Source organism: Actinoplanes sp. NBRC 103695, from assembly GCF_030269485.1.
Lineage (GTDB): Bacteria > Actinomycetota > Actinomycetes > Mycobacteriales > Micromonosporaceae > Actinoplanes.
The window spans coordinates 115,344-172,297 of the sequence record NZ_BSTL01000022.1 but is presented as its reverse complement, the minus strand read 5'-3'; the positions used below and the strand labels follow the sequence as shown (position 1 = coordinate 172,297).

Genomic DNA, 56,954 nt, shown 5'->3' with positions numbered 1-56,954 from the left:
GATCAGCCAGCGGAGCTCCAGGTTCAAGGGCGTCTTAGAGTGACCACCCTCTATACCGGAGCTCCGCTGCTCTATGCCTCAGACACGCCTTGACGATCCACCCGACCGCCTAACTGAACGGCGTTGGGACTAGCTCCCCATGCTTCGTGACGGCGGCCTTGACTCCGTTGCCGAACACCGGCACACCGCCGACGACCTGCTCGAAGCTCAGGTGGTGGGTGCCGTCGATGTCGACGTAGTCCTTGCGCAGCCGCAGGGCCGCCGTCTCCGCCGCGCTCAGACCGAAGACCTCCGGGTTCGCGGCGACGTAACCGGTGGCGATCTCCTTCGCCGGCTTGTCACTCGCCGTGGTCAGGAAGCCGTCGACCCGGGCAACCCGGCGAGCGGTCCCGGTGGCCGGGTCGATGTCGACCAGGCCCTGCGCGCCGAGGCCCTTATCGAGCTTGGTGACGCCGGCGGAGCGCTGCTTCGTGCGGAGCGCGGTGAGCGTACGCGCATCCGGCACGCGGCCGTCGAAGTTCGCCCGGCGCTCGTCCCGCTGGTGTTGCCGGACGGCATCGGCCGGGCCGGGCGAGGGAGCGGCCGACGCGGAGGCGGGAACGATGCCGATGCACAGCACCGCCGCAGCGACGGCCGCGACGGGCCGTCGTGAACGTGCGATTGTCATCAGGTGACTCCTCAATGCCGTGGCACCGACATCTAATGTGGAAGGCGTCCTGATCCGGACCGTAGGCGGCCAGGCGTTGTTCAGGTTCGATCCCGGCTGCTGAACAACAAACGCCGGACACGGCGGACGACCGACGGAGGTGCGAGTGCCCCGACAGGAACGCCCACTGGAGTCGGAGGACACTCCCCTGCTGCGGTTCGCCGGTGACCTGCGACGACTCCGCCGGCGGGCCGGCCAGCCCTCGTACCGGGAACTCGGAAAACGGACGAACTACTCGGCCGCGGCGCTGTCCGAGGCGTTGTCCGGCCGCCGGCTGCCCAGCCTCGCCGTCACCACCGCGGTCGTCCGGGCCTGCCAGGGCGACGCCGACGCCTGGACCGAACGGTGGCGTCAGCTCGCCGCCGCGCAGCCGGGCGCGAGCACCGACACCCCCGCGCCCTACGTGGGTCTCACCCCGTACCAGGTCAGCGACGCCGACCGGTTCTTCGGCCGCGAGGCCGTGACCGACACCCTGATGACGCTGGTCGACGAACGCCCGTTCGTCGGTGTCTTCGGCGCCTCCGGCGCCGGCAAGTCGTCGCTGCTGCGGGCCGGCCTGATCGCCCGCACCTCACGGACAGCGATCCTGATCACGCCGGGAGCCGACCCGATCACCGAGCTGGCCGTGGCGGTGGCCGATCTCGCCGACGAGCCCGCCGACCGCGTCCACCGCGACCTCGCGGGCAGTCCCGAAGCGCTCCGCGGCTGGCTCGCGAAAGCATCCGACGACGACCTGCTGCTGGTGGTCGATCAGTTCGAAGAGGCGTTCACGCTCTGTGACGAGGCCGCGCGGCTCTGGCTGATCCGGGCGCTGACCATCGCGGCCGGGCCACATGCCCGCGTCGTCGTCAGCGTGCGCGCCGACTTCTACGGCCACTGCGCACGCTATCCGGAGCTGGTCACCACGCTGCACCGAGCACAGGTGCTGGTCGGACCCATGTCCACCGAGGAACTGCGGGCGGCGATCACCGAACCGGCCGCCCGGGCCGGAGCGACGATCGAGACGGCGCTGGTGGCCCGCCTCGTCTCCGATGTCGCCGGGCAGCCTGCCGCGATGCCGCTGGTGTCACACACGCTCGCCGAGACCTGGCGCCGCCGCCGCGGCATGGTCCTGACCCTGGCCGGCTACCAGGACGTCGGCGGCATCGAACACGCCCTCGTCCGGACCGCCGAACGGACCTTCGAGCAGCTCACGGAGGACGACCGCGACACGGCGCGGCTGCTGTTCCTGCGCCTGGTGGTCCCGGGCGACGGCACCGCGGACACCAAGCGGCGGGTCCGGCGAGCCGACCTGCGGGTGCCGGACGCGCTCCTCGACCGGCTCGCCGCCGCCCGGCTGATCACCATCGACCGCGACAGCGTCGACCTGACCCACGAGGCGCTGCTGCGGGCCTGGCCACGACTGGCCGGCTGGATCGCCCAGGATCGCGACGACCTGCGCGCGCAGAACAGGCTCACCGAGGCCACCGCGATCTGGGAGGCGCACGACCGCGACCCCGACACCCTCTACCGCGGCGCCCGCCTCGAGCAGGCGGCTCTGCTGCGCGACCGGCTCAACCCGCGCGAGTGCGAGTTCCTCGACGCCGGTCTCGCCGCCGAGCGCGCCCGGGTACGAGCCGACCAGCGCGCCACCCGCCGGTTGCGCCGCCTCGCCGCCGGGCTGACAGCGCTGGCCGTCCTGCTCGCCGGCACCGCGGTCGCCGCGGCGGCCGCGCAACAACGGGCCGCTCGGCAGCGTAACGAGGCGCTCTCGGTGCGGGCCTCGGACACGGCCCGCGACCTGATCGCCTCCCGGCCCCGCGACGCCGCGGCGCTGGCACTGGCCGCGTACCGGCTCGCACCCACCGTCGAGGCCCGCGACGTGCTGCTCCTGGCGCACGCCGCCGCGGGCGCCACCACCCTCGGCAACGGATACTCGAATCCACCCGGCCGGTTCGCGGTGACCTACGAGGCCCGTACGCGCGGTGAGCAGCTCTGGCGGCGAAACGGCCCGACGTGGCAGCCCGCGGGCATCCTGCCCACCGCCGGCACCCATCTCCACCTGTACAGCATCGACGAACGCCGGGCGATCTACCGAACCGAGAACACCAGGTCCTTCCTCTGGGACCTGGCCGACCTCGACCGCCCCCGCCGGATCAGCGCCCCCTCCGATCTGGGCCTGATGGACGGCCTGGACCGGACCGGTTCGGTGCTGAGCGCCGTGGGCGCCGACAAGGTGGCCAGGGTGTGGCGGGTGGGCGACCCGTCCGTCCGCCGGCTCCCCGCCACGGCAGTGGTCGGAACGGCCGTGCTCCCCGACGGCTCCGGCATCATCCTCAGCCGGCGCGACGGCAACCAGGACGCCATCGAACACTGGACCCTCGACGGCCGCCGCATCGCCACGCTGACACGTGTCCCGCACCCGGCGATCGTCCGGACCGGAGCGAACGGGCTCATCGTCGTCACGTCCTACCCGGGCACCGTCACCATGACCGTCCTGGACGCGAGCGACCCCGACGCCCCGCGTGTCGTCGCCCGGGCCGACGGCCTGGACACCGCGGCAACCACGGCGTTCGATCCCGCCGGACGAACGGTGGCTGTCGTCGACGGGGCCGAGGTCCGGATCTGGGATGCCGTGACCGGCAAGAGACTGCTCTCCCTGCACACCCAGGGCCTTCGGCTGTACTCACCCCGGCTCAACGGCACCGAGCTGGCCCTGCTGGACGACATGTCGGCGATGTGGACGCTCAACAGCGATCTGACCGCCGTGATCCGCCAGACCTGCGTGCGACCGGCCGCCGTCGACTGGGACAGGTACTTCCCGGGCGCGGCGCGCAAGCAGGTATGCCCTCGACCGTGATCGTGGGTAGGGCTGGCCCCACCCGAAACAGGCGGGTTCGCCGGTTGTCGGTCACCCGTGGCGGTCTCCGATGCTGAAGCGGTCCACTCCCGACCGACAGGAGCATCATGATCCGTCGATGGAAACTGTTCGTGGTGACCGGTGTCGCCGCCGCGCTCGCGGCGGTCACCGGCGTCGCGAACGCCAAGACCGGAACGCCGCGCTGGGAACCCTGCCCGATCGGCCGCGCCCCGATCGAATGCACCTGGGTGAGCGTGCCGGTCGACTGGAAGTATCCCGGCGGACCCACCCTGGCGCTCCGGGTCGCCGTGCTGAGGGCCACCGGCAAGCGCCTGGGCGCGGTGCTCACCAACCCCGGCGGACCGGGCGTGTCCGGCGTGCAACGACTGCCCGCCATGGCCGGGAAGTTCGGCGCGGCGGTGCGCGAGTCCTACGACATCGTCTCCTGGGATCCGCGCGGGATCGGCGAGTCGTCGCCGTTGAGCTGCCCACCGGACGCCGACGCCGCGTTCGCCCGGCTGGGTGTCCCCGGCTCGGTCGGCGAACGGGTGCGCTATGAACAGGCGACGGCGACCTGGGCCCACGCCTGCCGCCGCCAGTCCGGGCCGGTCTTCGACCACGTCGACACCCTCGGCAACGCGCGAGACCTCGACCGTCTGCGCGAAGTCCTGGGCGAGCCGAAGCTGAACTACGCCGGGTTCTCCTACGGCACCCGCATCGGCCTCTTCTACGCCGACCTCTTCCCGAAGCGGGTCGGTCGCATGGCACTCGACTCCGCGGTCGACCCGGCGAGCGACGAGGCCGGCTTCTTCGACGGTCAGGCCCGTGCCGCCGAGCAGGCCTTCACCGACTACCACGCCGGGTGCGCCTCCCGCGCCGGCTGCCCGCTGGGCGACCTGACCGTGGCGGAGGCCCGTGCATGGCTCGCGCCGTTCCTGCGGCAGGACGCCGAGTTGAACGGACTGCTGCCGAACATCCTGCGCCAGCCCGCCACCTGGCCCTCGCTCGATGAGTTGCTCGGCGAGCTTCGTGCCGGGGAGTACCAGCCGGGCGGCGGCGAGGGCGGCGGTGAGGTGGCCTCACACGCGGTGAACTGCCTGGACCTGCCCGATCACCGCACCGCGGCACAGATCATGGCGGAAGCCAGGAGGGCCGCCGCCCGGTACCCGCTCTTCGGCCGGATGATGGCCGGCAGCGTCGTCTGCACCCGATGGCCGGCGCACGCGACCTATCGCCCGCACCCGATCACCGCCCGCGGGTCGGCGCCCATCCTGGTCGTCGGCACCACCCACGACACCGCCACCCCGTACGCCTGGGCGGAGTCGGCGGCGAAGAACCTGTCGGCCGGCCGGCTCCTGACCGTACAGGGCACCGGTCATGTCGCCTACGGCACCGACGCTTGCGCGACGGACGTCATCGACCGCTACTTCCTCGACGGAACACTGCCGCCGGCCGGGAAGGTCTGCCGGAAAGAGTGACGGCAGGCGCCCCTTCATGATCGACTATTGCCAAAGCGCCTTGCCTGTCGGAATATGAGTTCGCACTCGCTCATCTGTGCCGTGGCGGCGGCCGACCACAGAGGATTCGGCAACTTCCACGTGTGAGGGAGCGCCATGTTCGCCGCTCGTCGTCTGCCGGTGGCCCTCCGTGCGGACGCGAGCCGGCTCGCGGCCGGGTCGCCCGACCGTGACCTGGTGCTCTGGGACACCTCGGCGCTGAACGTCCCCGACCGGACGAGCCGGATCCGCCACGGGGGCGGCATCGTGGCGGCCGCCTGGAATCCGGCTGCCGTCGCCCTGCTGGCGACCATCTCGGCCGACGGCAGCGTCGCCACGTGGCGGATCCTCGACGATCGACCGCCACAGACGATCGTCGCGATGCCCATCCTCCGGGACCGGCCCTACCACCTGGCCTGGCTGTCCGGAGGAAAACACCTGGTCAGCACCACGATGTCGGGGCGCAGCCGGGTGTGGGACGCGGACGGGCGGCAACTGGCGGTCCGGGGACGGACGATCGGCGGACTGGTCCTGGCCACTCACGCCTGGGACGGGGCCGTCGTGGTCGTCTCCCATCTCGGTCACGTCGATGTGTGGGATCCCGCGACCCAGCTGACCGGCACGCATTTCCTGCCGGGCCGGGTCGTGGCCACCGCACACTCCCGCGCCCTGCTCGCCGTCTCGTACCAGGACGGCCGGATCGCCCTGCTCGATCGCGATCTCGTCCGGATCGGCGTGATCGAGCCGGGCGCCCCGGCGGTGAGTCTCGCCTTGTCCGAGGACAGCGGGGCGCTGGTGGTGGCGACGGCGGACGGATCGATCGCCGCCCTCGACGCCAGCCGCACGGTCCTGTGGCGCCGGCGGGTGGCCCGGACCGCACCGGCGGGCCTGGCCGTCGCATCCGGCCTGGTGGCTGTCATCAGCGACGAGGGCGGCGTCACCCTGCTGACCCTCGAGCGGGGATCACCGATCTGACGGCGTCCGGATCCCGTTCGGGTTCAGCGTGGCCGGCCCGGCGAGACCTGATCGGAGTCCCGTGAGGTGCTCGACGACGTGGGCGAGGATCAGCCGCTGGCCGGCCGGGGAGGGGTGGACACCGTCGGCTTCGAGGTAGCCGCCCAGGTCCTCGCTCCGGGAGGCGGTGTGCAGATCGAGACCTGCGGGGGCCACCTTACGGACGATCTCGGCGACCTCGTCGATGTCGCGCTCGTGCCAGCGCACCGGTTCACCGGCGAAGAAGGCGTCGATACGTCCCTGGTCGACGACCGGTGGGGTGATCGCCGTGACGGTGGTTCCGAGACCGGCGATGAGGTCGAGCAGGACACGCAGGTTGCGCTCGGTCTCGGGTCCGGTCGCCATGCGGTGTCCGACGGCGCGCCCGTGGATCCGGACGTCGTTGGTGCCGAGCATGAGCAGGACATGGGTGGGCCGGCTGGCTTCGACCAGGTCGAACCGCTCGATGACGTCGGCGGTCGTGTTCCCGCTGACACCGAGGTTGACCATCGTCGGCGCCGGTCCGCCGACCAGCGTCACCGCGGCGGACAGGATCTCGAACCAGCCGATGCGGTCGGCGGTGACGGAGTCGCCGATCGCGACGACGCGGTCCTCCGGGCCGAACGGCAAGGCCCCGACCACGTCCCGGAATCGGGGGTCGGCGAGCATGTCCGCGGCCGTGTCCCGCGCCTGTTCGGCGAAGGCGCCGACGATGGATCGCACGGTCCCGGTCGCGCAGCCGAGCATCTGAGCCAGCAACTCGTCGTGCAGCTCGTCGGTGATCGGGAAGCGCTGGAGCATCGGCCAGGCGCGGGTACGGGTGTAGCGGACGAAGTTCCGGCGCTCGTCGCCGGTGAGGCCGTGCGTGCTGGTCATGTGCTGGTTCCGGTCATGAGAAGGGGCAACGGAGCGGGCTCAGCCCTTGATCGAGCCTTGCAGCAGCGCGGCCACGAAGCGTCGCTGGAAGATCAGGAACACGGCCAGGGTGGGAGTGAGGATGAGCAGCGAGCCGGCGCACAGCAGCGGGATGTCGGTCCCCCATTGACCTTGGAAGGCGCCGAGGGCGCCCGCCATGGTTCGCTTCGCCGGGTCGTCGACCAGAACGATGGCCAGCAGGAACTGGTTCCAGGTCCAGAGGAACAGCAGGATCGCCAGGGACGACAGTGCGGGACGGGCCAGCGGGACGTGCACGCGCCGGAAGAGCTGCCAGGTGGTGGCGCCGTCGATGCGCGCGGCCTCCGACAGGTCGTCGGGCATGGTCACGAAGTGGGCCCGCATCCACAGCACGGAGAACGGCATGAACAGGCCGACGAGCGGCAGGATGATCGCCCAGCGGGTGTTCAGCAGGCCCAGGTCGCGAACCTGGTAGTACAGCGGCGTGATGATGCCCTCGAACGGCAGCGTCAGGCCGAGCACGAAGATCAAGAATCCGATGCGATGCCCGGGCATGCGGAGGTGACCGAAGGCGAAACCGGCCATGGTGCCGAGCAGGAGCGAGATCGGGACGACACCGGCCACGATGAGAACACTGGAGAGCAGGAGCTGCCCCATCCGCGCCGAGCGGAACGCGTCGGCGAAGTTCCCCCACTGCGGATCGTCCGGCCAGGACAGCCCGGCCGGGTAGGTGCCCGAGGGGTGCAGCGCGGTGACGAACAGGCTGATGAAGGGCACCACGGTGATCGCCATCAGCAACAGGAGCAGGACGCGCCCGGTCAGGGTCTCGCGGCGGGTGACGATCATCGGGATCCGTCCCGGGTGAACCGTTGCACCGGCAGGACACAGGCCAGGACGAGGATCACCAGCACGACCGCCAGCGCGGAGGCCCGCCCGACCTCACGCTCGGAGAAGGCCAGGTAGAAGATCTCCAGACCCGGGACCATCGTGGAGTTGCCCGGCCCGCCCTGGGTGGAGATGTAGACGATGTCGAAACTTGCCAGGGCGGCGATGATCGTGACGGTCACGCAGACGCCGATCTCCTGACGCAGGCTGGGCAGGGTGATGGCGAAGAACTCGCGTACCGGGCCGGCGCCGTCGAGACGTGCCGACTCGTAGAGCGCGGGATCGATCTTGCTCATCCCGGCCAGCAGGAGCAGCGTGCACAGGCCGACGAGGACCCAGGCGCCGATCACGCCGACGGCCGGCAGCGCGGTCCCGAAGTCACCCAGCCAGGCACGGGTCAGGCGGCCCAGGCCGACCGCCGACAGCAACTCGTTGGCCAGGCCGGTCGAGGACAGCAGCCAGCTCCACATGATGCCGGCCGCCACCAGCGGGATGACCTGGGGCAGGAACAGCACCGTACGGGCGACCATCGCGAGGCGGCTCTGCGCGATGCCGCGGATCGTGGCCGCCACGAACAGGCCGAGCAGCACCGGGACGAGGCTGAAGAAGAGGATCAGCTCGAAGGCGTGCAGGATGGTGGCGAACTGCTCGGGCTCGGTGAACAACCGGGTGTAGTTCTCCAGCCCGACCCAGGTGGACGCCCCGATGCCGTTCCAGTCGTAGAACGAGTACTGGACGGTCAGCGCCAGCGGCCGCAGGACGAAGACGGCGTACATGACGGCCGCGGGGGCGGCGAACAACCAGCCCAGCCACGCCCCGGAATGACGACGGGTCACCGGATCAGCCCTTGACCTGACTCTCGTAGTCCTTCTGCACCGACTTCAACAGCGCGGCCGGGGTCTGCTGACCGGCCGCCAGCTTCTGCAGTTGAGGGGTCCAGCTCTTGGCGTAGATCGCGCCGGTCGCGTTGGCGATGAAGTCCATGGCCCCGTTGTCCTTGCCGATGGTGGCGCCGGCGGTCAGCGTCGCCGCGGTGACGGTGCCTTCCTTGACCGCCGGCATGTACGCGTCCGACGGGCCCATCGGGTGTGAACCGCCCACCGTCACGGCGATGTCGCGGGCCTTCTGATCGGTCGCCACCCAGTTCAGGAAGAACGCGGCACAGTCCGCGTGCGTGGCCTTGGCGCTGATCCCGTAGGTCAGCGGGGCCGACATCGCGGCCTGCTTGCCGCCCGCGGCCTGCGAGGGCATCAGGAAGAATCCGGCGTTGCCGGCCATCTGCTTGTCGAGGTTGCCCGACTCCCAGTCGCCGTTGAACATGAACAGGGCTTTGCCGCCGATGAAGCGGCTCATCATCGTCGCGTAGTCCTGCGAGTTGATGTCGGACGCGAAGTAGCCGGCCTTGATCCACTTCTCCAGGTGCTGGGCGGCCCGCAGGTTGCTCGGCGTGTCGATGGTGGCGCCGGGCTTCTGGAAGATCCAGTCGTTGATGGCAGCGGGATCGCCGTACGAGGCCATCAGGTTCTGCAAGGGAAAGGCGAGCCCACCGGTCGCGCCGCCGTTGAACTGGTCGATCGGCGTGAGCCCGGCCTCCTTGGCCTTCTGCAGCACCGCGTCGAGGTCGGCCAGCGTGGCTGGAGGCTGCGTCATGCCCACCTGGGCCGCCAGCTTCTTGTTGTAGAACACGCCGGTCATGCTGAAGTTCAGCCCCTGCGCCTGCAGCGGACCGTCACCGCGCCGGCCGTCCGGGTTGACCCGCATCTGCTCCAGCTGCGAGGCGGGCCACTTGTCCCACCCGTACGCCTGGGCGTAGCCGTCCAGCGGCTTGAGCAGGCTGTCCTTGACGAGCTCGGACACCTGAGGCAGGCGCATGAGGTCCGGCGGGTCGTCGGCCAGCACCCTCGGCGCGTTCTGCGTGATCACCGCGAACTGGTCCTCGCGGACCTCCCACTTGACGTTCGGGAACTGCTTGGTGAACTCGTCGGAAAGCTGCTTGGGCAACGGGAACCCGGTTTCGAAGTAGCCCTTCAAGGTGACCGGATCGCTGCCGCAGGTCGTGGCCACAGCCCCCGTGCTACCAGCGGTGTCCGGGGTGTCCGAGTCGCTACCCGGCGCGCTGCACGCCGTTGCGGCCAGCAGACCGGCGCAGGCCAATGCTGCCATAGCTGGATATCTCATACTTCACCAACATTTCATGGATGGACGTATCCCGGAGGCCAAGCCTCTGCGTAACAAGCACGAAACCTCATCGGGAAAGCCCTGTCAACAGTTTCTATCAAAGCACTTTTATGCCGGGCCAACCCGCATCGGAGCCGGCTTCCGCAGCTGGTCAGGTGGTCGATCGCTGGACCAGGCGCACGTCGAGCACCGTCGTCGATCGCAGGTCGGAACCGCCGAGATGGCCCAGCAGGACGCTCAGCGCGGTGCTACCCGACTCCTCGAACGGCTGGCGCACCGTGGTCAGGTCGGCCGCCATGGCGATCTCGCCGTCGTCGAAGCCCATGACGGCCACGTCCTGCGGAACACGCAGCCCACGGTTGCGCGCCTCGATCAGAACCCCCACGGCGAGCGCGTCGTGATGCGCCATGATCGCGGTGGGCCGGTCCGCGGCGTCGAGCAGACCCGCGGCGACCTCGCGCGCGGCGTCGACCGAGTTGTCGCTGCTCGTCACGACCACCGAGCCGCCGGCCGCGGCCATGACCTCGCGGAACCCGGTCAGCCGCCGGATGGCCTGCGACTCGTAGTCCGAGACCTGCCGCTCGAGCAGGTAGCCCACCCTGCGGTGGCCACGGTCCCGCAGGTGCTCGGCCGCGATCCGGCCCCCGGCGGCGTCGTCGATGACCACCCGGCTGAACAGGACGCTGTCCGCGTCGACCGCGACCGTCGGCAGATGCCGCTCGCGCAACCGGTCGGCGATGGCGTCCTCGATCCGCAGGCCCATCACGATCAGGCCGTCCAACCGCCCGTGCACCGGCATACTGGCCAGCACCGGGGAGGAGGCCAGCGCGGCCGACTCATGATCGAATACCAGCAGGTCGATCTCCAGCTCGGTGGCCGCCGTCAGCAGCCCCGACAACCGGCGCAGGTACGAGGAGTAGGAGGTGAACGGCGCCATCACACCGACCCGGCCGGTACCCCGCCGCGCCAGACTGACCGCCTGGACCTTCGGAACGAACCCGAGCTCGTCGACGGCCGCGAGCACCCGCTCCCGGGTTGCCGAACTGACCCGATCAGGCTTGTTGAGCACGTTGGAGACGGTCGAGATGCTCACCTGAGCACGATCGGCGACCTCATAGATCGTGACTTGACGACCCGCCGGCAACGTCCCGCCCGCCTCCGCTCGTAAATAGCTTTGTGCGAAGGACTCTACAACCCTCAGCCGATCTGCTCGCCGGGGCAGACGATGCCGCGCTGGTACGCCAGGACGACGAGCTGGGCACGATCGCGGACGCCCAGTTTCGTCATCGCGCGGTAGACGTGCGTCCGGGCTGTCAACGGCGAGAGGTAGAGGCGCTCGGCGATCTCCTCGTTCGACAGCCCGTGCGCCACGAGGACGACGACCTGGCGTTCGCGGTCGGTGAGCGTGGCGATCCGGGCCAGTTCCGCCTCCGGCGCCGGCTCGAGTTCCGGCCGGCTCAGGAATCGGCCGATCAGCGCTCCGGTGGCCTGCGGGGAAAGCAGGGCCTCGCCGGCGGCGACGGTCTGCACGGCCCGGACCAGATCGGCGGGTTCCACGTTCTTGCCGAGGAAGCCGCTCGCGCCCGCCCGCAGCGCCCGGACGACGTTGTCGCCGTTCTCGAAGGTGGTGAGCACGAGAATGCGGACGCCGGCGAGGTCCTCGTCGGCGACGATGCGGCGGGTCGCCTCCACGCCGTCCATCTCCGGCATGCGGATGTCCATCAGCACCACGTCGGCCCGGGTGGTCCGGGCCAGCTCGACCGCCTCGGCGCCGGTGCGGGCCTCACCCACGACCTCGACACCCGGCTGACTGTCGAGGATGACCTTGAAGCCCGCCCGGATGAGCGTCTGGTCGTCGGCGAGCAGGACGCGGATCGTCACGGCTGCTCCTTGCCGGCCGCGGGCAGGACGGCACGCACCCGGAAACGGCCGTCGTCCCCGGGCCCGGCGGCCAGGGTGCCCCCGGCGGCGGCCGCCCGCTCCCGCATGCCGAGCAGGCCGAAACCGCCGGGCGAACCCGGCCCGCCGATCGCGTTGGTGACGTCGAGGATCACCTGGTCGGCCAGGTACCTGACGGTGAGGCAGGCGGAGCCGGTGCCGTACCTCTTCGCGTTGGTCAGAGCTTCCTGCAGGATCCGGTAGGCCGCGAGATCGACCACGGCGGGCAGGTCCCGCACGGTTCCGTGCTCCCGATGGTCGACCTCGAGACCGGCGGCCGTGGCGGTGCCGAGGAGATCGCGCAGCCGGGCCAGACCGGGTACCGGCCCGTCGTCGAGGTCGTCGGCCTGACGCAGCACGCCGACGACCGAGGCGAGCTCCCGGAGCACCGTGTCGGAGGCCCGGCGGATGTGTTCGAGCGCGACGTCGGCCACCTGGGGCTGTTTCAGCAGGACATGCCGGGCCGCTCCGGCCTGGACGCTGATCGTGGCGATGTGATGGGTCACGACATCGTGCAGCTCGCGGGCGATGCGGATGCGTTCCATGACGACGCGCCGGTGCGCCTCGTCCTCACGGGTCTGCTCGGCGCGGCGGGCCCGTTGCTCGACCTCCGCGACGTACGCCTGCCGGCTGCGCCCGGCGTCGCCGACGGCGGCGGCCATGCCGATCCAGCCCAGCACGCCGAGGTTCTGCGGGGCCCACCAGCTGCTGTCCGAGGTGGCCGTCGCGGCCAGGTAGAGCGGCAGGGCCACGGCCGTCGCCGTCAGCCAGATGCGCCGCCGGTCCAGGCCGGACGCGACCGTGTAGACGCAGACCACCAGCGCGATCATCAGAGCCGGCTGCTGCGATCCGACGACCAGGGTCAAGGTCACCGCGGTGACGGCGGTGACCAGGAGCACCGGCACCGGCCGCAGCCGCCGGCAGGCGACCGCCACCCAGGCGACCAGACCGACGCCGACGCCGCCGGGGTTCGGCAGGTCGGCCGGGTGGTGCGAACTCGCCGCGGCCAGCACGGCCGGCGCCGCGAGCAGCGCGCCGAGAAGCGCGTCGATCAGCAGCGGATGACGCACGGCGTTGCCACGCAGCCATCGGACGGCACGGGTGAACACCACGACGACGCTATGCGCCCGGATCTCGTCACGCGTCCTCACTTCGTCGTAGGCAGCCTGCCGCCGGCCTACCACGCGGGTGGTAGGAGACGGCGGAGCCTAGTGCTCGTAGCTATGAGAGACCTATGAAAAGCGTCGTTCCCGAACGAATACCACTTCTGTAGTACTCGGCGGCCGATCAGATGACTGCGGAGTGACGACGCGGGGGCGGGGCCGCTCCGTCATCGTTGTGCGGTGCCCGGCGTACACCTGCCGTTAACCTTGCCGACAGATTGGCCTGCCCATGCGATCGCTGTTCCGTCGTGGCCCCGCCCCACCGGAACCCGCCCCGCCCGCCGAGCCCGAGCCGAGCCGGGCGGCCGAGCAGCGCGGCGATGACCACGCCGGCCATGCGATGCGCGCGCCCAGCGCCCTGCACCAGTTCAACCGCTACGAGATCAAATACCTGCTGCCGAGTACGCAGATCCCGGAGCTCCGTGCCGCGTTGCGCAGCCGCCTGGACGCCGACAGCCATGGCACCGACGGCGGCTACGGGGTGTGGAGCACCTACTACGACACTCGTGACCTGCGGTTCTACTGGGAGAAGATCGAGGGGCTGAAGTTCCGTCGCAAGCTGCGCGTGCGCCACTACGGCGACCGGTTCGCCGTGCGTGACGACAGCACAGTGCACGTCGAGATCAAGCAGCGGGTCAACCGGGTCACCCAGAAACGGCGGATCGCGGTGCCCTACCTGGCCGCCCGGGACCTCTGTGACCGGCGGGCGATGATCGAGCACGAGCCGTCCCAGCGCGCCTTCGTCGAGGAGGTGCTCGAGCTGATCTCCCTGCTCGACCTGCACCCGGTGGCGATGACCGGCTACCAGCGCGAGGCGTTCGTCGGCCGGGACGCGGACACCGGGCTGCGGGTCACCCTCGACCAGCGCGTCCGCGGCCGGGACCGGGACTTCCACTTCGCCTCCGGCACCGAGAACAGGCTGATCGTGCCCGCCCGGATGTCGGTGGTCGAGTTCAAGGCCAACGAGCGGGTTCCCTACTGGCTCACCGACCTCGCGGCGCACCTCAGCATGTCGGTCGCCCGCGTCTCCAAGTACTGCCAGAGCGTCGAGGCCTTCGGCCGCGCCCCACGCTCCGTCTTCCATGTACCCGAAGAAATCCCCAGTCCCGACTTCGAGCCCAGCGAGGTATGACTTCCGTGCCCTTCGACATCCAAGATCTCTCCGGTACGTTCAGCGTCGGCGACATCGCCATCGCCCTGTCGCTGTCGTTCTTCCTCAGCGCCATGATCGGCTGGGTCTACCGGTTCACCCACCGCAACGTGTCGTACAGCCAGTCGTACGTGCAGACGCTGGTCATCCTCGGGATGCTGATCGCGCTGATCATGCTGGTCGTCGGCTCCAACATCGCGCGGGCCTTCGCGCTGGTCGGCGCGCTGTCGGTGGTCCGATTCCGGAACGCCATCAAGGAGACCCGCGACGTCGGGTTCATCTTCCTGGTGATGGGCGTGGGGATGGCGGCCGGCACCCGGTTCTACACCCTGGCGATCATCGCGGCCGTCGTGATCAGCCTGATCATCCTGGTGATGTACCGCTTCAACTGGTTCGCCTCCAACGTGCAACGGCAGGTGGTCAAGGTCCAGGTACCGCCGGACGGCAACTACACCGAACACATCCAGGACGTGCTGATCGCGCAGACCACCGAGTTCGAGCTGATCAGCATGGAGTCGATCCGCGGCGGGGCGCTCACCGAGCTGATGTACACGGTGCGGCTGAAGAAGGGCGCCGAGCCGGGCGAGCTGATCGCGGCGCTCGGCGAGCGTACGGGCGGGCAGCGGGTCACGGTGCTGACCGGCTACGACCAGACCGACCTCTGATGGCGCTCAGGCACCGGATCCCGGTCCGGATCCGGCACTACTGGAAGCTGCTGGCCACCTGCGCCGCGGTGCTGGTCGCCTTCACCGTGGTGTTCAGCACCGTACGGGTGGCGCCGCTGGTGACCAGCGCGAGCGACGACGGCCGCGACGAGGTCACCGAGAACATCGAGGGCACCGAGGACCTGTTCGACGCGACCGCCGGGCACAGCATCAAGCTGACCTTCCGCGAGGCCGACTTCCAGAGCGTGCTGGACAAGCTCTGGGAGGAGGACGAGAAGGAGTACCTGGAGGCCGACCTCACCATCGACGGCGTCGCCGTCCCCAGCGTCGGCATCCGGCTCAAGGGCAACTCCACGCTGGGCCAGCTGACCCGCGACGGCGAGTCCCGGCCCCGCGGCACGGGCCCGGGCGGACAAGGCGGACCGGGCGGACAAGGTGGACCGGGTGGCCCGCCCGGTGGCTTCCCGCAGATGCCGGCCGACGGAGCCGCGCCGGATGCCGCGGGCGGCGACCAGCCGGGCGCTCCGGGTGGTGGGATGTTCGGCGGTGGCGGGCGGGGCGGCTTCGGCGCCGGGCTCAAGGCCGAGGAGCCGGAGACGCTGCCCTGGCTGATCCGCTTCGACGAGTTCGTCGAGGGACGCCGCTACCAGGGACACCGCGAGATCGCCGTCCGGGTGGCGGGCATGGGCGGCGGCAAGACGGTGATGAACGAGGCGGTGTCGCTCAACGTGCTCGCCGCCGCCGGGGAGACGGTGCAGCGGTATGCGTACACCAGCTTCACCGTGAATGACCGCCCCACCACCGCGCGCCTCATCGTCGAGCACCCGGACGAGCAATTCGCCGACCGCCTCGGCGGGCACGGCGTGCTGTACAAGAGCCTCGCCACCGGCAGCTTCACCGACAAGGGCGACGACCCCACCGACTACGTCGAGGACTTCAAGCAGATCACCAAGAAGGGCAGCCAGGATCTGCAGCCCGTCATCGACCTCATCCGCTGGGTCAACGGCAGCAGCGATGCCGAGTTCGACAAGCACCTCGGCGACCGTGTCGATGTAGCCACCTTCGCCCGCTACGTCGCCGCACAGAATCTCCTGATCAACTTCGACGACATGGCCGGGCCGGGCCGCAACTACTACCTCTGGTACGACCTGGCGACCAAGAAGTTCAGCGTCATCGGCTGGGACTACAACCTGACCCTCACCGGCAGCGCCGAACAGGATCCACACCAGACGGTGAGCATGGGCGGGGGCCGGATGCCGGAGGGATTCCAGCCTCCGGAGGGATTCCAGCCGCCCGGCGGCGGGGACGGCGCCGGCCGTGGACGGGGCGGCTTCGGCGGCAACAAACTCAAGGAGCGGTTCCTGGCCGGCTCCGCGTTCAAGAAGACCTACGACGACGCCTACCGCAAGCTGTACCAGCAGACCTTCGGCAACGGCACCGCCCTCAAGGCGCTCGACTCGGCGCTGACGGTGCTCGGCACCGTCGACGGCTACGACCGGACGGCCGGCGCCACCGAGGCCGAGCAGCTACGCACCCTGATCCGGCAACGCACCGCCTTCCTCACCAAGAACCTGACCTCGACCTCGGGGTAGCCGATGAAGGTGGAGCCGGATCGCTTCGACCCTCCCCGGTTCCTGCTCGTCGGCGCGGATCCGCGGGGAACACGACGGCTGGAACCGGCGGTGGTCGCAGAGGGCTGGAAGGCCCTCAGGGTCGGCACCGGGGCCGCGGCCACACCGGTCGCGGCGACCTTCCAGCCGCATGTCGCGGTGATCGAATTGGTCCTGCCGGACCTCGACGGCCTGCAGGTCATGCACCTGCTCCGCCGCGACCGGCCGAGGCTGCCGGTCCTCGTCCTCGCCGCCGTCGACCGCGCGGAGGTCCGCACCCACGCGCTCGTCGAGGGCGGCGACGACTGCGTCAGCACGCCGTTCCACCTGCCGGAGCTGCTGAGCCGGCTGCGTGCGCTGCTCAGGCGCAAGCGGATGTCCACCGACCCCGCCGCCTCGATCGTGATCGGCGATCTGGCGCTGCACGAGCATCCGCACCAGGTCCGGCGAGGCGGGCATCCCGTCGACCTGACCGTCTCGGAGTTCGAGCTGCTGCGCCACCTCATGACCAACCCCGGCCGGGTGCTCTCCCGGGACTACCTCCGCTCGCGACTCTGGCCGCCCGACCAGACCGTCACCGTACGGATGATCCATCAGCACGTCGCACGTCTCCGCAAGAAGATCGACGCGCACGGCCCGGCCTTGATCCACACCGTTCGCGGCCTCGGCTACATCCTCGAGCAACGCAAGCCCTGAGCGGCAGTCTTCAGGCGGTTGCCTCGCGCATCGCGACCGCCACTGCGGCCCTCAGCTGCTGCTCGGTGAACGGCTTCTCCATCAGCTGCGCGCCCTCGGCCAATGTGCCCTGCTCGTTCAGGGCGGGCTCCACGTAACCGGACATGAACAGCACCCGCATCGCGGGCCGCTCCGCGGCGAGACGCTTGGCCAGTTCGGTGCCGAGCATCTTCGGCATGATCACGTCGGTGAGCAGAAGGTCGATGTGTCCCGCCTCGGCCGCTGCCACCTCGAGCGCCGCCGAGCCGTCGGCGGCCTCCAGCACGCGGTGTCCCTGCCGCTGGAGGATCCGGCGGGCCACCTCACGAACACCGTCCTGGTCGTCCACCAGCAGAACGGTGTAGTGACTGCCGTCGCTCGCCGTGGCCGGTGACGGCCCGCCCGGCTGCTCGACCGGTCCGTCGTGGGCGGGTAGCAGGATCGTCAGCGTCGTGCCGTGCCCGATCTCGGAGCTGAGCCTGACATGACCCTGGTGGCGTACGACGATGCCGTAGATCGTGGACAGACCCAGCCCGGTTCCCTCGCCCGGCGGTTTGGTGGTGAAGAACGGCTCGAAGGCCTTGGCGGCGGTCTCCGAGGGCATGCCGACACCCGTGTCGGTCATCCGCAGTCGCACGTACCGGCCCGGCCGGAGGTTCAACGGCTCCGCCTCCGCTCCGTCCAGCACCATGTTCGCGGTCTGCAGGGTCAGCCGGCCGCCCGCCAGCATTGCGTCACGGGCATTCACCGCCGCGTTGATGACCATCTGCTCCACCTGGCCCGGATCGGCCATGATCGGCCATGCGCCGTCGGCCAGCCGGAGGTCGATCGCGATGTGCTCGCCCAGCGTGCGCTCGAGCAGCGTCGCCGCGCCCTGGACCGCCTCGTTGACCTTCAGCACCTGCGTGTTCAGGAGCTCCCGGCGGCCGACGGAGAGCAGCTGACGGGTCAGGTCTGTGGTCCGCTCGACGGCACCCTGAATCTTCTGCGCCTGAGCCGCGATCTCCGCCAGCACCTCGGTGAGGTCGGTGGGCGTCCCGGTCTCGGCTTCCTGCCGGATGAACTCGGCCTGCCCGCCGATGATCGCCATCAAATTGTTGATGTCGTGCGCCACCCCACCCGCGAGCTGACCGAGACTTTCCAGCTGGTGGCTCTGCTGGAGCTGCTTCTCCAGCCGCTCGCGCTCGACCTGCTGGGTCAGATCTCGCACCGCCGCGGCCACCAGCAGCCCGTCGTCGGTGTCGATGGCCGCCAAGGACACTTCCACCGGGAACTGGCTGCCGTCCTTGCGCTGCGCCTGCAGGCGCATACCGGCGCCCATCGGCCGGGTCTTCGGCTCCCGGAGGAAGGTGCCGCGCAACCCCTCGTGCGCATGCCTCAGGGCGTGCGGCACCAGGATCTCCACCGGCTGGTCGCGCAGCTCGTCGCGGGTGTGTCCGAACAGCCGCTCGGCCTCCGCGTTGACCATCAGGATCCGCCCGGATTCGTTGACCCCGACGATGGCCACCGTCGCCGCTTCCAGCAGCGCCCGGAAGCGTGCCTCAGCACGCTGCTCCCCTTCGACGTCCTTGGTGATGGACGCGCCGCCGACGACGGCGCCGTCGTCGTCGAGGATCGGCGCGAACGTCACGGACACCCGCACGACCATCCCGTCCTTACGGCGACGTGGCACGGTTCCGAGGACGGTCGGGCGCCCCCGCGCCACCTCTTCGAGCAACCTGGCCATCTCGCTCGGCGGGTCGGTGACGTAGAGCATGGCGATGGACCTGCCCACGGCCTCGGCCCGGGTGTAGCCGTACAGCCGCTCGGCCGCGGGGTTCCAGTAGGTGATCTGTCCGTCCAGCGTCACGCTGATGATCGCGTCGCTGGCCGTGTCCGCGAGCCAGCGGTGCAGGCTTCGCGTCGCGGCCGCGCGGGCGGACAGCGGAGCCTCGCGTACCTGCGCCCACACCTGGGTCCCCGAGTGGGACTGCACGGTCGCCAGGTGCAGCTCGGCCACGAATCGGGTGCCGTCCTTGCGCCGGCACGGGGCATGCGTGGCCGACCCGTCGGTCTGCCCGGCATCGGCGCGTAGCACGTCGGTGATCAGGTCCGGCTGATCGATGATGATCTGCACGGGCCGGCCGAGAAGCTCCTCGTCCAGGTAACCGAGCACCGCGTGGGCCCCGGCGGTCAACGAGATGAGGCCGTCCGGTCCGACGCCGATCAGCGCCGTGGGTGGTTCTTCGACACGGTTCCCCAGTGACTTGCTCTCCGCGGCGAACACGTCTCATCAGCTCCCCGGTCTGGTCAATTGTCCTGGCGCAGGTCGTCGACGACGCTCTGATAGGAGTCTGGCGTCACGGCGAACGAGCCGTAGTAGGGGTAGTTCATCTCGACGATGAGGAACAGGTTCGTCGCGATCACCGTGCTGGCCATGGTCAGCAGGGCGCGGCGCACGAGGCCGTCGTCGAGGCCGAAGAACAGGCACATGGTGAGGACCGCGCCGGTCGAGACGAGCACGCCGAACCACATCACCGGTGACATCCGGCTGTCGTCGGCCTCGGCGTCCGAGTCGTGGTGGTACTGCTCGGCCTTGCCGATCTTGTCGATGGCGTGGTTGATGTAGAAGCGCTGCGCGTCCGTCTCCGCCCGCAGCGACCCGACGAGGGTGGCGAGCCGGCTCAGGTCGGCGGTGCGCTCCCGTTCGGTGCCCCGCTCGTGCCGGGCCTTCCAGTCGGTCACCAGGGCGGTCTCGTAGCGGATCACCCCGTCGGTGATCACCTGGTGGGTCTGCTCGTCGAAGACCACGCTGCCGGGAATGAGGGCGGTCATGCTCGCGGCCTCCTCGCGTACGGCGTCCTTCGCGTCGGTGTAGCCCTCCCACAGCGAGACCACGCACAGCCCGATCACGATCGCGTAGGCCACCCCGACCAGCGAGACGATGACCCCGGTGACGTCGTTGTGCTGGTTGAGCCGCCGGTGCGGCAGCGTGCGGTGGATGAGGATGTCCAGCCCGAGGGTGACGGCCGGGACTCCGACGATGAGCACGGCCCCCACCAGCCACGCCGACACGTCCCGTACGAGCCAGAGTTCCACGCCCTCACCCTAGGCAGCGCGGGGTGTCGGAAGGCCGAATACCGGAAACGGCGGTCGGAACGTGAAGGCGTTGTTACGTTCTGTCAGGGTCGCGGAGGGGTCGCCGGAAGGGGCAACAATGAGCGTGCAGGCCGAAGGTCTGGATCTGACCGATACCGAACGCCACCGCACCGCCAGGGGGCGATCCCATCCGCTGGGCGCGCGCCCGGACGACGGCGGTGTCAACTTCGCCGTCTTCTCCGAGCACGCGACGGCGATGCAGCTGCTTCTCTTCGAGCGCAACGATTCAGTTGCGCCCTACCAGATCATCACCCTCGACCCGGAGACCAACCGCACCTTCGCGGTCTGGCACGTGCGGGTCGAAGGGCTGACGGCCCCGGCCTTCTACGGTCTGCGGGCCTTCGGCCCGGAGGACGTCCCCGGCCTGCGGTTCGATCCGGACAAGGTGCTTCTCGATCCGTACGCCCGCGGGGTCGACCGTGCGCTGTGGGACCGGGGCGCCGCCTGCCGTCCCGGCGACAACACCGCGGCCTCGCTGCGGTCCGTGGTGGTGGACGCCGAGGGCTACGACTGGCAGGGCGACGAGCCGCTGCGCCTGCCGATGGAGGACCTCGTCGTCTACGAGGCGCACGTCGGCGGTTTCACCCGGTCGCCGAGCTCGAAGGTGAAGCGGCCGGGCACGTTCGCCGGGCTGATCGAGAAGATCCCGCATCTGAAGAAGCTCGGTGTGAACGCGGTCGAGCTGTTGCCGGTCTTCGACTTCGACGACGGCGAGGCCAACTTCTGGGGCTACAGCACCGCCGCCTACTTCGCGCCGCACGCCGGTTACTGCGCGGCCCCGGAGGAGGGCAGCCATCTGCGGGAGTTCCGCGACATGGTGAAGGCGCTGCACGCCGCCGGCATCGAGGTGATCCTGGACGTCGTCTTCAACCACACCGACGAGGGCAACCATCTCGGGCCGCTGTTCGCCTTCGCCGGCCTGGACAACCCGAACTACTACTACCTGGACCCGAACGACCGGCGGCACTACTACGACTACTCCGGCTGCGGCAACACGCTGATGGCGAACCATCCGATCGTCACCAAGATGATCGTGGAGTGCCTGGAGTTCTGGGTGCGCGACATGCACATCGACGGCTTCCGGTTCGACGAGGCGGCCGTGCTCACCCGTGGCGCCCGGGGCGAGATCCTCGACGAGCCGCCGGTGGTGTGGCAGATCGAACTGTCCGACACGCTCGCCGACACGAAGATCATCGCGGAGGCGTGGGACGCCGCCGGCGCGTACGAGGTGGGCCGCTATCCGGGGTACCGCTGGGCGGAGTGGAACGGCCGGTACCGCGACACCATGCGGAAGTTCGTCCGCGGGGAACCGGGCCTGGTCGGCGACGTGGCCGAGCGGCTGACCGGCAGCGCCGACCTCTACCAGGCGCGCGGGCACCGCCCGATAAACAGCGTCAACTTCATCACCTGCCACGACGGCTTCACCCTGGCCGATCTCGTGTCCTACGACCAGAAGCACAACGAGGCCAACGGCGAGAACAACCGCGACGGCAACGACGACAACATGAGCTGGAACTGCGGCGCCGAGGGACCGACCACCGACCCCGAGGTCAAAGCGCTGCGCGTACGCCAGATCAAGAATTTCGCCGCGTTGCTGCTGCTGTCCCGGGGCGTGCCGATGATGCTCGGTGGCGACGAGATCGGCCGCACCCAGCAGGGCAACAACAACGCCTACCGCCAGGACAACGAGATCAGCTGGCTGGACTGGTCGCTGGTCGACGACCACGCCGAGGTGCTGGCGTTCTGGCAGCGCATGATCGCCTTCCGCAAGGCCCATCCGGTCCTGCGGGCGCCGACCTACTCAGGCCCGGAGATCACCTGGCACGGCACCCGGCTGGGCGAGCCCGGCTGGAACGACCCGGACGCCCGGACCCTCGCCTGCACCATCGGCGACCTGCACATCATCGCCAACATGTACTGGGCGCCGCTGGACTTCGAGCTCCCGGCGGTGCCGGGGCAGGTCTGGGCGCGCGCGATCGACACCTCGTCATCGGATGTCGCCGAAACGGTCGTGGACACCGCGACCATCTCCGCTGCCGGCCGCAGCGTCATCGTCCTTGTCTCCCGCCCGTCCTGAAGAGAAAGAGGCCATCGTGCCCAACCAAATCGACTTCACCTTCTCGGACCTCGTAGCCGGCTACGTCATCAGCGCCGACCCGCAGGCCGGGCGCTTCGAGATGAACACCTCCGACGGACGGCCGTTCGTCGTGCAGCTCACCCCGACCACCACGGCGGAGATGCTGCGCAACCTGGGTGACGCGTACGTCGACGCCACCGCGCAGCTGACCGCCATGCTGGAGCACGGCCGCCTGTTGCACGTCTACGGCGTGTTCTACCCGTCGGACTCCGACGCCGGCACGGCCTTCGAGGCCAAGCACGTGCTGCTGTTCGGCAAGGCCGCCGACGAGCACAAGTTCGAGTCGCCGAGCTGGTGGGGCCAGCAGGTCCGCAAGATCGCCGACTTCTACCTGGACAGCGAGTTCGGCATCGGGTCGACGACCTTCGACTACCGGCTGTACCGCACGGATCTGACGATGGAGGGCGCGAAGACCACCACGGTCCGGCAGGAGACCGACACCATCTCCCGGCTCGTGTACGGCCTGGCCACCGCGTACCTGATGCACGGCAACCCGCGGTACCGCGACGCGGCCGTGGCCGGCGCCGATTACCTGATCGACCATCTCTGCTCGGTGGACCGCGCCGAGCAGATCGCCTACTGGTACCACGCGCTCGTGCTGCGCCCGGACGGCAGCGAACTGAAGATCTTCGCCTCCGAGTTCGGCGACGACTACGACGCGATCCCGTGCTACGAGCAGATCTACGCGCTGGCGGGGCTGACCCAGGTCTACCGGATCACCGGCGACCCGAGGCTGCGGGAGATCATCGACCTGACCATCAACATGTTCCACCGCTACTTCGAGGACAAGACCAACTACCCCGACGGTACGCCGCGGCGGGGCTACTACTCGCATGTGGACCCGGTGACCTTCGACCCGCTGAGCCCCGCCCTGGACGACGGAACCCGCACCAACCGGGACCGCAAGAACTGGAACTCGGTCGGCGACCACATCCCGGCGTACCTGATCAATCTGTTCCTGGCCACCGGCGAGCAGCAGTTCGCCGACGAGCTGGAGTCGCTCTGCGACCAGATCACCCAGCACTTCCCGGACTACGACAGCAGTCCGTTCGTACAGGAGAAGTTCTTCGGTGATTGGAGCCCCGACCGCACCTACGGGCAGCAGCAGGACCGGGCCATCATCGGGCACAACCTGAAGATCGCGTGGAACCTGACCCGGGTGAACAACGTGCGGCCGAAGGCGGAGTACGTGTCGTTCGCCAAGAAGATCGCCGCGCTGATGCCGACCGTGGGCATGGATCCGCAGCGGGGCGGCTGGTACGACATGATGGAACGCCACACCGGCCCCGGCGAGCGCTTCCACCGCCTCGTCTGGCACGACCGCAAGGCGTGGTGGCAGCAGGAGCAGGGCATCCTCGCCTACCAGATCCTCGACGCGGTCTACGGCGACCCGCAGTACGCCAAGTACGCCCGGGAGAGTGCCGCGTTCTATAACGCCTGGATGCTCGACACGCAGGCCGGCGGCGTCTTCTTCAACGTGCTGGCCAACGGCAACCCGTTCATGCTCGGCGGCGAACGCAGCAAGGGCTCGCACTCGATGGCGATGTACCACAGCGCCGAGCTGTGCTACCTGGCCGCCGTCTACTCCAATCTGGAGAGTCGTGAGCAGCCGATGGATCTGTTCTTCACGCCCGGCCCGGGAGCGTTCGGTGGCGTCCTGCGGGTCGCCCCCGACCTGCTGCCGCCGAAGACCACCAAGCTCATGCAGGTCTGGATCAACGGTCACGAGCACGCCGACTTCGACGCCGAGGCGCTGACCGTCACGCTGCCGCACAGCACCGAGCCGCAGGAGGTACGCGTCCGGATGGCCGGCGCCGCCTGCTCGTTCAGCGCCGACGTGCTGGAGGTGTCCGGCGGCGTCGCCCGGATCAGCCTGGCCGGCTCGCTCGGCGCCACCCAGGTCGACACGCTGCGCCAGCAGCTCGACGGGATGCTCGACGGCGGCGTCCGCTCGGTGGTTCTGGAGACCGGCAGCCTCGTCTACCTCGACCCGGAGGCGGTCCGCTACCTGGCCACCGCCAAGCAGCACCGCGACTTCCAGCTCACCGTCACCGGCGCGCAGGGCCAGGTCGCCGCCGAGCTGGCGTCCAGCGAGCTCGACCAGGAACTCGTGCGGAGCGCGTCGTGAACTACGACCACATCGTCGTGGGTTCCGGGTCGGCCGGCACCATCATCGCCACCCGGCTCTCCGAGGACCCGGCCCGCTCGGTGCTTCTGCTGGAGGCCGGCCCGGACTTCCCCGAACTCGATCAGCTGCCCGGGGACCTGGCCACCGCCGCCACGGTCTCGGTGGTGGACCACGACTGGGGCTACCGGGCCGACGCGGTGCCGGGCCGTTCCATCGAGTACGCCCGCGGCAAGGTCACCGGCGGCTGCTCGGCGGTGAACGGGGCGATCGCCCTGCGCGGCCTGCCCGCCGACTTCGAGGAGTGGGCCGGACTCGGCAACGACGCCTGGACCTGGGACCAGGTTCTGCCGTACTACATCCGGATCGAGAACGACCAGGACGTGGAAGGGCCACTGCACGGCAAAGAAGGACCCACTCCTTTCGTACGCACGAAGCACGACGACCTGGTGCCGTTGCAGAAGGCGTTCCTGGACGCGAACCTCGACCACGGCTTCGACTACGTGGCCGACCACAACGACCCGCACAGCACCGGCGTCGGCCCGATCCCGATGAACCGGCGCGGCCCGCTGCGCGTCTCGACCGCCATCTCCTACCTGAACCAGGCCCGCCACCGCCTCAACCTGACGATCCGGCCGGGGACGCTGGTGCACCGGGTCCTCTTCGAGGGCACCGAGGCCGTCGGGGTCGAGGCAGAGATCGACGGTCAGGTGCAGAAGGTGTACGCCCGGCACGTCACGCTGTCGGCCGGTGCGATCAACACGCCGACGATCCTGCTGCGCTCCGGCGTCGGCCCGGTCGCGCAGCTCGAGGAGCTCGGCATCCCCGTGGTGCTGGACCGGCCCGGCGTCGGCGCCAACCTCATCGAGCACCAGCAGATCACCGTCGGGATCATCCCGAAGGACGGCGTCACCCAGCTGTCCGACCCGGACGTCCAGGTGATCACCCGGTACACCGCGCCGGGCACCGAGTGGTTCAACAGCATGCAGCTCTACTTCGTCAGCCGCTACGTGCCGATCACGCACCGGCCGATCAGCGTGATGAGCGTGCTGCAGAAGCCGGCCTGCCGCGGTCAGGTGTCGCTGATCACGACCGATCCGCACATCCAGCCGGAGATCTTCCTCAACTCGTACGGCGAGGAGTCCGACCGTCGCATCGCCCTCGACGGTGTCCGGCTGTGCTGGGAGATCGCCACCTCGAAGCCGATCGCCGAGCTGTCCGCCGGCCTGGCCGACAGCCTCACCGAGAAACAGCTCGACGACGACAGGGCGCTGCTCGCCTACGTCAAGCAGCACTCCGCGACCCTGTGGCATCCGGTCGGCACCTGCCGGATGGGCGTTTCCTCCGACGACAACGCGGTCGTCGACCAGCGTTTCGCGGTGCACGGCCTGGACAACCTGAGCGTGGCGGACGCCTCCGTCATGCCGGACCACGTCAGCGCCAATCCGAACCTGACCTGCTTCGTGATCGGCGAACGGGCGGCCGAGTGGCTGGGGGAGAAAGCATGAAGATCGGCGTCCTGATCGAGGACCACTTCGACCAGACCGAGTATTGCGCGTTCAACAGCTGGTTCCCGGCGCAGGGCATCGAGGTCGAGTACCTTTCCCACCTCTGGGGGCTGGAGTCTCTGACCTTCGGCAGCAATCCCGACGACGGAACGGTCGAGGAACACGTCACGGTCACCGCCGAGGTGGCCACCGCCGACCCCGCCGACTACGCCGGGATCATCCTGATCGGCGCGTACGCGATGGACCGGCTGCGCTACCAGACGGAGATCGCCGGCCCGGGAGCGCGCAACACCGCGCCCGCGGTCGAGTTCCTCCGCCGGGCGGTGGCGGCGCCGGGCCTGCCGATCGGCACGATCTGCCACTCGCTGTGGCTGTTCTGCGCCGACCCGGATCTGCTGCACGGGCGCCGGGTCACCTGCGCCCACAACATCGTCTGCGACGTCGAGAACGCCGGTGGGATCGTCGAGTACGACGGCCGCTCGACCGCCGACCTGGTGATCGACGGCGACCTCGTCTCGGCCCGCCATCCCGAGGTGACGGACCGTTTCATGGCGGCCTTCCTCGCCCAGATCACCAGTCGCGCGGAACGGGTGGGCACCCCCTCCTGAGCCGGCCTTCGGGATTGGGCGAATCGCTCATCTCGGGCACCACGGCGGTGCTAGCTTTCGGAGGTGTCCGAGGGCATCCCGCCTGGACAAACAGTCCTGTGAGGAGCGACATCCATGAATGCGAAGGTTACACCGGAGCCCGAGATGCGCATCACGCTGACGGACGAACAGCGCCAGGCGCTGGTGAAGTTCATCAGCAACACCAACCGGGCCAGCCTGAACGTCGAGGTCGAATTCGAGGCACACGTCGACCAGGGTGCGATCGCGCCGGTCGCCGTGCTCGTCGGTAACGCCTACTAGGCCACGCGACGATGGCCGTCCCGGACGTACGCATCCGCAAAGAGGACTTCGGCTACATTCTCGCCTTCGCCACCGGCGAGATCGGCTTCTACCCGGACGAGGTCGCGCCGATGCTGGTGGCGGGGACGGCCACCCGGCAGTCGTTGGAGCCCTACCGGCTGCGGCGGCTGCCGGTCCAGGACCGGTTTCATCTGAGCGCGCCGCTGATCGTCTGGTTCGAGATCACCCGCGACTGCAACCTGCCCTGCAAGCACTGTTACGTCGAGGCCGGTCGTCCGCGCCGCGACGAGCTGTCGACCGAGGAGGTCTTCGCGGTCCTCGACCAGCTCAAGGCCGCCGGGGTCTTCGCGCTCGTCCTGGTCGGCGGGGAGCCGATGTCGCGGCCGGACTTCCTGCCGATCCTCCACCGCGCCCACGACCTCGGCTTCGTCATCTCCATCGCCACCAACGGCACCTACCTCACCCAGGAGATCGTCGACCAGCTCCCGCGCGAGGAGTGCATCGTCAGTATCAGCGTCGACGGGACGTCGCAGCACCAGGAGCTGCGTCTCAAGTCCACCTTCGCCGACATCCAGGAACGCCTGCTGCTGCTCAAGCGCAACGACATCCCGGCCGCGCTCATGTGCACCCAGACCGACCGCAACGCCGGCGAGCTGCACGAGGTGCTGACCTTCGCCGAGGACAACGGCTTCTTCTTCGGCTCCACACCGTTCAGCCCGATCGGGCGGGGCCGCTTCTTCCCGCAGTACCAGCCGGATCTGTCGACTGTGGACGACGCCACCGCACTCTACCTACGAGACAAGGCGCACGACACGGCGATGAGCGAGACCGTCGGGTTGTGCGTGACGAAGTTCCTCGACGAGTGCCACCGCATCGCCCAGGCGACCCGGCGCGAGTTCTGCGGCGTCGCGATGGCCTACGTGCTCAGCGACGGCTCGGTCTACCCCTGCTCCATCTGCGCGTCCACCGGCAAGTTCCCGGCGGGCAACCTGCGGGCGCGCTCGTTCGCCGAGGTCTGGGCGGACTCGTTCGACGAGATCCGTGACTACACCTTCGACAGCGGCACGGACTGCCCCAGCTGCGAGTTGTCTCGCGAGCCGTATTACTGCACGTCACGGTGCCCGGTCATGGGTGAGGTGCACACCGGCGACCCGACGGGCTGCGGCGCGACGCCGTTCGTCAAGGCGAGCCTGAAGCGGCGTACGGACCTGATCGCGAACCCGGTGCGATGACCGTCCGCAACGAGCCGATCGCCTACGACGACCACGGCGACATCCCCTTCCATGTGCCCTTCCGGGAGCTGTCACCGCCCGACGTCAGCATCTATCTCCAGCTCAACACCAAGGTGGGCCGATCGACCTGCCGGCAGGCGTGCACGCACTGCTTCTTCATCAACCAGCCGCAGGTGCGGGGCCGGTCCATGGACCTCACCGAGGGCCGAGCCGTCATGGACGATCTCGCGGCACTGGGATACCGGGTGTTCCCGATGATCTCCGACAGCTTCGCCAACGGTGGCGAGTTCCTGCGGAGCTTCGGCGACACCCACAACCGCGACCTGCGCCAGGGGCCCAGCCGGGACCACACCAAGACCATGGAGCGCGGCGAGCTGTGGACCAGCGGCGCGCCGCTGCTCGACCCGGACTGGCCGGACCTGCTGCGGCTTGCCGTCGAGCAGGGCTTCGGCAGCGTCACGATCACCTTCCACGGCCTGTTCGACGAGAACCTGGAGCTGCTCCCGCCGGATGCCTACCCGATCGGCCGCGTCTTCCCCGGCCGCGACTGCCGCACCGTCATCGACCGCATCGCCGCCTTCAACACCGGTCCCGTCGCCCGCGCCGCCTGGCCGTTGCAGATCAACATCGGCGTCACCATCGGCAGCCACAACCACACCCGCGACGACCTGCTGCGCTATGTCCGCTACTTCGCCGGCCTCCCCATCGACGTGCTCCGGTTCAACTGCTTCCACGACCACGGCGGGCAGCACCCGCACCTCACTCTCTCCCCCGCCGAGGTCGCCGCGTTCTACCGGGATCTGCGCGACATCCACGACACCGTGGCGCTGCCCTTCCAGCTCGGCGTCGACGAGGACTTCGGCACCAGCGGCATCGAGGTCATGGGGTTCCCCGCCCACACCGGCTGGTGCCGCGCCGGGCGGCAGCTCTTCGCCGCCGTCCCCGAACCGCCCGAGGAACTCCACACCACCGCCGCCCGCCGGGTCGAACGCATCGGCACCGTCGCCGCCTGCGTCGACGCGTTCCAGCCGGTCGTCGGGGATCTGCGGCGCACGACCGACCTGGCCGGCGGCGCGGTGACGCACGACATCGACTTCTTCCACGACGTCATCGACGACCTCAACCATCGGCGCGTCACCGGGGCCTACAGCGACGGCTGCTACGCCCCCGAGATGCTCGCCGATCCCTCGCCCCCGCGTGCCCAGCCGCGATGACGACGGCACTGCCCGCGGGCCACGCGGGGATCGCCGCGCCCGGGCTCTTCCTCGCCACGCGCTACTTCCTCGTCGCCGGCGCCGCCGACGCGCGGAGGCCGCTCAACGCGTTCGACGGGGCGCTGCTCGCCGCCGGGCTCGCCGACGTCAACCTCGTCCGCCTGTCCAGCATCGTGCCCCCGGGTTGCGTGCGGATCCCGCCGGTACGCCACCAGCCCGGCTGCCTGGTGCCGGTCGCCTATGCCTCGCTCACCCACACCGCCGCGGGCGAGCGGATCGCCTCCGCCGTCGCCGTCGCGCGCCCGACCGATCCGCTGCGCCCGGCGGTCGTGATGGAGTATTCCGCCGTCGGCGCGAGCCGAGCACAGACCGAGACGGTCGCGGCCGAGATGGCCGCCGATGCGCTCGCGGCCCGGGACCTGACCGTGGACGATATCGACGTCATCGGCGCCGAGCACACCGTGGCGGTCGCCGGGGCCACCTTCGCCGGGGTCGTCGAGCTGTGACAGCGCCCGGCCGCCGGGTGCTGACGGTGCCGGAGGCGCTCCTGCGGCGCCGTACCAGCATGAAGTGGGGTCACGTCGATGCGGACGTGCTGCCGCTGTGGGTGGCCGAGATGGACACCATGCTCGCGGAACCGATAGTGCGGGCAGTGACCGGCGCGATCGCCCTCGGCGACAGCGGCTACCCGCACGGCCGGGCCTACCCGGAGGCGTTCGCCGCGTTCGCGGCCGACCGATGGGGCTGGACGCCCGACCCCGCGCTGGCGACCACGGTGCCGAACGTGACCGCCGGGATCACGCAGGTCCTGCGGACCGTCACCCACCGCGGCGACGCCGTCATCGTCAACCCGCCCGTCTACGCCCCGTTCCACGAGCTGATCCACGACATCGCACGCCGTGTCCGGACCGCGCCGCTCGGGCCCGGCCACCGCCTCGACCTCGGCGCACTCGACGACGCCTTCCGCGCCGCGACCACGGCCGGCCGCAGCGCGGCCTACCTGCTGTGCAGCCCGCACAACCCGACCGGCACCACACACACGCGCGCGGAGCTCGCGGCGGTCGCGGAGCTCGCGGCCCGGCACCGCGTCCGCGTCATCGCCGACGAGATCCACGCACCGCTCACCTGTCCCGGCGCCGTTCACGTGCCCTACCTCTCGCTCCCCGGCACCGACGACGCCTTCGCCGTCACGTCCGCGTCGAAGGCGTGGAACCTGGTCGCCTTCACCGCCGCCGTGGTCCTCGCCGGACCTGCCGCGGCCACCGACCTCGCCCAGTTTCCCGAGGCGCTCCACGAAGCCGCGAGCCACCTCGGCGTCCTCGCCCACCGCGCCGCCCTCACCGAGGGACGAGCCTGGCTGGACGCCCTGCTCGCCGATCTGGCCCACAACCGGCGCCTGCTCGGTGACCTGCTGGCCGCTCGGCTACCGGCCGTGACCTGGCGGCCGCCGCAGGCGACCTATCTCGCCTGGCTCGACTGCCGTGCGTTGGGCCTGGGCGCCGACCCGGCGGCGGTGTTCCTCGACCGGGGGCGGGTCGCCCTCAGCTCCGGACCCGACTTCGGGGCCGGCGGCGACGGCCATGTCCGCCTCAACTTCGCCACCTCGCCGCGGCTGCTCACCGAGGCGATCGACCGCCTGGCGGCCGCGGTGAATGACGATCGTCCCCGCGCGGCCAGCGGGCCGCCCAGCACGAGGATCACCAGCCCGGCCGGCAACGAGCGCTGCGACATGAGCCACTAGCCGATCGCTGTCCCCACGAGGTGGCCGATGCCGAACGTCACGGCCATGGCCAGGGCGCCGCCGATCACCAGCCGGGCGACCGCCCGCCGCGACGCCGCCCCGCCCAGCCGGGAGCTGAGGTAGCCGGTCAGCGCCAGAGCCGCGACCACGGCGACGAAGGTGACCGGGACACGCGCGGCCGCCGGCGGCAGCAGGACCGCGATCAGCGGTAGCAGCGAGCCGACCGTGAAGGCCAGGGCGGACGCGCCGGCCGCGTGCCACGGGTTGGTCAGCTCGTCCGGATCGATGTGCAGCTCGGCGTCGGCGTGGGCGGCGAACGCGTCCCGGGCGGTGAGCTCCTCGGCCACCACCCGCGCGGTCGCCGGCGTCAGGCCCTTCGCCTCGTAGAGCGCGGTCAGTTCGTCGAGCTCCTGCTCGGGGAAGTCGGCGAGCTCGCCGCGCTCCTTGTCCAGCAGCGCCCGCTCGGTGTCGCGCTGGCTGCTGACCGACACGTACTCCCCCAGCGCCATGGACACCGCCCCGGCGACCAGGCCGGCCACGCCCGCCGTCAGGATCGGCCCGGTGGCCGTCGTCGCCGCGGCCACGCCGAGCACCAGCCCGGCAGTGGACACGATGCCGTCGTTGGCGCCGAGCACCCCGGCCCGCAGCCAGTTCAGCCGGGTGGCGATCGCCGGGTCGTGCGGCTCGCCGGGGTGCGACGCCGCGCCGGCACCGGTACGGATGGACACGATGGCCTCCACGGATCATTCCCTGTTCGACGACAACTGACAGTGAACGTCGCGCCCTCCCCCGGCCTTCCCCGCGCGTCGATCATGCCGCTGTGCCTGGCCACGACGGGAACCGGCGGGTCACCAGCTGGCCGACGTCGAGCTGACCCGCCACCAGCGTGCCGAGCAGCTTCGCTGTGTAGAACGTGTCGACCAGGCCGGTCTTCACCGGGCCGGACCGTCCCGGGCCGAAGGACCCGATCAGTGCGGATGGTCACCGAGCAGGCGGGTGGCCAGCACCGCGGCCTGCGTACGGCGTTCCAGCCCCAGCTTCGCCAGCAGGCTGGACACGTAATTCTTCACGGTCTTCTCGGCGAGGAACATCCGCCCGGCGATCTCCCGGTTGGTCAGACCCTGCGCGATGTACTCCAGGATCCGCCGTTCCTGGTCGGTCAGCGCGGCCAGCTCGCGCGGCTGCTCCACCCCGTGGCGGATGCGCTCCAGCACCCGCTGGGTGACCGCCGGGTCGAGCAGCGACTGGCCCTCGGCCACCCGCCGGACCGCGTCGACCAGGTCGGTGCCGCGGATCTGCTTGAGCACGTAGCCGGAGGCGCCGGCCATGATCGCCGCGAACAGCGCCTCGTCGTCGTCGTACGAGGTGAGAATGAGGCCTTTGATCGACGAGTCGATGGCGCGCACGTCGCGGCAGACGTCGATGCCGTTGCCGTCGGGCAGGCGCGCGTCCAGCACCGCCACGTCGGGCCGCAGAGCCGGGATACGCCGGGTCGCCTCCTGCGCGGAGCCCGACTCACCCACGACCTCGATGTCGCCGCCGGCTTGCAGCAGATCGGCGAGGCCCCGGCGGACCACCTCGTGGTCGTCGAGCAGAAAGACACGGATCATGTCTCCTTCCTACCCTGTCGGGGCCCGCCGCCGTAGGGACCAAAGTCCCGCCCCGCCGGAACGAAGGCCCCCGTCCTTCCCACCGCGACTAGCCTGTCGGCATGGCAGATCCGAAGGACGGTGAACGGCTCGAACCACCGTCGCTGGGGCTGAGGCCACTCTCCCGGGTGCACCTCGACGAGCTGCTCCAGGAGATGCTGGAGCGCGTCAGTGAGGTGATGACCAGCCGGGAGCGTCTCCGCGCCCTGCTCGACGCGGTCGTCGGTATCGGCACCAACCTCGATCTGCGCAGCACGCTGCAGCGCATCGTCGAGTCCTCCTGTGCTCTGGTGGGTGCCCGCTACGGCGCTCTCGGCATCATCGGCTCCGACCGCGAACTGTCCGACTTCATCACGTACGGCATCGACCCCGAGGCTCACGCGGCGATCGGCGACCTGCCGCACGGCCGGGGCGTGCTCGGCCTGCTGATCACCGACCCGCGGCCGGTGCGCATGCCGGACATCACCCAGCACCCGCAGTCGTACGGATTCCCACCCCATCACCCACCGATGCACACGTTCCTCGGCGTTCCCGTCCGCATCCGCGACCAGGTCTACGGCAACCTCTACCTGGCCGAGAAGCAAGGCGCGGAGCAGTTCAGCGACGACGACGAGGAGATCGTGGTGGCGCTCGCCGCCGCCGCCGGCGTAGCGATCGACAACGCGCGGCTGTTCGCCGTGGCCCAGCGACGTGAGCGCTGGCTGTCCGCGACTGCCGAGATCACCGGTGTGCTGCTCGGCCGCGTTCGCCGGACCGAGGCGCTGCGGCTGATCGCCCGGCGTGCTCGGGAGGTCTCCGACGCCGACCTGGTGATGGTGCTGCTCTACGACGAGGAGAACGCGCGTCACCGCGTCGAGGTCGCCGACGGCGACGATGCGGCGACGACGCTGACAGGACAGTTCGTGCCGGTGGAGTCCGCGACGGCGAAGGCATTCGCACAAGAGAGCTACCGCGTCATCGAGAACCTCCAGAAGGGAGCGGACTGGCCCGACGTGGTGCCGGCCGGTCCGGCTCTGGCCGCGCCTCTCGCGGGCACCGGCGCCCTCCTCGGCGTGCTGGTCGTGGCCTTCGCGCCCGGCTATGCCATCCGGCAGGAGGACGCCGTCCTGATGTCCGCGTTCGCGGGACAGGCCGCCCTGGCCCTGGAGCGGGTCCGGGCGCAGGAGGAGCGCGAGCAGCTCGTCGTCCTCGAGGACCGGGAAAGGATCGCCCGGGACCTGCACGACGTGGTCATCCAGCGGCTGTTCGCGACCGGGATGCAGTTGCAGGGCGCCGCGGCCCAGGCGACACGTCCGGAGACGGCTGAGCGGATCAACGCGGCCGTGGACGACCTGGACGCCACGATCCGGGACATCCGCCGGTCGATCTTCGAGCTCCGCGCCCCGGCCGGCGCCACCTTGCGTACCGAGCTGCGGGACGCGGTCGACGCGGCGGCCGGAACGCTCGGCTTCCAGCCGACGATCGATGTGTCCGGGCCGGTCGACAGCGCGGTGCCGGACGACATCGTCGCGGAGCTCCTGGCGGTCCTCCGCGAGGCGCTCTCCAACATCGCCCGGCACGCCGGCGCCGCTTCGGCCCGGGTGTCGGTGAGCGCCGGGGAGGGCACCGTGACCCTCCGCGTCGAGGACGACGGTGTCGGGATCGATCCGGCGTTGGCCCGTGGTGGTGTGGTGAACATGGGTGAGCGCGCGCACGACCTCGGCGGGACCTTCGAGATCGGTCCGGGCTCGGAGGGTGGGACGGTTGTGGTCTGGCGCGTGCCGATCAGCTGACGGCCCGCGAGGATGGGTCTTTCGGCCCTGACCACTCCCCGCAGGCGAGGGGCACCGTGGTTTCATGACCGGTTTCGACGAACAGGACCTGCGCCTGGCGGCAGCCGCCGCCATCAGGGCCCCTTCCTTGCACAACAGCCAGCCCTGGCAGTTCCGGCTCGTCGACGGCACCATCGAGATCCTCGCCGACACGCAGCGGCAACTCGCCGTGGCGGACAGTGGCGGGTGGGCGGTCCGCATCGCCTGCGGCGCCGCGACCTACAACGCCCGGCTCGCACTCGCCGCCAACGGCACCCCCGCGACGGTGGCCGTGCGGCCGGAACGTGGATCCGATGTGATCGCCCGGCTCACGCCCGGCGTGGCCCGGCCGCCGACCTATCCGGAGCAGGACCTGTTCCGCGCCATCGGCCACCGGTACAGCAACCGGCGCCCGTTCTGGCCCGACCCGGTGCCGACCGAGGCGCGCGCCGCCCTGCTGGAGGCCGCACGCGAGGAAGGCGCCTGGATGGATCTGCTGGTCGGCATGACAGCGCTCGGCGGCTTCGCCCAGATCGCGCAGAGCGCGGACCGGGTGTTGCGACGCGACTTCGCCTACCAGGCCGAGATGAACAGCTGGATCCATGCCGACGCGTCCGCCGACGGTGTTCCGGTGACGGCCGGCGGGCCGGTGGCCGAGCCGGACGACCTGCTGCCGCAGCGGCCGTACGGTATGCACCGCCGCGGCGCCGGCCGGGATTTCGAGCCCGAGCCGTTGGTGGCGATCCTCGGCACGGAGGCCGACCACCCGGCCGACCAGATCGTCGCGGGACAGGCCCTGCAGCGGGTGTTGCTCACGGCGACGAACGCCGGCCTCGCCAGCTCGATGATCTCGCAACCGATCGAGGTCCCGGCGGCGCGCGACCAGCTGCGACGCTCGTTACGCAGGCACGGCACGCCGCAGATCGCCATCCGCCTCGGGTACGGCGATCCGGGCAAGCCCTCCCCGCGGCGAGACCTCGACGAGGTCCTGCTCAGACCGTCCGCAGAACACCCCCGCCCTGCCAGGTAGCCCACGGCACGTTCCAGTCGCCGTAGCCGTCCCAGCTGGGCATGGTCGGCCCGCCGGTGGCGGTGAAGACGGTCACGTCGCCGATCTGGGCGAACGAGTAGAACTGCTTGGCGTCGTCGACATTCAGGTTGGTGCAGCCGTGTGACGTGCTGCGCTGCCCGATGTTGCCGCCGTTCCAGCTGGCCGAGTGGACGAACTCGCCCGAGTTGGTGATCCGGACCGACCAGGGCACCTTCAGGTCGTATCCCGGGCCGGTCATCCGCTGCACCCGGTCCTTCTCCATGACGATCTTGGTTCCGGAGAAGGTGGGCGTGCTGGCCTTGCCCAGCGAGACCGGGAAGGTGAACACCTGCTTGCCGTCCGAGGTGACGGTCATCCGCTTGGTGCGGCCGTCGATCCGGCTGATGTTGGCCGGGCCGGTGGACATGTCGAGGGTCAGGCTGTTGTCGAAGGCCAGCCCGGTCCCCGCCGACCTGCCCTTGACCGGCAGGTCCAGATGGATCCTGGCGTGCGCCGGCCAGTACTTCTCAGTCCGGTAGTGGGCCTCCAGGGGGTACCCGCGGTTGATCGCGGACTTCTGGAAATACCAGGCGCCCTGGGCGGGCCGGCCGTCGACCGTGACCGTGGTGGCCGCCGCGAACTCGTGCGCGTCAGTGATCTTGGCCGACAGGTAGGCGATGATGGGCATGCCGACACCCCACGTGGTGCCGTCACCCTCCAGCAGCTTGACGTGGACCGGTTTCCCGGAGGCCGCCGGCGGCGACGACGGGCCAGCCTCGGCCGAGGGGCCCGCCGAGGTCGTCTGCCCGGCATGCCACGCCCCGCCGGGCGACGAATCACCGCAGGCCGACGCGAGCAGCAGCGTCCCGCCCAGGACCGCCGTGACCGTGAACCGCCACCTCTGAGAACGTCTCATGACTGCGACGATGCTACGAACCGGCCAAATCTGCCAGGCGGGCCGCTCGTCGGTGCCCGCGATCAGGCCGGGATGTGGTCGGCGAATCGGCCACCGCGTCGGACAGCCGGTAGGGGCACGGAGATGACGACAACCACCGACGCGTCCGAAGGCTCGGGACTTAGGTCCCGCCGGGACGGGCGGCAGGACCCGGGTGCGCGCGAGCTCGCCGGTGGATCGTGAGGGCGTAAGAGAAATCCGCTGAGGAGGACCAGATGACCACCACCGGCCGGACCCCCGCCGCGCACCTCGAGCACGTCGAGGCGCCCGGTTCCATGCTCACCAAGACCGCCGCCCGCGCCCTCGCCATCCTGCGCATCTCCACCGGCTTCGTCTTCCTGTGGGCATTCCTCGACAAGACCTTCGGCCTCCACTACGCCACCCCCGGCGAACGCTCCTGGATCAACGGCGGATCCCCCACCAAGGGCTTCCTCTCCGGCGTCGACGTCGGACCCTTCCAGGGCTTCTTCCACAGCATCGCCGGCAACCCGCTGGCTGACTGGGCCTTCATGCTCGGCCTCCTGGGCGTCGGCGTCGCCCTCATCCTCGGCATCGGCATGCGCATCGCCGCCGTCGCCGCCACCCTCATGATGGCGTTCATGTGGTTCGCCGAGCTGCCGCCGGCCCAGACCAACAGCGCCGGCGAAGCCACCCACTCCACCAACCCCGTCACCGACTACCACGTCATCTACGCCGTCAGCGCCATCGCCCTCGCGGCGACCTACGCCGGCCACACCTGGGGCCTCGGCCGCTGGTGGGCCAAACTCCCCCTCGTCCAGAAGAACCGCTGGCTCATCTGAACCCGATGACAGCGCGGGAGCGGCGGACCGGCGGATGCCGGCCCGCCGCAGTGTCATGCCGGAAGGCCCCACCGCACCGGCCGGGTCATTCGTGGTCGTTCCTCGACGGTGATCTCGATTGCCGGCCGGAAGGTGGTCGCCCTCACCTCCATCGCCGCCCCCGGCGGAGCCGGCGGAGCCGGGCCACATCGCTCCCTGAAGAGCGACCAATGGCCCTGTGCCCGTCGTCCGCAACCCGAGCATCCTGATGACGCGCCGTACCGATCACGGCGCACGAACTGAGGAGGTGCCACATGATTGCTCATGTGGGCGACCGGATCGTCCTCGAGGCCGCGCGTCTCGGCGAGCACCGCCGGGTGGGACTGGTCACCGCGGTCGAGAGGGAGGACGGCAGCCCTCCGTACCGGGTGCGCTGGCTGGACGACGGGCGGATCACCCTGATCTTCCCGGGCCCCGAGGCTCTCATCGCGCCCAGCCCCGCCACCTGATCGATGGACGCGGTCGGGCGGTCCTCGACGCTGAGCTCGCGCAGGAGCGCGATGTGCGCCGGTGTGGCCAGGTCGCCGGGTGATCGGACGGGTGTGTTTCGTCGCCCGTTCAGGCGTCGGCCGGCTGGAACAGCTCCACCGGGTTCCCCGCCGGATCGTCGAGGACGATCTGTTTGCCGCCGGGGCCGGTGACCACCTCGCTGCGGAACACCACGCCCTGCGCACGCAGCCGGGCGACCTCGGCGTCGATGTCCTCGACGAGCAGGTGGATGCGGTTCCAGCCGCCCGGCTGCGGCGTGCGGCCGTCCGGCATGGGCCGCCCGGCGGAGCTGGCCGGGCCGGACAGCAGCAACCGCAGATTGCCGCGCAGGACGTCGGCGAAGGCCGGCGCGAAGACGGTGTTGGGCACGAAGCCGAGGTGCGTGGTGTAGAAGTCGATGGCCGCCTGCACGTCGTCCACGAGATAGCGGACGTGCACGGTCTCGTCGGTGATACCGGTCATGACGTTTCCCCTACGGGTTCGGTGGCGATGGCATGCAGCAGGAAATCGATACGTTCGGCCAGCTCGGCGGCGACCCGGTCGAACGCCGGGCGGCCCTCGGGGTCCGCGGCGGGATCGGCGATGCTCCAATGCGCCGTCGGCGGCCGCCCGGCGAACTCGGGGCACTCCTCCCGGACCCGATCGCACAGGGTGATCACCCGGTCGAAGTGCTGCCCGGCGAACTCGTCCAGATGCTTGGGGCGGGCACCACTCAGGTCGATGCCGCGCCCGGCCATGACCGCCACCGCGTCCGGGTGGATCGGTTTGGGCCGGCTGCCCGCGCTGGCCGTCGTCACCCGGCCGTCCGACCGGCGGCGGAGCAATGCCTCGGCCATCTGCGACCGGGAGCTGTTGCCCGTACACAGAAAGAGCACGCGGCCGGAGACGGCCCGGACCGGCGGCGGGGGTGGGGTGAGCCGCAGGCCCGGATGCAGCGCCTCGCCCACGGCGGCCAGCAACCGGCCGGAGCGCGCGAGGTCGAGGCGGTAGTAGATGTCGCGGCCGTCGGCGGAGCTGCGGCGGGCCCGGACCAGCCCCGCCTTGCGCAGCAGGCCCAGGTGGTAGGAGATCAGGCTCTGCTGCCCGCCGACCAGGGTGGTGAGCTCGTGCACCTGGTGATCGCCGCCGGCCAGCGCGTCCAGCAGGCGCCACCGCACCGGGTGCCCGGCGGCCTGGAGGAACGTCGGCAGGCCCATCGCCCGACAATACATCAAATCAGTTTTATGTATTCTCTCGTGGGCGCCGACGTGCCGTGATCAGCGCCGTCCCGCCCAGGACGACCGCGATCAACCCCAACACCACTCCCGCGTACGCACCGACCACGCCGTTGCCGGTGCCGGGCCCGCCGTCGGCCGTGGCCAGCAGAAGCACCCCGGCGACCGCGCCGAGGACGCCCGCAATGAGAGCGACGAAGGGTCGCCTCCGGCTCGCGATCACGCCGGCCAGCGCGACCAGCGCCGCCAGCGTCGCCACCACCCGATCGGCGGTCAGCGTGGTCGCGCCGACGGTGGACTCGGCGAGCAGGACTGAGATGAGCATGGTTTCCTCCGTGGTCGATCTGGGTGCCATCGATCCTGTTCGTCCGGCCCGCCCCGGGCATCGTGCCGGCACAGACACTTCGCGCTGCCGCGGCCGGCGCAGGCATCGGGAGATCTGCTGCGCCCGTGGTAGCCGGCACTGCTGCGCCGGGCAGATTCCCTTGACCGGGCGCGCGGCTATGGTGCCCGCATGGGCAGCGCGCGAGTCAGGCTCCGGGACTGGGCCATCGCGGTCGGGGTGGCGGGGATCCTGGTGGCCACCGGGCTGTCCGAGGACCGGACGGCGACCGGCGCCGACCCGCTCGGCTACGCGCTGCTCGCGGCCGGTGGCCTGGTGCTGGCCGCGCGACAGCGTGCGCCCGTGGTGGTCCTGGCGGTCAGTGGGTTGTGCGCGGTGGGCGGCCAGCTCGCCGGCTTCCCGGTGTTCGCCATCGGTTATCTCGTCGCGGTCTACTCAGCGATGCGGGCCGGGCATCGCATGGCCACCGCCGTCGTGAGCGTGACCATGCTGGCCGCGCTGCCCGTCGCCGCGTTGGCGGCCGGCCGGCACGGCGTGGGCGAGGCCGTACTGCAGGCCCGGGGCGTACTCGAACTGGCCTGGCTGATCGCCGCCGCGGCCGCGGGAGAAGCGCTGCGTCAGGCCGAACGACGGGCCGACGAGGCGGAACGCACGCGTGAGGAGAGCGCGCTGCGCCGGGCCGGCGAGGAGCGGCTGCACATCGCCCGGGAACTGCACGACTCGCTCACCCACCAGATCTCGGTGATCAAGGTGCAGTCCGAGGCGGCCGTACACGTGGCTCAGAAGCGTGGCGAGCCGGTCCCGGAGGCCGTGCTGGCGATCCGGGAGGCGGCACGCGAGGCGGCACGGGAACTGCGCACCACTCTGGATGCGCTGCGCGACGACGCCACGTCCCCTCCGCACGGCATCGACCACATCGCGCAGCTGGTCCAGCGAGCCCGGTCGGCGGGCGTGGCCGCCTCCCTGGTGGTCGACGGCGACGACGTCGGCGTGCCGGCCGCCGTGGACCGGACCGTCTACCGGATCGTGCAGGAATCCCTGACCAATGTGGCCCGGCACGCCGGGGCCGCGAGCGCGTCGGTCCGGATCGACTGCCGGCCCGGCGCGGTGGTGGTCCAGGTCGACGACGACGGTACGGCCACCGCGCAGTCCCCGCCCCGGCCGGGCAACGGGCTGCTGGGGATGCGGGAACGGGTGGCCGCCCTGGGCGGCCGGATGCGCGCCGAACCGCGGACCGGGGGCGGCTTCACCGTCCACGCCGAGCTGCCGTGGGACCGTACGGCATGATCCGGGTTCTGCTCGTCGACGACCAGCCGCTGATCCGCAGTGGTTTCCGTGCCCTGCTCGACTCGGAGACCGACATCGAGGTGGTGGCCGAGGCCGGCGACGGCGCCGAGGCTCTGGTCCTGGCCCGGCAGCACCTGCCCGACGTGGTCCTCCTCGACGTGCGGATGCCCGTTCTCGACGGCATCGAGGCGACCCGGCGCATCGCGGCCGACCCGGCCCTGGCCGACGTGCACGTCGTGATCCTGACGAACTACGGGCTCGACGAGTACGTCTTCGACGCGCTGCGCGCCGGAGCGGCCGGCTTTCTCGTCAAGGACGTCCTGCCGGAGGACTTCCTGCACGCCATCCGCGTCGCCGCGCGCGGGGACGCGCTGCTCGCGCCGTCGATCACCCGCCGGCTGATCGACCGGTACGTCGCCCGCTCCCCACATGCCGACGCAGCAGCGCTCGGCCACCTGACCACCCGGGAGCGGGAGGCCGTGACCTTGGTCGCGCACGGCTTGTCCAACGACGAGATCGCGGCTCGCATGGTGATCAGCCGGGTGACCGCCAAGACGCACGTCAACCGCGCCATGACCAAGCTGCACGCCCGGGACCGGGCCCAGCTGGTCATCCTCGCCTACGAGTCCGGCCTGGTCACGCCTCAGAGCCTCTGAGCCGCGCGGTCCCCGCTCACCCGGCGAGGGACAGTGCGGTTCCGCGCCGCTCGAACTGGGACCTCAGGCCCTGCCGCTGCCCGGCGAACGCGCCGGCCATGACGAGCAGGAGCAGCCGCACGGCGTGACCGGCCAATGCGTACACGGACGGTGGCTGTTCGGTCACCCGTGCGGCAAGCTGGGTGGAGGTCCGGCCAGGAACGGAGCATTCATGGCGATCATCGGCGTGATCCGCGAGACCGCACCCGGCGAGCGGCGCGTGGCGCTGGTTCCCGCGGATGCCGGCAAACTTCACCTGAGCGGCCTCGACGTCCTCGTCGAATCGGGCGCTGGCGCGGGGGCCCGGCACGACGACGAGGCGTACGCCACAGCCGGAGCCCGGGTCGCGGGCCGCGCCCAGGTGTACGCCGAGAGCGACATCCTGCTGTGCCTGCGACCACCGGACGACCTCGAGGCACTGCGCGGCGGACAGATCCTGGTCGGGCTGCTGGCGCCGCTCGCCGACGCCCGGGTGCCGGAGCGGCTGGCCGCCGCCGGGGTCACCGCGATCAGCCTCGACCTGCTGCCCCGGACGCTCAGCCGGGCCCAGGCCATGGACGCGCTCACCTCGCAGGCCAACGTCGCCGGCTACAAGGCCGCCCTGATGGCCGCCGACGCGTACGGCGGTTTCCTGCCCATGCTGGTCACCGCGGCCGGCACCACCCGGCCGGCCCGGGTCCTGGTGCTCGGCGCCGGGATCGCCGGTCTCCAGGCGATCGCCACGGCCCGGCGGCTGGGTGCGGTGGTGACCGGGTACGACGTACGTGAGGCGGCCCGCGACGACATCGCGTCGACCGGGGCGAGCGTGTTGCGCCTCGACGCGCCGGCCGCCGCCGGGGAGGGCGGGTACGCGCGTCGGCTCACCGAGGCCGAGGCCGCCCAGCAGCAGCAGGCGCTGGACGACGCCGTCGCCGGGTTCGACATCGTGATCACCGCCGCACAGGTGCCCGGCGGCCGGCCACCGCTGCTCGTCACATCGGACGCCGTCGACCGGCTGCGGCCCGGCGCGGTCGTCGTCGACCTGGCGGCCGGCCCGCACGGCGGCAACGTCGCCGGGTCGGAACCCGGCCGCACCGTCGTGACCCCGCGCGGCGTCACCCTCATCGGGGCCGCCGACCTGGCCGCCCGGGTGCCGGAGGCAGCCTCGACGGCCTACTCACGCAACGTCTGCTCGCTGCTGGCCACGCTGGTCCGCGACGGTGTCCCGGCCATCGATCCGCAGGACGAGGTCCACACGGCCGTCGTGGTCACCCACCGGGGCCGGATCACGCATCCGCGGGTCGCGGCCGCCCTCGCCGAGGAGGTCACCTCATGAGCGTGCTGCTGATGGCCGACATCACGGTCTTCGTCCTGAGCGTCCTGGTCGGTTTCGAGGTGATCAGCAAGGTCCCGGCGACCCTGCACACCCCGCTGATGTCCGGGGCCAACGCCATCCACGGGATCGTGTTCGTCGGGGTGATGCTGCTGGCGGCCACCGCGGCGTCCGTTCTCGGTTACGTCGTCGTCTTCGTCGCGGCGGCCTTCGCCGCGATGAACGTCACCGGCGGCTACGTCGTCACCGACCGCATGCTGACCATGTTCCGCACCGGACGGCAGGTGCGGTCGTGAGCGGCTTCGACACCACCGTCCACCTGATCTACCTGGCCTGCGCCACCTGCTTCGTGCTGGGTCTGCACCTGATGAACACGCCGCGGACCGCCCGGCGCGGCAACCAGGTGTCGGCCGCCGGGATGGCCGTCGCCGTACTGGTCACCGTGGTGGTCCTGATCGACGACGGCCGCATCGCCGCCGGGGCCGTCATCGCCCTGGCGGCGGGGGCCGCCACCGGTGGTGTGGCCGGCCTGATCACGGCCCGGCGGGTCCGGATGACGGCGATGCCCCAGCTGGTCAGCCTCTTCAACGCGGTCGGCGGCGGCGCGGCCGCGCTGATCGCCCTCGGCGACGCCATGGCGCACTCGGCGGACCTCGCCACGCTGCCGCCGCAGACGACGATCACGACCGTGCTCGACCTGATCATCGGCGCCGTGACCCTGAGCGGATCCCTGGTCGCCTCGGGCAAGCTCGCCGGGCTGATCCCCGGCCGGCCACTCGTGGTGCCCGGCGGCCGGTGGATCGCCCTGCTTCTCACCCTCGTGTCGGCCGGGCTCGCCGGGCTCTACCTGACGCATCACGGCGGCGCCGGGGTGCTGGGCGGGGTCGCCGCCGCGGCGCTCGCGGTCGGCGTGCTTCTCACGCTGCCCATCGGCGGCGCCGACATGCCGGTCGTGATCTCGCTGCTCAACGCCTGCACCGGCACCGCGGTCGCGATGGCCGGCTTCATCCTGGACAGCGGCCCCCTGATCATCGCGGGCGCCCTGGTCGGCGCGGCCGGCGCGATCCTCACCCAGCTCATGGCGACGGCGATGAACCGCTCGATCGGCGCGATCCTGGCCGGCGGCTACGGCACCGGTGACGAGGCTGTCGCCATCCCCGGCGGGACCGCCGGCGCGGCGGTGCGGGAGATCTCCGCCGAGGACGCGGCGCTGCAGCTCGCGTACGCCCACCGGGTCGTCGTCGTCCCCGGCTACGGCCTGGCCGCCGCGCAGGCCCAGCACGAGGTCGTCGCCCTGGCCCGCGCGCTGAAGGAGCGCGGCGTCGATGTCAGCTACGGCATCCATCCGGTGGCCGGCCGCATGCCCGGCCACATGAACGTCCTCCTCGCCGAGGCCGACGCGCCGTACGAGCAACTCAGGGACCTCGACGAGATCAACCCCGAGTTCCCCGGCACGGACATCGTGCTCGTGGTCGGCGCCAACGACGTGACGAACCCGGCCGCGCGCCGCCCCGGCAACCCGGTGTCGGGGATGCCCATCCTGGACGTGGACAAGGCACGGAGCGTCATCGTGATCAAGCGGTCGCTCGGGCACGGCTACGCCGGCATCGACAACGAGCTGTACACGCTGCCCGGCACCTCGATGCTCTTCGCGGACGCCAAGAAGGGCCTCGGCGCCCTGCTCGCCGGCCTGCGCGAGTACGCCTCCTGACCCGGGCGGCAGCCTGGTCGGCTCCCATCGGCTCGGCTCGGGTCAGCGGGCGATGTCACGACGGCGGAGACCGCATGGCCGGCCGCGGGGCGGGCAGCCTGACGATATCGGGACCAAAGTCCCGCTCCGGGGGGACCCTTGGTCCAGGCGGGCTGCCATTCGCCTCTGCTGCGGGCCGACCGGCGGGCCATACGTTGGGAATCGACACGAGCCGGACCACTCGAAGGAGAACTGCCGTGACCACCGCTGAGGCCGATCACATCACCGCGCTCGACGACGAGGGGCTCCGGCGCCTCTGCGACCCCGACGAGGCGGAGGTCGCCCAGCTGGACGCGTGGTGGCGCGCAGCCAACTATCTCACCATCGGGCAGATCTACCTGCGCGCCAACCCGCTGCTGCGGAGGTCGCTCACTGTCGAGGACATCAAGCCGCGTCTGCTCGGCCACTGGGGTACCAGCCCGGGCCTGTCGCTGATCTACGCGCACGTCTCGCGGCTGATCAGGATGACCGGCCAGGAGGCGATCTATCTCGCCGGGCCGGGGCACGGCGGCCCCGCGCTGGTGGCGGCCGGCTGGCTGGAGGGCACCTACAGCGAGATCTACCCGGACGTGTCCTCGGACGAGGCCGGCATGCTGCGGCTGTTCCGGCAGTTCTCCGCGCCCGGTGGCATCCCCAGCCACGTGTCGGTCACCACTCCGGGCTCGATCCACGAGGGCGGCGAGCTCGGCTACGTGCTCGTGCACGCCTACGGCGCCGTGATGGACAACCCGGACCTGCTGGCGATCGCCGTCGTGGGCGACGGCGAGGCGGAGACCGCGCCGCTGGAGGGCTCCTGGAAGGGTCTGTCCTTCATCAACGCGGCCCGCGACGGAGCGGTGCTGCCGATCCTGCACCTCAACGGTGCGAAGATCTCCGGTCCCACGGTCTTGGCGCGCAAGGAGCGCGCCGAGGTGCACGGGCTTCTCCACGGCCACGGGTACGACGTGATCGAGGTCGAGGGGCACGACCTGCCCGGGATGCACGAGCGGTTCTCCGCCGCCCTGGCCGCGGCGTACCGGCAGATCCGTGAGATCCAGCAGGAGGCGCGGTCCGGAGCGTCGGACGGCACCCGGCCGCGCTGGCCCTTGATCATCCTGCGGTCGCCGAAGGGATGGACCGGTCCGGCCGAGGTGGACGGCGTCACGATGACGGGCACGTTCCGGTCGCATCAGGTCCCGCTGTCCGGCGTCCGCGAGAACCCCGCCCACCTGGCGATCCTGGAGAGCTGGCTGCGTTCGTACCGGCCGGAGGAGCTCTTCGACGACGCCGGCGCGCCGGTACCCCTGGTGCGGGATCTCGCGCCCGAGGGTGATCTCCGGATGAGCGCGAGCCCGCACGCCAACGGCGGCCGGCTCACCCGGGACCTCGACCTGCCCGACTTCCGCGACTACGCGGTCGACGTGCCCGCGCCCGCCTCGGTGCGGGCGGAGTCGACCCGCAAGCTCGGCGAGCTGATGCGCGACATCTACACCCGCAACCCCGACCGGTTCCGGCTGTTCTCGCCCGACGAGACCAACAGCAACCGGCTGGGCGCCGTGTTCGAGGTGTCCGACCGGGCGTTCATGGAGCACGTGACGCCGGAGGACGTGGCCGTCGGGCCGGACGGCCGCGTGATGGAGGTGCTCAGCGAGCACAACTGCCACGGCTGGCTGGAGGGCTACAACCTGACCGGGCGCCACGGCCTGTTCGCCACCTACGAGGCGTTCGCCATGGTCAGCGCCTCGCAGACGGTCCAGCACGGCAAGTGGCTCCAGGAGGCCAGGAACCTGCCCTGGCGGGCCAAGGTGCCCAGCCTCAACGTGCTGCTCACCTCGACCGCGTGGCGCAACGACCACAACGGCTTCTCGCACCAGGGCCCCGGACTTATCCAGGTGGTGCTGACCCAGCGCGGCGACGTCGCCCGGGTCTACCTGCCGCCGGACGCCAACACCCTGCTGTCGGTCGCCGACCACTGCTTCCGGTCCCGCTCGTACGTCAACCTGATCGTCATCGACAAGCAGCCACAGCTGCAGTACCTGAGCCGGGACGAGGCGATCGAGCACTGCGCCCGGGGAGCGGGTATCTGGGAGTGGGCCGGCACCGACGACGGCACCGGCGACCCGGACATCGTGCTGGCCTGCGCCGGTGACGTGGTCACCATGGAGACGGTCGCGGCCGCGCAGATCCTCAAGGAGCGGCTGCCCGGTATGAAGGTCCGCGTGGTCAACGTGGTCGACCTGATGAGCCTGGTCCGGCACCGGGACCACCCGCACGGGATGAGCGAGACCTACTTCACCGAGTTGTTCACCGACACGGTCGACGTGGTCTTCGCGTTCCACGGCTACCCCGGCGCCATTCACCAGCTGGTGCACGGCCGGCCGGACGCCGACCGGTTCCGGGTGCGCGGCTTCATCGAGGAGGGCACCACGACGACGCCGTTCGACATGACGGTGCGCAACCGGGCGTCGCGCTATCACCTGGTGATGGACGCGATCAACAACGCCAAGCGGCTGCCCCGCGGCGCGACCGAGCTCAAGAAGTGGTGCGAGGCCCAACTGGCCCGCCACGAGACTTACGTGGTCGAGCACATGGAGGACATGCCCGAGGTGCGTGACTGGTCGCTGGGCAACCAGACATGACTGGGCGGCGCGGAGTCCACGGACGCCGGGCTGCCCGTCGACTCGGGTCTTTCGGCCCTGACCATCCGGCCCTTCCGCCGGGATCGTGGAACTCGGACGAGAGACTGGGAGGTCCCGCCGTGAACGCATTGCCCGTCGACGAGCGCACCGTTCTGGAAGGTGCCGCCCGCGCCTCCCTCCGCGCGCCGTCGGTCTTCAACACCCAGCCGTGGCGGTGGCGGATCGAGGCCGGTGTCATGGAGTTGTCCGCCGACCCGGAACGCCAGGTCGCGGCGATCGACCCCGAGGGGCGCCTGCTGATGCTCAGCTGCGGCGGGGCGCTGCACCACGCGCTCACCGCGCTGGCCGCGGCGGGCTGGGCCGCCACGGTCACCCGCTTCCCCTCCGACGACGCCGCCGTGCTGGCCCGCGTACGCATCGAAGGACGCACCGAGCCGGACCTCGAGGCCCAGGCCCTGGTGGACGCGATCAGCCGTCGCCGGACCGACCGCCGGGCCTTCGGCGAGCGCAAGGTCGACGACGAGACCCTGACCGCCCTGCGCCGCGTCGTCGAGGCGTGCGGCGCGTACCTGCACGTGGTCCCCCACGACCAGGTGCCGATGCTGGGCATCCTGGTCGAGCAGGCGGCCGACGCCGAGCATCTGGACCCCGCGTACCGAGCGGATCTGACCCGCTGGACCAGCCGCCCGGCCTGGACCGGCGACGGGGTGCCACCGGCCACCGCCGTCGAGCCGGCGCTGCGCCGGGTGCCGGTGCGCGAGTTCGCCCCGCACGGCGGCGACGTGCTGGCCGCCGGCGAGGACCACGACGCGGGCGCCGAGTACACCATCCTGTACGGCATGGGCGCCGATCCCGTGGATCTCCTGCGCGGCGGTGAGGCGATGTCCGCTCTGCTGCTCACTGCGACGGCCCACGGACTGTCCACCGCTCCGCTCAGCGAGGCGGTCGAGGTGGCCTGGTCGAAGTACCTGCTCGGCGAGCTGCTGTCCGGGATCGGGGAGCCCTACCTGGTGGTGCGCCTGGGCTACGTCGAGTCGCCGGACCAGCTGCCGGCGACGCCCCGCCGGACGACCGCCGAGGTCATCACCTCCGCGGAGTGAGCCGGAGGTCCCGGACGGGCGGGCCGGGCGCCTCTGCTCCCGCCGCTGGGCTGGCCGCACGGGTGCCCGCCCGCCTCGTGCTGAGCCCTGAGGCCCGGTTCTTATCGGATGTTCTCCAGATCCTCCAGAAGGCTCGGGTGCTTCGGCGCCCAGCCGAGCGCCTCGCGGGTGAGGACGCTGGACGAGGGCTGGTCGGTCGCGAAGATCGCGCCGAGCGGGCCGAAGGTCTCGGTGGGCACCGCCCGGACCGGCAGGCCCAGCCGCCGGCCGATGACCGCGGCGATGTCCCGCACCTGGTCGCCCTCGTCGGCCACGGCGTGCCAGGCGGTTCCGGCCGGCGCCTGCTCCAGAGCCAGCCGGAAGAGGACAGCCGCGTCGAGCGCGTGCACGGCCGGCCAGCGCTGAGTGCCGTCGCCGGGGTAGCCGGACACGCCGCTCCGGCGGGCGATCTGGGTCAGCAGGCCGGCGAACCCGCCGTCGCCCCGGTTGTGGACCGTGCGCGGCAGCCGGATGGCCGAGCTCCGGACGCCGCGTGCGGCCAGACCCAGGACGGCGTTGACGGCCCGCCCTCGACCGCCGACCGGTCCGTCGGTCGAGGCCGGGTCGGCCTCGGTGGACGTGCGGCCGGGCACCCAGGGCGTACCCGAAACGGTGACGAACGGGCGGTCCGTGCCGACGAGCGCCTCGCCCAGCGCCTCCTGCGCGGCGGTCTCCTCGGCGACCGCGTCGGCGACGGCCTCGGCGCTGCTGAAGTCATTGCTGAAGGCCAGGTGGATCACGCCGTCGGCCTTCTCGGCGCCGGCGCGCAAGGTGTCGAGGTCGGCGAGGCCGCCTCGCAGCGGCTCGGCGCCGGCTGTCTCGGCGGCCTTCGCGGACCCGTCGGAGCGTGCGAGAGCGAGGACGCTGTGGCCGTGGCCGAGCAGCTCGGCGACGACCGCGGACCCGATCAGTCCGGTGCCGCCGGTGATGAAGACGCGCATGGGATGCTCCCGTCAGTGATGGGACTCTTGTCCCGTCACCGTAGCAGGGTGACGGGACAAAAGTCCCGTCGCATAGGATGGGGTCATGGCTCGATGGGAACCAGGGGCACGCGACCGACTCGTCATGGCCGCCCTCGACCTGTTCACCGAGCAGGGGTACGACGCCACCACCGTCGCGCAGATCGCCGACCGCGCCGGAGTCACCAAGAGCACCTTCTTCCGGCACTTCCCCGACAAGCGTGAGCTGCTGGTGGCCGGCCAGGACGCACTGAGCCGGCTGCTGACCGAGGGCATCGCCGAGGCGCCCGCGCAGGCCGGCCCGCTCCAGGCGGTCGCCGCCGGCCTCGAGCGCGCGTCGAGCATGATGGGCCCGCTGAACAGGGAGATCGCTCCGCGGCTGAAGGCGGCCATCGCCGCCAGCACCGAGCTTCAGGAACGAGACGCCCTCAAGAGCGTCAGCCTCGCCGCCGCGATGACCACCGCCCTGGTCGCCCGCGGCGTGCCCGGCCCGACCGCGGCGGTCGCGGGAGAGCTGGGTGTCCTCGCCTTCAAACGGGGCTACGCCGCCTGGTCCGACGGCGGCGACACGGACGAGCTCGCCCCGCACGCCCTGGCGGCCCTGGAGGAACTACGGGCGGCCAGCGCGTCGCTGGACTGACCGGCTCACCCTCAGCACGGATCAGGCGATGCCGGTGATCATTCCCGGGCCGACGAGGGCCCGATCATCGAAGGTGTAGTCGAGGCGGTTGACCACCGAGACCACACCGAGCGTCTGCCGGGCCGCGCGGTCGGCCAGTTCGGTGGTGGACCACCGTTCGACCTTGCCGGACAAGGTGACCACGCCGTCGGTGACGGTGACCTCGACGCCGGCGACACTCAGAGCTCCGCTCCGCCAGCCCGGCGGGACCAGGAGGACCGGGCACGGCGCCTGCCGGGGCGTCGAGTGGTCCAGGCTGCCGTAGAGCAGCTCGGCCCTCCCGGTTCGGCTTCCAGCCGGTCCATCCAGGACCCGGGCGGGAACCTCCGAGTTGTCATGCGGACCCCCTGGGCTTCGCGACGCCCAACCCTAAACGCATTCCGAGATTCGGCGTGACGGCACACGCCCTGCCGCCGCCGATCGACCCGGGCGGCTCAGTCGTTCACAGTCCATCGATGGTCGACGAGTCCGGCGGCAGCGCCGCTTTCCGGTCGCAGAGCTCATTCGTGCTCCGCCCGCCGCGATCCTGAAAAAGAGAACGACTCTTTCGGCATTCGCTGCTGAAAAACTGTTACGCGACGCGGTCACGCGGAGCACGCCGAGTCGGATCGCTGGTCAGTGCGCTTCGACGCCGCCGGGAGACAGAAAGTGCGCGCCGATTCGCGAGGAATCGCCGCTTGAGGATTCCCGAAATCTTCTGGCAACATTGGTAACTCTCGATGGGAGCGCTCCCACTTCCTGCTTCGGAGGAACTCCATGACTCGTAAGTTACTGGCCTCGGCGGCTGCGGCGGCCATGGCACTGACCGGCATCGTCGTCGCCGGCGACGCCTGGGCCGCCAGCACGCTCGGCGCCTCGGCGGCGCAGACCGGCCGCTACTACGGCGCCGCGATCGCCGCCGGCAGGCTCGGCGACTCGACCTACACCCGCATCCTGACCAGCGAGTTCAACTCGGTCACCCCCGAGAACGAGATGAAGTGGGACGCCACCGAACCCAGCCGGGGCAGCTTCAACTACTCCGGCGGTGACCGCATCCTCAACCAGGGCATCGCCATGGGCGCCAAGGTCCGCGGCCACGCCCTGCTCTGGCACCAGCAGCAACCCGGCTGGGCGCAGTCGCTGTCCGGCAGCACGCTGCGCAGTGCCGCGATCAACCACGTCACCCAGGTCGCCACCCACTACAAGGGCAAGATCTACGCCTGGGACGTGGTCAACGAGGCGTTCGCCGACGGCAACGGCGGAGGTCGCCGCGACTCCAACCTGCAGCGCACCGGCAACGACTGGATCGAGGCCGCGTTCCGCGCCGCCCGGGCCGCCGACCCCGCCGCCAAGCTCTGCTACAACGACTACAACACCGACGGGATCAACGCGAAGTCGACCGGCATCTACAACATGGTCCGCGACTTCAAGTCCCGCGGCGTGCCGATCGACTGCGTCGGTCTGCAGTCACACCTGGGCACCTCGATCGACTCCACCTACCAGCAGAACATCCAGCGCTTCGCCGACCTCGGCGTCGACGTGCAGATCACCGAGCTCGACGTGCAGCAGGGCGGCAACCAGGCCAACATCTACGCCGCCGTCACCCGCGCCTGCCTGGCCGTGTCCCGCTGCACCGGCATCACCGTCTGGGGCATCCGCGACACCGACTCCTGGCGCAGCGACAATCCCCTGCTGTTCGACGGCTCCGGCAACAAGAAGGCCGCGTACACCTCGGTCCTGAACGCTCTGAACGCCGGCGGCACCACCCCGGACCCCGATCCGGACCCGGAGCCGGAACCCGGAGCGGGCTGCACCGCGACGCTCACCCCCAACACCTGGAACGGCGGCTTCACCGCGAACATCCGGGTGACCGCCGGCGGCACCGCCCTCACCGGCTGGACGGTCGGCGTGTCACTGCCCTCCGGCAGCGCCGTCACCAACGCCTGGAACGCCACCGTCTCCGGCAGCACCTTCACCAACGTCGGATACAACGGCCAGGTCCCGGCCGGTGGCAGCACCGAGTTCGGCTTCCAGGGCACCGGCACCCCGCCCACCGCCGCACCGGCCTGCCAGGCCCGATGACCAGGAGGTGACCATGAAGCGCCGGAAAGCCATCGTCGCGGCGGGGGTGCTGCTGTTCTCGAGCGTCACCGCGGTTCTCGGCACCCCCGCCGCGCAGGCCCTCGACAACGGCGTCGCCCGTACGCCATCGATGGGTTGGAACAGCTGGAACACCTTCGGCTGCGACATCAACGAGACCCAGGACGCCCGGCAGTTCGCCGCCTGGGGTGTGGACTGTCTGGGTATCCGGCACATCGTCAACGTGACGGTGCCGCTGGCCGGCTACGCCGCACCCGGCGGGTTCAACGACCCGGACATGATGGAGGTCGGCCGTGGCGGCATGACCGACACCGAGATGCGCAGCCACTTCGCGCTCTGGGCGATGCTCGCCGCACCGCTGATCGCGGGCAACGACATCCGGTCGATGAACACCGCCACCCAGACCATCCTGAAGAACCAGGACCTGATCGCGGTCAACCAGGACGGCCTCGGGCAGCAGGCGACCCAGGTCTCGAACGACGGCACCCGCCGCGTTCTGGCCGAACGGCTCGCCGACGGCGACGTGGCGGTGGCCCTGTTCGACCAGGGCAGCGGCACCACCACGGTCTCGACCACGGCGGCCGCGGTGGGCAAGAGCGGCAACTCCTTCACCCTGCGCGAGGCGTGGACCGGCGCCACCAGCAGCAGCACCGGCGCGATCTCCGCGAGCGTGCCGGGGCACGGCACCGTCGTCTACCGGGTGAGCGGCGGCGGCACCACCCCGCCGCCGAGCGGAACGGACTTGGTCAGCGCCGCCTCCGGACGCGGCCTGGACGTGCCGGACGGCGCCACGGCCAACGGCACCCAGCCGGTCATCTGGGACTGCAACGGCGGCGCCAATCAGAGGTGGTCCCGGTGAAGCCCTGGATCGCGGCGGGCCTCGCCCTGCTTCTCAGCGGCGCGGGTGTCGCCGTCCCGGCCGACGCACCGTCCACCTTCGACAATCCGGTGGTGTGGCAGGACTTCGCCGACGGCGACATCATCCGGGTCGGGGACGTCTACTACTACTCGGCGTCGACCATGCACTACTCGCCCGGCGCGCCGGTCCTGCGCTCCTACGACCTCGTCAACTGGGAGTACGCCGGGCACTCCGTACCCCGGCTCGACTTCGACTCCACCGCCTACGACCTGAACGGCGGGCGGGCGTACGTCAAAGGCATCTGGGCGTCGGCGTTCAACTACCGGCCCGCCACCAGCACCTACTACTGGCTGGGCTGCACCGAGTTCAACCGCACCTACGTCTACACCTCCGCCTCGGCCGGCAGCGGCTGGAGCAGGAAGGCTCGGATCAACAAGTGTTACTACGACGCCGGGCTGCTGTTCGACAACGACACCCCCTATGTCGCGTACGGCAACGGCACCATCAGCGTCGCCCAGCTGTCATCCGATCTGACCGCGGAGGTGCGCTCGCAGACGGTCTATCAGACGCCGTCGAGCATCGGCACCCTCGAGGGCGCGCGCATGTACAAGCGCGGCGGCTACTACTACATCTGGCTGACCCGCCCGGCCAACGGCCAGTACGTGCTGCGCTCGGCCAGCCCCTGGGGTCCGTACGAGCAACGGCAGGTGCTGTTGAACCTGCCCGGACCGATCTCCGGGGGTGGCGTCCCGCACCAGGGCGGACTCGTGCAGACCCAGAACGGCGACTGGTGGTACATGGCGTTCACCGACGCCTACCCGGGCGGGCGCATGCCCACCCTCGCCCCGATCACCTGGAGCAACGACGGATGGCCCGTGCTGCAGACCGTCAACGGGCGCTGGGGCGCCAGCTATCCCCGGCCGGACCTGCCGTGGCATCCGGTGACGCCGATGGTCGGCACCGACTCGTTCGCCGGCAGCACGCTCGGCCCGCAGTACGAGTGGAACCACAACCCCGACACGACCAGGTTCAGCGTGAACAACGGGCTGACCCTGTCGACCGCGACCGTCACCAACGACCTCTACAACGCCCGCAACACCCTGACCCGGCGCATCCAGGGCCCGTCGTCCACGGCGACCGTGCAACTCGACTACTCGTCGATGGCCGACGGTGACCGGGCCGGCCTCGCCATGCTGCGCGACTCCTCGGCGTGGATCGGCATCCGCAAGGACAACGGCGTCACCCGGGTCTCGATGACCGACGGGCTCGGCATGTCCACCAGCGGATGGACCACCACCGGCACGGGCACGGAGAGGGCGAGCGCCCCGGCCGGCGGCGGGCGGATCTGGTTGCGGGTCAGCGCCGACATCCGGCCCGGCTCGGGACGCACCGCCACCTTCTCCTACAGCACCGACGGCACAAGCTTCACCCGCCTGGGACCGGCCTTCACCCTCACCAACGACTGGCGGTTCTTCATGGGTTACCGGTTCGGCTTGTTCAACCACGCCACGCGGGCCTTGGGCGGCAGCGTCCGGGTCGGTCAGTTCACCGTCGGTACGCCGTGATCCGCCCGTACGCTAGGAGAACCGCGCCATGAACAGATCGAGCCCCCTCAGCCGTCGTCGTCTCCTCCAGGCCACCGGCGCCGCGGCCCTGGTCAGCGCCGCCGGTGCGCCGGCCGCGCGGGCCGCCGCCGCCGCGGTCGTGCCGCCGGTCCGTCCGGACATCGGCGCTGCCGCGTTCCCCTTCGAGCCCGGCCAGGTGCGGCTGACCGCGGGCCGGTTCCTGGACAACCAGAACCGGACGTTGAGCTACCTGAGGTTCGTCGACGTCGACCGGCTGCTGTACGTCTTCCGGGCCAACCACCGGCTCTCGACCAACGGCGCGGCGGCCAACGGGGGCTGGGACGCGCCGACGTTCCCGTTCCGCTCCCACGTGCAGGGGCACTTCCTGACCGCCTGGGCGCAGGCCTACGCGGTGCTCGGCGACACGACGTGCCGGGACAAGGCCGCCGCCATGGTCGCCGGACTTGCCCGGTGCCAGGCGAACAACGCGGCCGCGGGGTTCGCCGCCGGGTACCTGTCGGGGTTCCCGGAGTCGGACTTCACCGCGCTCGAGGCGCGCACCCTGTCGAACGGCAACGTGCCGTACTACTGCGTCCACAAGACCCTGGCCGGCCTGCTCGATGTCTGGCGCCTCAACGGCAACGACCAGGCGCGCACCGTACTGCTCGCGCTGGCCGGCTGGGTCGACACCCGCACCGCGCGGCTGAGCTCGAGCCAGATGCAGGCGATGCTGGGCACCGAGTTCGGCGGCATGAACGAGGTGCTCGCCGACATCTACCAGCAGACCGGTGACACGCGGTGGCTGACCGCCGCGCGACGCTTCGACCACGCGGCCGTGTTCGACCCGCTGGCCGCGGGCTCCGACCAGCTGAACGGGCTGCACGCCAACACCCAGGTGCCCAAGTGGATCGGCGCCGCCCGCGAGTACAAGGCGACCGGCACCACCCGGTACCGCGACATCGCCACCAACGCCTGGAACATCACCACCCGCGCGCACACCTATGTGATCGGTGGCAACAGCCAGGCCGAGCACTTCCGCGCCCCCAACGCGATCGCCGGCTACCTGAGCAACGACACCTGCGAGCACTGTAACTCGTACAACATGCTGAAACTGACCCGCGAACTGTGGCTGCTCGATCCGGACAACGCCGGCTACCTCGACTTCTACGAGCGGACGCTGCTCAACCACCTGGTCGGCGCGCAGAACCCGGCCGACAGCCACGGCGGCGTCACCTACTTCACCCCGCTGCGGCCCGGCGGCCGCCGCGGGGTCGGCCCGGCCTGGGGCGGCGGCACCTACTCGACCGACTACAGCTCGTTCTGGTGCTGCCAGGGGACCGGCATCGAGGTCAACACCAACCTGATGGACTCGATCTACTTCTCCGCCGGCACCACGCTGACCGTGAACCTGTTCGTACCCTCGACGCTGAACTGGTCGCAGCGCGGCATCACCGTCACCCAGTCCACGAACCTGCCGGTCGGCGACACCACCACCCTGACCCTGGCCGGGACCATGAGCGGCGCCTGGAGCATCCGGGTCCGGATCCCGGCCTGGACGCAGAACCCGGTCATCACCGTCAACGGCGCCGCCCAGACCGTCACGGCGGCGCCGGGCAGCTATGCGACCATCACCCGCACCTGGGCCGCCGGGGACACCGTGACCGTCACCCTGCCGATGAGGATCGTCATGCGGGCGGCCAACGACAACGCGAACGTCCAGGCGATCACCTACGGACCGGCCGTGCTCTGCGGCGACTACGGCAGCACCGCGCTGGCCTCGCCACCGGCGCTGACCGTCTCGTCCATCACCCGGACCAGCACCTCGAGCCTGGCCTTCACGGCGACGGCCAACGGCGCGACCGTCCCGATCGGGCCCTTCCACGACGCCCACGGCTTCAACTACACCGTCTACTGGAACACCGGCACCGGCGGCAGCGGGACCTACAAGCTGGTCAACGCCGGCACCGGCCTGGTGCTCGGCGTCCAGGACATGTCGACCGGTGACGGCGGCCTCGCCGTCGTGTGGGGCGACACCGGGACCGCCGACCACCGCTGGGTCCGGATCACCGACGGCGACGCCGTGCGATTCCGCAACGTGAACAGCGGCAAGGTTCTCGGCGTCGAGAACATGTCGGCCGCCGACAACGCCCGGGTCCTGCAATGGTCGGACACCGGCACCGCCGACCACCGCTGGACCCTGGTCGACCTCGGCAACGGCACCCACAAGATCCGCAACGTCAACAGCGGGAAACTGCTGGCCGTCCTGAACGGCTCCGGCGTCTGGGGCACCCAGGTCGTCCAGGACGCCGACAACGGCACCGCGGACAACGTCTGGCGCCTGGTCGAACTCGGCTGAAGCCCTCGACACGACCCACCCGACAGGAGTGACATGACAGAGGTGACCCGACGAAGATTCCTCGCCGCGGGGGCCGCCGGCGCCGGCGCCGTGCTGCTACCGCCGGCGTCACC

At 70.7% G+C, this 56,954-nt stretch carries 52 protein-coding genes and 1 pseudogene (1 of these 53 only partly in view); 33 read left to right on the top strand and 20 right to left on the bottom strand.

The features are described from left to right. Positions 1–109: 109 nt before the first annotated feature. Positions 110–667, bottom strand: coding sequence for a hypothetical protein (locus tag QSK31_RS34295; protein ID WP_285688764.1), 558 nt, complete (start codon positions 665–667; stop codon positions 110–112). 145 nt (positions 668–812) lie between these two features. On the opposite strand from QSK31_RS34295, the gene QSK31_RS34290 reads away from it, so the two are divergent. The 3 genes from QSK31_RS34290 (at position 813) to QSK31_RS34280 (ending at position 6,016) form a co-directional block, all read left to right on the top strand. Further along, positions 813–3,545 carry an nSTAND1 domain-containing NTPase gene (locus tag QSK31_RS34290; protein WP_285688763.1) on the top strand — a complete coding sequence of 911 codons (2,733 nt, stop codon included), beginning with the start codon at positions 813–815 and terminating at the stop codon, positions 3,543–3,545. A 107-nt stretch (positions 3,546–3,652) separates the two neighbouring features. Then, positions 3,653–5,023, top strand: coding sequence for an alpha/beta hydrolase (locus QSK31_RS34285; protein ID WP_285688762.1), 1,371 nt, complete (start codon positions 3,653–3,655; stop codon positions 5,021–5,023). Between the two features lie 135 nt (positions 5,024–5,158). After that, a complete protein-coding gene (locus QSK31_RS34280) occupies positions 5,159–6,016 on the top strand; it encodes a WD40 repeat domain-containing protein (protein ID WP_285688761.1) in 858 nt (285 codons plus the stop codon). Here the strand turns inward: QSK31_RS34280 and QSK31_RS34275 are convergent. From QSK31_RS34275 to QSK31_RS34245, 7 genes are all read right to left on the bottom strand, one after another. Beyond that, positions 6,005–6,910, bottom strand: a complete 906-nt coding sequence (locus QSK31_RS34275; RefSeq protein ID WP_285688760.1) for an SGNH/GDSL hydrolase family protein — start codon at positions 6,908–6,910, stop codon at positions 6,005–6,007. The two genes, QSK31_RS34280 and QSK31_RS34275, sit on opposite strands and share 12 nt — an antisense overlap. Positions 6,911–6,949: 39 nt before the next feature. Then, a complete protein-coding gene (locus QSK31_RS34270; protein ID WP_285688759.1) occupies positions 6,950–7,774 on the bottom strand; it encodes a carbohydrate ABC transporter permease in 825 nt (274 codons plus the stop codon). Then, a complete protein-coding gene (locus QSK31_RS34265; protein WP_285688758.1) occupies positions 7,771–8,649 on the bottom strand; it encodes a carbohydrate ABC transporter permease in 879 nt (292 codons plus the stop codon). The genes QSK31_RS34270 and QSK31_RS34265 overlap by 4 nt, the downstream gene beginning before the upstream one ends. A 4-nt stretch (positions 8,650–8,653) precedes the next feature. Beyond that, positions 8,654–9,877, bottom strand: a complete 1,224-nt coding sequence (locus QSK31_RS34260; protein ID WP_285688757.1) for an ABC transporter substrate-binding protein — start codon at positions 9,875–9,877, stop codon at positions 8,654–8,656. A gap of 265 nt (positions 9,878–10,142) precedes the next feature. After that, on the bottom strand, positions 10,143–11,135 hold the full coding sequence (locus QSK31_RS34255) for a LacI family DNA-binding transcriptional regulator (protein ID WP_285688756.1): 993 nt from the start codon (positions 11,133–11,135) through the stop codon (positions 10,143–10,145). Positions 11,136–11,188: 53 nt separating this feature from the next. Further along, a complete protein-coding gene (locus QSK31_RS34250; RefSeq protein WP_285688755.1) occupies positions 11,189–11,872 on the bottom strand; it encodes a response regulator in 684 nt (227 codons plus the stop codon). Continuing rightward, complete coding sequence (locus tag QSK31_RS34245) at positions 11,869–13,080, bottom strand: sensor histidine kinase (RefSeq protein ID WP_285688754.1); 1,212 nt, start codon at positions 13,078–13,080, stop codon at positions 11,869–11,871. The genes QSK31_RS34250 and QSK31_RS34245 overlap by 4 nt, the downstream gene beginning before the upstream one ends. A gap of 241 nt (positions 13,081–13,321) precedes the next feature. On the opposite strand from QSK31_RS34245, the gene QSK31_RS34240 reads away from it, so the two are divergent. The 4 genes from QSK31_RS34240 to QSK31_RS34225 are packed head-to-tail and all read left to right on the top strand — an operon-like array spanning position 13,322 to position 17,213. Continuing rightward, positions 13,322–14,224: a polyphosphate polymerase domain-containing protein gene (locus QSK31_RS34240; protein WP_285688753.1), complete on the top strand. Its 903-nt coding sequence runs from the start codon at positions 13,322–13,324 to the stop codon at positions 14,222–14,224. 5 nt (positions 14,225–14,229) lie between these two features. Further along, complete coding sequence (locus tag QSK31_RS34235; protein WP_285688752.1) at positions 14,230–14,907, top strand: DUF4956 domain-containing protein; 678 nt, start codon at positions 14,230–14,232, stop codon at positions 14,905–14,907. Beyond that, the gene (locus tag QSK31_RS34230) at positions 14,907–16,499 is read left to right on the top strand and encodes a CotH kinase family protein (protein ID WP_285688751.1); all 1,593 of its coding nucleotides are present in this window, start codon (positions 14,907–14,909) and stop codon (positions 16,497–16,499) included. Before QSK31_RS34235 ends, QSK31_RS34230 begins: the two co-directional genes overlap by 1 nt. Positions 16,500–16,502: 3 nt before the next feature. Next, the gene (locus tag QSK31_RS34225) at positions 16,503–17,213 is read left to right on the top strand and encodes a response regulator transcription factor (RefSeq protein ID WP_285688750.1); all 711 of its coding nucleotides are present in this window, start codon (positions 16,503–16,505) and stop codon (positions 17,211–17,213) included. A gap of 10 nt (positions 17,214–17,223) precedes the next feature. Here the strand turns inward: QSK31_RS34225 and QSK31_RS34220 are convergent, their stop codons facing one another. Then, positions 17,224–19,497 carry a PAS domain S-box protein gene (locus QSK31_RS34220; RefSeq protein WP_285688749.1) on the bottom strand — a complete coding sequence of 758 codons (2,274 nt, stop codon included), beginning with the start codon at positions 19,495–19,497 and terminating at the stop codon, positions 17,224–17,226. 23 nt (positions 19,498–19,520) lie between these two features. Then, positions 19,521–20,309: a bestrophin-like domain gene (locus QSK31_RS34215; RefSeq protein ID WP_285688747.1), complete on the bottom strand. Its 789-nt coding sequence runs from the start codon at positions 20,307–20,309 to the stop codon at positions 19,521–19,523. Positions 20,310–20,427: 118 nt separating this feature from the next. Between QSK31_RS34215 and glgX the strand changes: the two genes are divergently transcribed. The 9 genes from glgX to QSK31_RS34170 all read left to right on the top strand — a co-directional run bounded on the left by glgX (position 20,428) and on the right by QSK31_RS34170 (position 31,234). Beyond that, complete coding sequence (glgX, locus tag QSK31_RS34210; RefSeq protein ID WP_285688746.1) at positions 20,428–22,446, top strand: glycogen debranching protein GlgX; 2,019 nt, start codon at positions 20,428–20,430, stop codon at positions 22,444–22,446. A gap of 16 nt (positions 22,447–22,462) precedes the next feature. Continuing rightward, a complete protein-coding gene (locus QSK31_RS34205; protein WP_285688745.1) occupies positions 22,463–24,634 on the top strand; it encodes an AGE family epimerase/isomerase in 2,172 nt (723 codons plus the stop codon). Continuing rightward, entirely contained in the window at positions 24,631–26,139 is a 1,509-nt protein-coding gene (locus QSK31_RS34200) for a GMC family oxidoreductase (RefSeq protein ID WP_285688744.1), read from the top strand. Before QSK31_RS34205 ends, QSK31_RS34200 begins: the two co-directional genes overlap by 4 nt. Continuing rightward, positions 26,136–26,747 (top strand): DJ-1/PfpI family protein, encoded by a 612-nt coding sequence (locus QSK31_RS34195; RefSeq protein ID WP_285688743.1) that lies wholly within the window; start codon positions 26,136–26,138, stop codon positions 26,745–26,747. Before QSK31_RS34200 ends, QSK31_RS34195 begins: the two co-directional genes overlap by 4 nt. 114 nt (positions 26,748–26,861) lie before the next feature. Continuing rightward, a complete protein-coding gene (locus tag QSK31_RS34190) occupies positions 26,862–27,047 on the top strand; it encodes a hypothetical protein (protein ID WP_285688742.1) in 186 nt (61 codons plus the stop codon). Positions 27,048–27,058: 11 nt separating this feature from the next. Continuing rightward, the gene (locus tag QSK31_RS34185) at positions 27,059–28,279 is read left to right on the top strand and encodes a radical SAM/SPASM domain-containing protein (RefSeq protein ID WP_285688741.1); all 1,221 of its coding nucleotides are present in this window, start codon (positions 27,059–27,061) and stop codon (positions 28,277–28,279) included. Further along, positions 28,276–29,493, top strand: coding sequence for a radical SAM family protein (locus QSK31_RS34180; protein ID WP_285688740.1), 1,218 nt, complete (start codon positions 28,276–28,278; stop codon positions 29,491–29,493). Before QSK31_RS34185 ends, QSK31_RS34180 begins: the two co-directional genes overlap by 4 nt. Continuing rightward, entirely contained in the window at positions 29,490–29,999 is a 510-nt protein-coding gene (locus QSK31_RS34175; protein ID WP_285688738.1) for a pyruvoyl-dependent arginine decarboxylase, read from the top strand. Before QSK31_RS34180 ends, QSK31_RS34175 begins: the two co-directional genes overlap by 4 nt. After that, entirely contained in the window at positions 29,996–31,234 is a 1,239-nt protein-coding gene (locus QSK31_RS34170) for a MalY/PatB family protein (RefSeq protein WP_285688737.1), read from the top strand. The genes QSK31_RS34175 and QSK31_RS34170 overlap by 4 nt, the downstream gene beginning before the upstream one ends. On the opposite strand, the gene QSK31_RS34165 is transcribed toward QSK31_RS34170, so the two are convergent. The 3 genes from QSK31_RS34165 to QSK31_RS34155 form a co-directional block, all read right to left on the bottom strand. After that, on the bottom strand, positions 31,231–31,962 hold the full coding sequence (locus tag QSK31_RS34165; protein WP_285688736.1) for a VIT1/CCC1 transporter family protein: 732 nt from the start codon (positions 31,960–31,962) through the stop codon (positions 31,231–31,233). The two genes, QSK31_RS34170 and QSK31_RS34165, sit on opposite strands and share 4 nt — an antisense overlap. 82 nt (positions 31,963–32,044) lie before the next feature. Next, positions 32,045–32,170, bottom strand: coding sequence for a hypothetical protein (locus QSK31_RS34160; protein WP_285688735.1), 126 nt, complete (start codon positions 32,168–32,170; stop codon positions 32,045–32,047). A gap of 32 nt (positions 32,171–32,202) precedes the next feature. After that, positions 32,203–32,844, bottom strand: coding sequence for a response regulator (locus QSK31_RS34155; RefSeq protein WP_285688734.1), 642 nt, complete (start codon positions 32,842–32,844; stop codon positions 32,203–32,205). A 101-nt stretch (positions 32,845–32,945) separates the two neighbouring features. On the opposite strand from QSK31_RS34155, the gene QSK31_RS34150 reads away from it, so the two are divergent. After that, a complete protein-coding gene (locus QSK31_RS34150; RefSeq protein ID WP_285688733.1) occupies positions 32,946–34,655 on the top strand; it encodes a sensor histidine kinase in 1,710 nt (569 codons plus the stop codon). Between the two features lie 64 nt (positions 34,656–34,719). Next, complete coding sequence (locus QSK31_RS34145; RefSeq protein WP_285688732.1) at positions 34,720–35,703, top strand: Acg family FMN-binding oxidoreductase; 984 nt, start codon at positions 34,720–34,722, stop codon at positions 35,701–35,703. Here QSK31_RS34145 and QSK31_RS34140 read toward each other — a convergent pair. After that, the gene (locus QSK31_RS34140) at positions 35,666–36,619 is read right to left on the bottom strand and encodes a L,D-transpeptidase (RefSeq protein ID WP_285688730.1); all 954 of its coding nucleotides are present in this window, start codon (positions 36,617–36,619) and stop codon (positions 35,666–35,668) included. The genes QSK31_RS34145 and QSK31_RS34140 overlap by 38 nt on opposite strands. Positions 36,620–36,873: 254 nt before the next feature. Between QSK31_RS34140 and QSK31_RS34135 the strand changes: the two genes are divergently transcribed. Both QSK31_RS34135 and QSK31_RS34130 read left to right on the top strand, forming a co-directional pair. After that, the gene (locus QSK31_RS34135; RefSeq protein WP_285688729.1) at positions 36,874–37,458 is read left to right on the top strand and encodes a DoxX family protein; all 585 of its coding nucleotides are present in this window, start codon (positions 36,874–36,876) and stop codon (positions 37,456–37,458) included. Between the two features lie 293 nt (positions 37,459–37,751). Continuing rightward, positions 37,752–37,946, top strand: coding sequence for a DUF1918 domain-containing protein (locus tag QSK31_RS34130; protein ID WP_285688728.1), 195 nt, complete (start codon positions 37,752–37,754; stop codon positions 37,944–37,946). 109 nt (positions 37,947–38,055) lie between these two features. Here the strand turns inward: QSK31_RS34130 and QSK31_RS34125 are convergent, their stop codons facing one another. The 3 genes from QSK31_RS34125 to QSK31_RS34115 are packed head-to-tail and all read right to left on the bottom strand — an operon-like array spanning position 38,056 to position 39,525. Further along, positions 38,056–38,448 (bottom strand): VOC family protein, encoded by a 393-nt coding sequence (locus QSK31_RS34125; RefSeq protein WP_285688727.1) that lies wholly within the window; start codon positions 38,446–38,448, stop codon positions 38,056–38,058. Further along, positions 38,445–39,182, bottom strand: a complete 738-nt coding sequence (locus QSK31_RS34120) for a metalloregulator ArsR/SmtB family transcription factor (protein WP_285688726.1) — start codon at positions 39,180–39,182, stop codon at positions 38,445–38,447. The genes QSK31_RS34125 and QSK31_RS34120 overlap by 4 nt, the downstream gene beginning before the upstream one ends. A 25-nt stretch (positions 39,183–39,207) precedes the next feature. Further along, positions 39,208–39,525: a DUF6223 family protein gene (locus QSK31_RS34115; RefSeq protein WP_285688725.1), complete on the bottom strand. Its 318-nt coding sequence runs from the start codon at positions 39,523–39,525 to the stop codon at positions 39,208–39,210. A gap of 189 nt (positions 39,526–39,714) precedes the next feature. Between QSK31_RS34115 and QSK31_RS34110 the strand changes: the two genes are divergently transcribed. Next, the gene (locus QSK31_RS34110; protein WP_285688724.1) at positions 39,715–40,830 is read left to right on the top strand and encodes a sensor histidine kinase; all 1,116 of its coding nucleotides are present in this window, start codon (positions 39,715–39,717) and stop codon (positions 40,828–40,830) included. After that, the gene (locus tag QSK31_RS34105; protein WP_285688723.1) at positions 40,827–41,486 is read left to right on the top strand and encodes a response regulator; all 660 of its coding nucleotides are present in this window, start codon (positions 40,827–40,829) and stop codon (positions 41,484–41,486) included. Before QSK31_RS34110 ends, QSK31_RS34105 begins: the two co-directional genes overlap by 4 nt. A gap of 16 nt (positions 41,487–41,502) precedes the next feature. Here the strand turns inward: QSK31_RS34105 and QSK31_RS34100 are convergent, their stop codons facing one another. Further along, positions 41,503–41,652, bottom strand: coding sequence for a hypothetical protein (locus QSK31_RS34100; RefSeq protein WP_285688722.1), 150 nt, complete (start codon positions 41,650–41,652; stop codon positions 41,503–41,505). Positions 41,653–41,697: 45 nt separating this feature from the next. Here QSK31_RS34100 and QSK31_RS34095 point away from each other — a divergent pair, with 45 nt between their 5' ends. The 5 genes from QSK31_RS34095 (at position 41,698) to QSK31_RS34075 (ending at position 48,305) form a co-directional block, all read left to right on the top strand. Continuing rightward, positions 41,698–42,840: an NAD(P) transhydrogenase subunit alpha gene (locus tag QSK31_RS34095; RefSeq protein ID WP_285688721.1), complete on the top strand. Its 1,143-nt coding sequence runs from the start codon at positions 41,698–41,700 to the stop codon at positions 42,838–42,840. After that, positions 42,837–43,133 (top strand): NAD(P) transhydrogenase subunit alpha part 2, encoded by a 297-nt coding sequence (locus tag QSK31_RS34090; RefSeq protein WP_285688720.1) that lies wholly within the window; start codon positions 42,837–42,839, stop codon positions 43,131–43,133. Before QSK31_RS34095 ends, QSK31_RS34090 begins: the two co-directional genes overlap by 4 nt. Next, a complete protein-coding gene (locus QSK31_RS34085; RefSeq protein WP_285688719.1) occupies positions 43,130–44,548 on the top strand; it encodes an NAD(P)(+) transhydrogenase (Re/Si-specific) subunit beta in 1,419 nt (472 codons plus the stop codon). The genes QSK31_RS34090 and QSK31_RS34085 overlap by 4 nt, the downstream gene beginning before the upstream one ends. 236 nt (positions 44,549–44,784) lie before the next feature. Then, positions 44,785–47,205, top strand: coding sequence for a phosphoketolase family protein (locus QSK31_RS34080; protein WP_285688718.1), 2,421 nt, complete (start codon positions 44,785–44,787; stop codon positions 47,203–47,205). Positions 47,206–47,324: 119 nt separating this feature from the next. Then, positions 47,325–48,305, top strand: coding sequence for an Acg family FMN-binding oxidoreductase (locus tag QSK31_RS34075; RefSeq protein WP_285688717.1), 981 nt, complete (start codon positions 47,325–47,327; stop codon positions 48,303–48,305). 101 nt (positions 48,306–48,406) lie between these two features. Here the strand turns inward: QSK31_RS34075 and QSK31_RS34070 are convergent, their stop codons facing one another. Beyond that, positions 48,407–49,285 (bottom strand): SDR family oxidoreductase, encoded by an 879-nt coding sequence (locus QSK31_RS34070; protein WP_285688716.1) that lies wholly within the window; start codon positions 49,283–49,285, stop codon positions 48,407–48,409. An 85-nt stretch (positions 49,286–49,370) separates the two neighbouring features. On the opposite strand from QSK31_RS34070, the gene QSK31_RS34065 reads away from it, so the two are divergent. Further along, on the top strand, positions 49,371–49,943 hold the full coding sequence (locus tag QSK31_RS34065) for a TetR/AcrR family transcriptional regulator (protein WP_285688715.1): 573 nt from the start codon (positions 49,371–49,373) through the stop codon (positions 49,941–49,943). A gap of 21 nt (positions 49,944–49,964) precedes the next feature. On the opposite strand, the gene QSK31_RS34060 is transcribed toward QSK31_RS34065, so the two are convergent. Then, entirely contained in the window at positions 49,965–50,165 is a 201-nt protein-coding gene (locus tag QSK31_RS34060; RefSeq protein ID WP_285688767.1) for a BON domain-containing protein, read from the bottom strand. A gap of 573 nt (positions 50,166–50,738) precedes the next feature. On the opposite strand from QSK31_RS34060, the gene QSK31_RS34055 reads away from it, so the two are divergent. The 5 genes and pseudogenes from QSK31_RS34055 to QSK31_RS34035 form a co-directional block, all read left to right on the top strand. Then, positions 50,739–52,043, top strand: coding sequence for a glycoside hydrolase family 10 protein (locus QSK31_RS34055; RefSeq protein ID WP_285688713.1), 1,305 nt, complete (start codon positions 50,739–50,741; stop codon positions 52,041–52,043). Between the two features lie 13 nt (positions 52,044–52,056). Then, positions 52,057–52,914, top strand: a pseudogene (locus QSK31_RS34050) (RICIN domain-containing protein); the annotation flags it as partial. Between the two features lie 2 nt (positions 52,915–52,916). After that, positions 52,917–54,485 (top strand): glycoside hydrolase family 43 protein, encoded by a 1,569-nt coding sequence (locus QSK31_RS34045; RefSeq protein WP_285688711.1) that lies wholly within the window; start codon positions 52,917–52,919, stop codon positions 54,483–54,485. 28 nt (positions 54,486–54,513) lie between these two features. Continuing rightward, positions 54,514–56,841, top strand: a complete 2,328-nt coding sequence (locus QSK31_RS34040; RefSeq protein WP_285688710.1) for a beta-L-arabinofuranosidase domain-containing protein — start codon at positions 54,514–54,516, stop codon at positions 56,839–56,841. Between the two features lie 33 nt (positions 56,842–56,874). Beyond that, positions 56,875–56,954, top strand: the 5' portion of a protein-coding gene (locus QSK31_RS34035) for a glycoside hydrolase family 95 protein (protein WP_285688708.1). The gene runs 2,335 nt beyond the window's last position; the window shows 80 of its 2,415 coding nt (coding positions 1–80); the start codon lies at positions 56,875–56,877; the stop codon falls past the right edge of the window.

Bases quoted from the DNA above. Each gene is read 5' to 3' on its own strand.
- QSK31_RS34295 (WP_285688764.1), bottom strand. From the start codon at position 667: ATGACAATCGCACGTTCACGACGGCCCGTCGCGGCCGTCGCTGCGGCG.
- QSK31_RS34285 (WP_285688762.1), top strand. From the start codon at position 3,653: ATGATCCGTCGATGGAAACTGTTCGTGGTGACCGGTGTCGCCGCCGCG.
- QSK31_RS34280 (WP_285688761.1), top strand. From the start codon at position 5,159: ATGTTCGCCGCTCGTCGTCTGCCGGTGGCCCTCCGTGCGGACGCGAGC.
- QSK31_RS34275 (WP_285688760.1), bottom strand. From the start codon at position 6,910: ATGACCAGCACGCACGGCCTCACCGGCGACGAGCGCCGGAACTTCGTC.
- QSK31_RS34270 (WP_285688759.1), bottom strand. From the start codon at position 7,774: ATGATCGTCACCCGCCGCGAGACCCTGACCGGGCGCGTCCTGCTCCTG.
- QSK31_RS34240 (WP_285688753.1), top strand. From the start codon at position 13,322: ATGCGATCGCTGTTCCGTCGTGGCCCCGCCCCACCGGAACCCGCCCCG.
- QSK31_RS34230 (WP_285688751.1), top strand. From the start codon at position 14,907: ATGGCGCTCAGGCACCGGATCCCGGTCCGGATCCGGCACTACTGGAAG.
- QSK31_RS34225 (WP_285688750.1), top strand. From the start codon at position 16,503: ATGAAGGTGGAGCCGGATCGCTTCGACCCTCCCCGGTTCCTGCTCGTC.
- glgX (WP_285688746.1), top strand. From the start codon at position 20,428: ATGAGCGTGCAGGCCGAAGGTCTGGATCTGACCGATACCGAACGCCAC.
- QSK31_RS34195 (WP_285688743.1), top strand. From the start codon at position 26,136: ATGAAGATCGGCGTCCTGATCGAGGACCACTTCGACCAGACCGAGTAT.
- QSK31_RS34190 (WP_285688742.1), top strand. From the start codon at position 26,862: ATGAATGCGAAGGTTACACCGGAGCCCGAGATGCGCATCACGCTGACG.
- QSK31_RS34185 (WP_285688741.1), top strand. From the start codon at position 27,059: ATGGCCGTCCCGGACGTACGCATCCGCAAAGAGGACTTCGGCTACATT.
- QSK31_RS34180 (WP_285688740.1), top strand. From the start codon at position 28,276: ATGACCGTCCGCAACGAGCCGATCGCCTACGACGACCACGGCGACATC.
- QSK31_RS34175 (WP_285688738.1), top strand. From the start codon at position 29,490: ATGACGACGGCACTGCCCGCGGGCCACGCGGGGATCGCCGCGCCCGGG.
- QSK31_RS34155 (WP_285688734.1), bottom strand. From the start codon at position 32,844: ATGATCCGTGTCTTTCTGCTCGACGACCACGAGGTGGTCCGCCGGGGC.
- QSK31_RS34150 (WP_285688733.1), top strand. From the start codon at position 32,946: ATGGCAGATCCGAAGGACGGTGAACGGCTCGAACCACCGTCGCTGGGG.
- QSK31_RS34145 (WP_285688732.1), top strand. From the start codon at position 34,720: ATGACCGGTTTCGACGAACAGGACCTGCGCCTGGCGGCAGCCGCCGCC.
- QSK31_RS34140 (WP_285688730.1), bottom strand. From the start codon at position 36,619: ATGAGACGTTCTCAGAGGTGGCGGTTCACGGTCACGGCGGTCCTGGGC.
- QSK31_RS34135 (WP_285688729.1), top strand. From the start codon at position 36,874: ATGACCACCACCGGCCGGACCCCCGCCGCGCACCTCGAGCACGTCGAG.
- QSK31_RS34130 (WP_285688728.1), top strand. From the start codon at position 37,752: ATGATTGCTCATGTGGGCGACCGGATCGTCCTCGAGGCCGCGCGTCTC.
- QSK31_RS34125 (WP_285688727.1), bottom strand. From the start codon at position 38,448: ATGACCGGTATCACCGACGAGACCGTGCACGTCCGCTATCTCGTGGAC.
- QSK31_RS34120 (WP_285688726.1), bottom strand. From the start codon at position 39,182: ATGGGCCTGCCGACGTTCCTCCAGGCCGCCGGGCACCCGGTGCGGTGG.
- QSK31_RS34115 (WP_285688725.1), bottom strand. From the start codon at position 39,525: ATGCTCATCTCAGTCCTGCTCGCCGAGTCCACCGTCGGCGCGACCACG.
- QSK31_RS34110 (WP_285688724.1), top strand. From the start codon at position 39,715: ATGGGCAGCGCGCGAGTCAGGCTCCGGGACTGGGCCATCGCGGTCGGG.
- QSK31_RS34105 (WP_285688723.1), top strand. From the start codon at position 40,827: ATGATCCGGGTTCTGCTCGTCGACGACCAGCCGCTGATCCGCAGTGGT.
- QSK31_RS34095 (WP_285688721.1), top strand. From the start codon at position 41,698: ATGGCGATCATCGGCGTGATCCGCGAGACCGCACCCGGCGAGCGGCGC.
- QSK31_RS34090 (WP_285688720.1), top strand. From the start codon at position 42,837: ATGAGCGTGCTGCTGATGGCCGACATCACGGTCTTCGTCCTGAGCGTC.
- QSK31_RS34070 (WP_285688716.1), bottom strand. From the start codon at position 49,285: ATGCGCGTCTTCATCACCGGCGGCACCGGACTGATCGGGTCCGCGGTC.
- QSK31_RS34065 (WP_285688715.1), top strand. From the start codon at position 49,371: ATGGCTCGATGGGAACCAGGGGCACGCGACCGACTCGTCATGGCCGCC.
- QSK31_RS34055 (WP_285688713.1), top strand. From the start codon at position 50,739: ATGACTCGTAAGTTACTGGCCTCGGCGGCTGCGGCGGCCATGGCACTG.
- QSK31_RS34040 (WP_285688710.1), top strand. From the start codon at position 54,514: ATGAACAGATCGAGCCCCCTCAGCCGTCGTCGTCTCCTCCAGGCCACC.